This is a genomic window from Streptomyces sp. NPDC041124 (assembly GCF_055592385.1).
Window position 1 is genome coordinate 170,179 of sequence record NZ_JBVIYR010000005.1, and the last position, 54,532, is coordinate 224,710.

The 54,532-nt window shown below is 73.5% G+C and carries 55 protein-coding genes (2 of these 55 running past the window's edge); 31 read left to right on the forward strand and 24 right to left on the reverse strand.

The features are described 5' to 3' along the window. The 3 genes from ACZ6A9_RS15600 to ACZ6A9_RS15610 all read left to right on the forward strand — a co-directional run. Window positions 1-314: the 3' end of a GNAT family N-acetyltransferase gene (locus ACZ6A9_RS15600; protein WP_468984925.1), read on the forward strand. It extends 463 nt beyond the left edge of the window; only the last 314 of its 777 coding nucleotides appear in the window; its start codon lies off the left edge, out of view; its stop codon occupies window positions 312-314. Then, window positions 311-1,123 (forward strand): lysophospholipid acyltransferase family protein, encoded by an 813-nt coding sequence (locus ACZ6A9_RS15605; protein ID WP_468984927.1) that lies wholly within the window; start codon window positions 311-313, stop codon window positions 1,121-1,123. The genes ACZ6A9_RS15600 and ACZ6A9_RS15605 overlap by 4 nt, the downstream gene beginning before the upstream one ends. Before the next feature lie 103 nt (window positions 1,124-1,226). Continuing rightward, on the forward strand, window positions 1,227-2,174 hold the full coding sequence (locus tag ACZ6A9_RS15610; RefSeq protein WP_468984929.1) for a DUF2382 domain-containing protein: 948 nt from the start codon (window positions 1,227-1,229) through the stop codon (window positions 2,172-2,174). 39 nt (window positions 2,175-2,213) lie between these two features. On the opposite strand, the gene ACZ6A9_RS15615 is transcribed toward ACZ6A9_RS15610, so the two are convergent. Further along, window positions 2,214-3,233 (reverse strand): LLM class flavin-dependent oxidoreductase, encoded by a 1,020-nt coding sequence (locus tag ACZ6A9_RS15615; protein WP_468984932.1) that lies wholly within the window; start codon window positions 3,231-3,233, stop codon window positions 2,214-2,216. A 60-nt stretch (window positions 3,234-3,293) separates the two neighbouring features. Between ACZ6A9_RS15615 and ACZ6A9_RS15620 the strand changes: the two genes are divergently transcribed. Beyond that, a complete protein-coding gene (locus tag ACZ6A9_RS15620) occupies window positions 3,294-3,785 on the forward strand; it encodes a phosphatase domain-containing protein (protein ID WP_468984934.1) in 492 nt (163 codons plus the stop codon). Window positions 3,786-3,822: 37 nt separating this feature from the next. Here the strand turns inward: ACZ6A9_RS15620 and ACZ6A9_RS15625 are convergent, their stop codons facing one another. Next, complete coding sequence (locus ACZ6A9_RS15625) at window positions 3,823-4,038, reverse strand: dodecin (protein WP_468984936.1); 216 nt, start codon at window positions 4,036-4,038, stop codon at window positions 3,823-3,825. 227 nt (window positions 4,039-4,265) lie between these two features. Here ACZ6A9_RS15625 and ACZ6A9_RS15630 point away from each other — a divergent pair, with 227 nt between their 5' ends. After that, the gene (locus ACZ6A9_RS15630; protein WP_468984938.1) at window positions 4,266-5,519 is read left to right on the forward strand and encodes an extracellular solute-binding protein; all 1,254 of its coding nucleotides are present in this window, start codon (window positions 4,266-4,268) and stop codon (window positions 5,517-5,519) included. Between the two features lie 22 nt (window positions 5,520-5,541). On the opposite strand, the gene egtD is transcribed toward ACZ6A9_RS15630, so the two are convergent. The 4 genes from egtD to egtA are packed head-to-tail and all read right to left on the reverse strand — an operon-like array spanning window position 5,542 to window position 9,939. Next, window positions 5,542-6,504: an L-histidine N(alpha)-methyltransferase gene (gene egtD, locus ACZ6A9_RS15635; RefSeq protein WP_468984940.1), complete on the reverse strand. Its 963-nt coding sequence runs from the start codon at window positions 6,502-6,504 to the stop codon at window positions 5,542-5,544. Further along, window positions 6,501-7,304 carry an ergothioneine biosynthesis protein EgtC gene (gene egtC / locus ACZ6A9_RS15640; protein WP_468984942.1) on the reverse strand — a complete coding sequence of 268 codons (804 nt, stop codon included), beginning with the start codon at window positions 7,302-7,304 and terminating at the stop codon, window positions 6,501-6,503. Before egtC ends, egtD begins: the two co-directional genes overlap by 4 nt. Beyond that, on the reverse strand, window positions 7,304-8,620 hold the full coding sequence (egtB, locus tag ACZ6A9_RS15645; protein WP_468984943.1) for an ergothioneine biosynthesis protein EgtB: 1,317 nt from the start codon (window positions 8,618-8,620) through the stop codon (window positions 7,304-7,306). The genes egtC and egtB overlap by 1 nt, the downstream gene beginning before the upstream one ends. Continuing rightward, window positions 8,617-9,939: an ergothioneine biosynthesis glutamate--cysteine ligase EgtA gene (gene egtA, locus ACZ6A9_RS15650; protein WP_468984944.1), complete on the reverse strand. Its 1,323-nt coding sequence runs from the start codon at window positions 9,937-9,939 to the stop codon at window positions 8,617-8,619. The genes egtB and egtA overlap by 4 nt, the downstream gene beginning before the upstream one ends. 299 nt (window positions 9,940-10,238) lie before the next feature. On the opposite strand from egtA, the gene ACZ6A9_RS15655 reads away from it, so the two are divergent. Then, window positions 10,239-11,114, forward strand: coding sequence for a TIGR02452 family protein (locus ACZ6A9_RS15655; protein WP_468984947.1), 876 nt, complete (start codon window positions 10,239-10,241; stop codon window positions 11,112-11,114). On the opposite strand, the gene ACZ6A9_RS15660 is transcribed toward ACZ6A9_RS15655, so the two are convergent. Both ACZ6A9_RS15660 and ACZ6A9_RS15665 read right to left on the reverse strand, forming a co-directional pair. Then, complete coding sequence (locus tag ACZ6A9_RS15660; RefSeq protein WP_468984950.1) at window positions 11,081-11,551, reverse strand: type II toxin-antitoxin system PemK/MazF family toxin; 471 nt, start codon at window positions 11,549-11,551, stop codon at window positions 11,081-11,083. The two genes, ACZ6A9_RS15655 and ACZ6A9_RS15660, sit on opposite strands and share 34 nt — an antisense overlap. 78 nt (window positions 11,552-11,629) lie before the next feature. Further along, the gene (locus tag ACZ6A9_RS15665) at window positions 11,630-12,046 is read right to left on the reverse strand and encodes a pyridoxamine 5'-phosphate oxidase family protein (protein WP_468984952.1); all 417 of its coding nucleotides are present in this window, start codon (window positions 12,044-12,046) and stop codon (window positions 11,630-11,632) included. 120 nt (window positions 12,047-12,166) lie between these two features. On the opposite strand from ACZ6A9_RS15665, the gene ACZ6A9_RS15670 reads away from it, so the two are divergent. Beyond that, entirely contained in the window at window positions 12,167-12,703 is a 537-nt protein-coding gene (locus ACZ6A9_RS15670; RefSeq protein ID WP_468984955.1) for a cysteine hydrolase family protein, read from the forward strand. 165 nt (window positions 12,704-12,868) lie between these two features. Beyond that, window positions 12,869-13,516, forward strand: a complete 648-nt coding sequence (locus ACZ6A9_RS15675) for a phosphoribosyltransferase (RefSeq protein ID WP_468984957.1) — start codon at window positions 12,869-12,871, stop codon at window positions 13,514-13,516. 21 nt (window positions 13,517-13,537) lie between these two features. On the opposite strand, the gene ACZ6A9_RS15680 is transcribed toward ACZ6A9_RS15675, so the two are convergent. Next, window positions 13,538-14,728, reverse strand: coding sequence for a CaiB/BaiF CoA transferase family protein (locus ACZ6A9_RS15680; RefSeq protein ID WP_468984959.1), 1,191 nt, complete (start codon window positions 14,726-14,728; stop codon window positions 13,538-13,540). An 88-nt stretch (window positions 14,729-14,816) separates the two neighbouring features. After that, complete coding sequence (locus ACZ6A9_RS15685) at window positions 14,817-15,044, reverse strand: hypothetical protein (protein WP_468984961.1); 228 nt, start codon at window positions 15,042-15,044, stop codon at window positions 14,817-14,819. A gap of 124 nt (window positions 15,045-15,168) precedes the next feature. On the opposite strand from ACZ6A9_RS15685, the gene ACZ6A9_RS15690 reads away from it, so the two are divergent. Beyond that, entirely contained in the window at window positions 15,169-16,074 is a 906-nt protein-coding gene (locus tag ACZ6A9_RS15690) for a LysR family transcriptional regulator (protein ID WP_468984963.1), read from the forward strand. A 46-nt stretch (window positions 16,075-16,120) separates the two neighbouring features. Here the strand turns inward: ACZ6A9_RS15690 and ACZ6A9_RS15695 are convergent, their stop codons facing one another. Then, on the reverse strand, window positions 16,121-16,699 hold the full coding sequence (locus ACZ6A9_RS15695; protein WP_468984965.1) for a TetR/AcrR family transcriptional regulator: 579 nt from the start codon (window positions 16,697-16,699) through the stop codon (window positions 16,121-16,123). Window positions 16,700-16,956: 257 nt separating this feature from the next. Here ACZ6A9_RS15695 and ACZ6A9_RS15700 point away from each other — a divergent pair, with 257 nt between their 5' ends. Genes ACZ6A9_RS15700 through ACZ6A9_RS15715 form a run of 4 tightly spaced genes read left to right on the forward strand, consistent with a single transcriptional unit; the run spans window position 16,957 to window position 21,773 of the window. Then, entirely contained in the window at window positions 16,957-17,514 is a 558-nt protein-coding gene (locus tag ACZ6A9_RS15700) for a (2Fe-2S)-binding protein (protein ID WP_468984968.1), read from the forward strand. Continuing rightward, the gene (locus ACZ6A9_RS15705; protein ID WP_468984971.1) at window positions 17,511-18,503 is read left to right on the forward strand and encodes an FAD binding domain-containing protein; all 993 of its coding nucleotides are present in this window, start codon (window positions 17,511-17,513) and stop codon (window positions 18,501-18,503) included. Before ACZ6A9_RS15700 ends, ACZ6A9_RS15705 begins: the two co-directional genes overlap by 4 nt. Then, window positions 18,500-20,629: a xanthine dehydrogenase family protein molybdopterin-binding subunit gene (locus ACZ6A9_RS15710; RefSeq protein WP_468984974.1), complete on the forward strand. Its 2,130-nt coding sequence runs from the start codon at window positions 18,500-18,502 to the stop codon at window positions 20,627-20,629. Before ACZ6A9_RS15705 ends, ACZ6A9_RS15710 begins: the two co-directional genes overlap by 4 nt. Continuing rightward, window positions 20,622-21,773, forward strand: a complete 1,152-nt coding sequence (locus ACZ6A9_RS15715; protein WP_468984976.1) for an XdhC family protein — start codon at window positions 20,622-20,624, stop codon at window positions 21,771-21,773. The genes ACZ6A9_RS15710 and ACZ6A9_RS15715 overlap by 8 nt, the downstream gene beginning before the upstream one ends. 142 nt (window positions 21,774-21,915) lie before the next feature. Here ACZ6A9_RS15715 and ACZ6A9_RS15720 read toward each other — a convergent pair whose 3' ends face one another. After that, on the reverse strand, window positions 21,916-22,479 hold the full coding sequence (locus ACZ6A9_RS15720) for an NADPH-dependent FMN reductase (RefSeq protein ID WP_468984978.1): 564 nt from the start codon (window positions 22,477-22,479) through the stop codon (window positions 21,916-21,918). Between the two features lie 120 nt (window positions 22,480-22,599). Here ACZ6A9_RS15720 and ACZ6A9_RS15725 point away from each other — a divergent pair, with 120 nt between their 5' ends. Then, on the forward strand, window positions 22,600-23,262 hold the full coding sequence (locus ACZ6A9_RS15725) for a TetR/AcrR family transcriptional regulator (protein WP_468984981.1): 663 nt from the start codon (window positions 22,600-22,602) through the stop codon (window positions 23,260-23,262). Between the two features lie 83 nt (window positions 23,263-23,345). Further along, a complete protein-coding gene (locus ACZ6A9_RS15730) occupies window positions 23,346-24,383 on the forward strand; it encodes a LacI family DNA-binding transcriptional regulator (protein WP_468984985.1) in 1,038 nt (345 codons plus the stop codon). A 55-nt stretch (window positions 24,384-24,438) separates the two neighbouring features. On the opposite strand, the gene trxA is transcribed toward ACZ6A9_RS15730, so the two are convergent. Then, window positions 24,439-24,834, reverse strand: coding sequence for a thioredoxin (gene trxA / locus ACZ6A9_RS15735; protein ID WP_468984988.1), 396 nt, complete (start codon window positions 24,832-24,834; stop codon window positions 24,439-24,441). Between the two features lie 118 nt (window positions 24,835-24,952). Between trxA and ACZ6A9_RS15740 the strand changes: the two genes are divergently transcribed. Beyond that, complete coding sequence (locus ACZ6A9_RS15740; RefSeq protein WP_468984991.1) at window positions 24,953-26,398, forward strand: dihydrolipoyl dehydrogenase family protein; 1,446 nt, start codon at window positions 24,953-24,955, stop codon at window positions 26,396-26,398. A gap of 92 nt (window positions 26,399-26,490) precedes the next feature. Here the strand turns inward: ACZ6A9_RS15740 and ACZ6A9_RS15745 are convergent, their stop codons facing one another. Continuing rightward, window positions 26,491-27,135, reverse strand: coding sequence for a peptide deformylase (locus ACZ6A9_RS15745; protein ID WP_468984993.1), 645 nt, complete (start codon window positions 27,133-27,135; stop codon window positions 26,491-26,493). A 126-nt stretch (window positions 27,136-27,261) separates the two neighbouring features. Between ACZ6A9_RS15745 and ACZ6A9_RS15750 the strand changes: the two genes are divergently transcribed. Beyond that, window positions 27,262-28,674, forward strand: coding sequence for a PepSY-associated TM helix domain-containing protein (locus ACZ6A9_RS15750; protein WP_468984995.1), 1,413 nt, complete (start codon window positions 27,262-27,264; stop codon window positions 28,672-28,674). A gap of 76 nt (window positions 28,675-28,750) precedes the next feature. On the opposite strand, the gene ACZ6A9_RS15755 is transcribed toward ACZ6A9_RS15750, so the two are convergent. Next, window positions 28,751-29,098 (reverse strand): tetratricopeptide repeat protein, encoded by a 348-nt coding sequence (locus ACZ6A9_RS15755; RefSeq protein ID WP_468984997.1) that lies wholly within the window; start codon window positions 29,096-29,098, stop codon window positions 28,751-28,753. A gap of 199 nt (window positions 29,099-29,297) precedes the next feature. On the opposite strand from ACZ6A9_RS15755, the gene ACZ6A9_RS15760 reads away from it, so the two are divergent. From ACZ6A9_RS15760 to ACZ6A9_RS15775, 4 genes are all read left to right on the forward strand, one after another. Continuing rightward, the gene (locus tag ACZ6A9_RS15760) at window positions 29,298-29,987 is read left to right on the forward strand and encodes a helix-turn-helix transcriptional regulator (RefSeq protein ID WP_468985000.1); all 690 of its coding nucleotides are present in this window, start codon (window positions 29,298-29,300) and stop codon (window positions 29,985-29,987) included. Continuing rightward, window positions 29,984-30,961, forward strand: a complete 978-nt coding sequence (locus ACZ6A9_RS15765; RefSeq protein ID WP_468985002.1) for a pyridoxal-phosphate dependent enzyme — start codon at window positions 29,984-29,986, stop codon at window positions 30,959-30,961. The genes ACZ6A9_RS15760 and ACZ6A9_RS15765 overlap by 4 nt, the downstream gene beginning before the upstream one ends. Window positions 30,962-31,051: 90 nt before the next feature. Continuing rightward, entirely contained in the window at window positions 31,052-31,426 is a 375-nt protein-coding gene (locus ACZ6A9_RS15770; RefSeq protein ID WP_468985005.1) for a cupin domain-containing protein, read from the forward strand. Between the two features lie 131 nt (window positions 31,427-31,557). Next, window positions 31,558-32,397: a patatin-like phospholipase family protein gene (locus ACZ6A9_RS15775; protein WP_468985008.1), complete on the forward strand. Its 840-nt coding sequence runs from the start codon at window positions 31,558-31,560 to the stop codon at window positions 32,395-32,397. Between the two features lie 211 nt (window positions 32,398-32,608). Here ACZ6A9_RS15775 and ACZ6A9_RS15780 read toward each other — a convergent pair whose 3' ends face one another. The 8 genes from ACZ6A9_RS15780 to rhaI all read right to left on the reverse strand — a co-directional run bounded on the left by ACZ6A9_RS15780 (window position 32,609) and on the right by rhaI (window position 42,750). Beyond that, complete coding sequence (locus tag ACZ6A9_RS15780; protein ID WP_468985010.1) at window positions 32,609-33,973, reverse strand: vWA domain-containing protein; 1,365 nt, start codon at window positions 33,971-33,973, stop codon at window positions 32,609-32,611. Then, window positions 33,970-34,827: an AAA family ATPase gene (locus ACZ6A9_RS15785; RefSeq protein WP_468985013.1), complete on the reverse strand. Its 858-nt coding sequence runs from the start codon at window positions 34,825-34,827 to the stop codon at window positions 33,970-33,972. The genes ACZ6A9_RS15780 and ACZ6A9_RS15785 overlap by 4 nt, the downstream gene beginning before the upstream one ends. A gap of 194 nt (window positions 34,828-35,021) precedes the next feature. After that, window positions 35,022-35,663 (reverse strand): LutC/YkgG family protein, encoded by a 642-nt coding sequence (locus tag ACZ6A9_RS15790; protein ID WP_468985016.1) that lies wholly within the window; start codon window positions 35,661-35,663, stop codon window positions 35,022-35,024. Then, the gene (locus tag ACZ6A9_RS15795) at window positions 35,660-37,162 is read right to left on the reverse strand and encodes a LutB/LldF family L-lactate oxidation iron-sulfur protein (RefSeq protein ID WP_468985018.1); all 1,503 of its coding nucleotides are present in this window, start codon (window positions 37,160-37,162) and stop codon (window positions 35,660-35,662) included. Before ACZ6A9_RS15795 ends, ACZ6A9_RS15790 begins: the two co-directional genes overlap by 4 nt. Beyond that, window positions 37,159-37,914, reverse strand: a complete 756-nt coding sequence (locus ACZ6A9_RS15800) for a (Fe-S)-binding protein (protein WP_468985021.1) — start codon at window positions 37,912-37,914, stop codon at window positions 37,159-37,161. The genes ACZ6A9_RS15795 and ACZ6A9_RS15800 overlap by 4 nt, the downstream gene beginning before the upstream one ends. 74 nt (window positions 37,915-37,988) lie before the next feature. After that, the gene (locus ACZ6A9_RS15805; RefSeq protein WP_468985024.1) at window positions 37,989-39,437 is read right to left on the reverse strand and encodes a rhamnulokinase; all 1,449 of its coding nucleotides are present in this window, start codon (window positions 39,435-39,437) and stop codon (window positions 37,989-37,991) included. Then, the gene (locus ACZ6A9_RS15810) at window positions 39,434-41,473 is read right to left on the reverse strand and encodes a bifunctional aldolase/short-chain dehydrogenase (protein WP_468985026.1); all 2,040 of its coding nucleotides are present in this window, start codon (window positions 41,471-41,473) and stop codon (window positions 39,434-39,436) included. Before ACZ6A9_RS15810 ends, ACZ6A9_RS15805 begins: the two co-directional genes overlap by 4 nt. A gap of 116 nt (window positions 41,474-41,589) precedes the next feature. Then, entirely contained in the window at window positions 41,590-42,750 is a 1,161-nt protein-coding gene (rhaI, locus tag ACZ6A9_RS15815; RefSeq protein ID WP_468985029.1) for an L-rhamnose isomerase, read from the reverse strand. A 263-nt stretch (window positions 42,751-43,013) separates the two neighbouring features. On the opposite strand from rhaI, the gene ACZ6A9_RS15820 reads away from it, so the two are divergent. The 9 genes from ACZ6A9_RS15820 (at window position 43,014) to ACZ6A9_RS15860 (ending at window position 52,266) form a co-directional block, all read left to right on the forward strand. Next, window positions 43,014-44,531, forward strand: a complete 1,518-nt coding sequence (locus tag ACZ6A9_RS15820; RefSeq protein WP_468985033.1) for a sugar ABC transporter ATP-binding protein — start codon at window positions 43,014-43,016, stop codon at window positions 44,529-44,531. After that, window positions 44,528-45,568 (forward strand): ABC transporter permease, encoded by a 1,041-nt coding sequence (locus ACZ6A9_RS15825; RefSeq protein WP_468985036.1) that lies wholly within the window; start codon window positions 44,528-44,530, stop codon window positions 45,566-45,568. The genes ACZ6A9_RS15820 and ACZ6A9_RS15825 overlap by 4 nt, the downstream gene beginning before the upstream one ends. Continuing rightward, window positions 45,561-46,595 (forward strand): ABC transporter permease, encoded by a 1,035-nt coding sequence (locus tag ACZ6A9_RS15830; protein WP_468985039.1) that lies wholly within the window; start codon window positions 45,561-45,563, stop codon window positions 46,593-46,595. Before ACZ6A9_RS15825 ends, ACZ6A9_RS15830 begins: the two co-directional genes overlap by 8 nt. A 27-nt stretch (window positions 46,596-46,622) precedes the next feature. Beyond that, the gene (gene rhaS, locus ACZ6A9_RS15835; RefSeq protein WP_468985042.1) at window positions 46,623-47,705 is read left to right on the forward strand and encodes a rhamnose ABC transporter substrate-binding protein; all 1,083 of its coding nucleotides are present in this window, start codon (window positions 46,623-46,625) and stop codon (window positions 47,703-47,705) included. A 24-nt stretch (window positions 47,706-47,729) separates the two neighbouring features. Then, window positions 47,730-48,050, forward strand: coding sequence for an L-rhamnose mutarotase (locus ACZ6A9_RS15840; protein ID WP_468985045.1), 321 nt, complete (start codon window positions 47,730-47,732; stop codon window positions 48,048-48,050). A 111-nt stretch (window positions 48,051-48,161) separates the two neighbouring features. Then, on the forward strand, window positions 48,162-49,187 hold the full coding sequence (locus tag ACZ6A9_RS15845) for a LacI family DNA-binding transcriptional regulator (protein WP_468985047.1): 1,026 nt from the start codon (window positions 48,162-48,164) through the stop codon (window positions 49,185-49,187). Between the two features lie 93 nt (window positions 49,188-49,280). Beyond that, window positions 49,281-50,582, forward strand: coding sequence for an alpha/beta fold hydrolase (locus ACZ6A9_RS15850; protein ID WP_468985050.1), 1,302 nt, complete (start codon window positions 49,281-49,283; stop codon window positions 50,580-50,582). A 44-nt stretch (window positions 50,583-50,626) separates the two neighbouring features. Beyond that, window positions 50,627-51,370, forward strand: a complete 744-nt coding sequence (locus ACZ6A9_RS15855) for a PIG-L deacetylase family protein (RefSeq protein ID WP_468985053.1) — start codon at window positions 50,627-50,629, stop codon at window positions 51,368-51,370. Further along, window positions 51,367-52,266: a sigma-70 family RNA polymerase sigma factor gene (locus ACZ6A9_RS15860; RefSeq protein WP_468985055.1), complete on the forward strand. Its 900-nt coding sequence runs from the start codon at window positions 51,367-51,369 to the stop codon at window positions 52,264-52,266. Before ACZ6A9_RS15855 ends, ACZ6A9_RS15860 begins: the two co-directional genes overlap by 4 nt. Window positions 52,267-52,479: 213 nt before the next feature. On the opposite strand, the gene ACZ6A9_RS15865 is transcribed toward ACZ6A9_RS15860, so the two are convergent. Beyond that, the gene (locus ACZ6A9_RS15865) at window positions 52,480-53,961 is read right to left on the reverse strand and encodes a cytochrome P450 (protein WP_468985058.1); all 1,482 of its coding nucleotides are present in this window, start codon (window positions 53,959-53,961) and stop codon (window positions 52,480-52,482) included. A gap of 108 nt (window positions 53,962-54,069) precedes the next feature. On the opposite strand from ACZ6A9_RS15865, the gene ACZ6A9_RS15870 reads away from it, so the two are divergent. Further along, window positions 54,070-54,532, forward strand: the 5' portion of a protein-coding gene (locus tag ACZ6A9_RS15870; protein ID WP_468985060.1) for a TetR/AcrR family transcriptional regulator. The gene runs 146 nt beyond the window's last position; 463 of the gene's 609 nt are visible here — the first part of the coding sequence; its start codon is at window positions 54,070-54,072; its stop codon lies off the right edge, out of view.

Sequence of the window (54,532 nt, forward strand, 5' to 3'; positions counted from 1 at the left end):
GCTCCGTCCCGCTCGCCGACGGTGGCGCGCTCGCCTCCGCCGCCTGGGACCGGGTGCGGGCCGGGCATCTGGCGCCCGAGGAGTACCGGGTGCGCCCGCTGCTGCCCTGGCGGCCGCTGAGCACGGCACCCGCCGTCGCCCCGGCCGGGCTCCCCGCCCTGCTGCGCGGCTACCTCCGGCTCGGCGCCTGGGTGTGCGGGGAGCCCGCTCACGACGTGGACTTCGGGGTGGCCGACCTCTACGTGCTGCTGCCCATGGACCGCGTGAACCCCCGCTATCTGCGCCACTTCCTCTCCCTCGTCCCCGCCCGATGAGCGTCTGGCTGCCGGGAGCGCCCTGCACCCCCCGGGGCTGCGTGGACCGTACGGCGAGCGCGGTGGCCCCACCGCTGGCCGTGCTGCGGCTGGCGGCGGTCGGACTGCTGCTGCTCGCCGGGATCGCGCTGCTGCCCTTCGGCCGGTGGATCCCGGCGGGTCCGGTGCGCCGGTGGTGCCGGTGGATCGTGCGGGCGGCCGGGGTCCGGATCCGGGTCGCCGGAGCCGCCCCGCCCACCGGCGGACTGCTGCTCGTCGCCAACCACATCTCGTGGCTGGACATCCCGTTGCTCGCCGCGGTCCGCCCGGCGCGACTGCTGGCCAAGGCCGAGATACGGCGCTGGCCCGTCGCGGGGGCGCTGGCCGACCGCGCGGGCGTGCTGTTCATCGACCGCGACCGGCTGCGCGCCCTGCCCGACACGGTCGCCGCGCTCACCGCGATCCTGCGCACCGGCGGGGCGGTCGCGGCGTTCCCCGAGGGCAGCACCTGGTGCGGACGGGCACGGGGGGAGTTCCGCCGCGCGGTGTTCCAGGCGGCACTGGACGCCGGGGTTCCGGTACAGCCGGTCCGCATCCGCTACCGGAACGGACGGGGCGGACCGGCCACCGCGCCGGCCTTCGTCGGGGACGACACCCTGCTCGCCTCCCTCTGGCGGGTGGCGTCGGCGCGTGGTGTGACCGCCGAGGTCGAGGTGGAGGGCGCCGTCCCGCCGGGACGCCACACGGACCGCCGCTCCCTGGCACGCGCGGCCCAGCCGCCGGGCGTGCCGGGCCACCGGGGAGGGCGCGCAGACGGTCACCACAAGTGAGCACTGTCAAAAATTCAGTGCTTTTTATCGCATATGTTCCGTTTTCGGGTCGCTCATCAGGAGAACCGGAGAGGAGCGACCCCCGAAGGGAGGGTGATGCAAGATGATCACCCGCGAAGAGATCTCGATCCTGCTGGATCACCCCGTGTACGACGGGGACGGCAACAAGATCGGCGACGCGAAGCACGTCTTCCTCGACGACGCCAGCGGACGGCCCGAGTGGGTGACCGTCAAGACGGGCATGTTCGGATCCAGTGAGTCGTTCGTCCCCGTGCGCGACGCCGCCCTGGTGAAGGACCACCTCGAGGTCCCCTACCGCAAGGACAAGGTCAAGGGCGCTCCCCATGTCGACATCGACGCGGGCGGCCACCTGTCGGTGGACGAGGAGCAGCGCCTGTACGAGTACTACGGCATCAACTGGGACTCCGTCCTGACCGACCCCGGGGAGCACGACCGCGGGACCGGCACGGGCACGGCGGGAACCGCAGGAGCCGCGGGCACGGCCGGCGCCGCAGGAGCCGCGGGGGCGGCCGGAGCGGCGGGTACCACCGCCGAGCCGGGCAGGGCGGCAGGAACGCCCGGAGCCGCGGGATCCGCGGGGCGCCGCGGCGAGGCCCGCACCGGACCGCGTGACGACGCCATGACCCGCTCCGAGGAGCAGATGCACGTCGGCGTCGAACGCCGCGAGTCCGGCCGGGCCAGGCTGCGCAAGTACGTGGTCACCGAGGAGGTCCAGCAGACCGTGCCCGTGCGCCACGAGGAAGTACGCGTGGAGCGGGAGCCGATCACGGAGGCCAACCGGGGCGAGGCCATGGAGGGCCCGGAGATCTCGGAGGCCGAGCACGAGGTCACCCTGCACGAGGAACGCCCCGTCGTGACGACCGAGACGGTCCCGGTGGAGCGGGTCAGGATGACCACGGAGGAGACCTCGGAGGACACGACGGTCCGCGGCCGCGTCCGCAAGGAGCGCGTCGAGGCCGAGACCGAGATGGACGAGGAGTCCGGACGCCGGGGCCGGGATGTCCCCGGGAAGGGCAAGGGCAGGGAGTAGCCCCTCCTCACTCCCCGTGCGCCGCGCGCCAGTGACCCGTCACCGGCGCGCGGCGCTGCCATGGAGACCGGCGATCGCGGCGAGCCGCCGGTAGGAGTCCAGCAGCGCCTCCCGGTCGTGCGTGCTGGTGGTGACGAGCACCTCCTGCGCGCCCGTGTCCTTCAGCAGCGCCTCCAGCCCGTCCGCCACTTCCTCCTCCGTGCCGGCGAGCCGGCCGGCCAGTCCGGACTCGTAGAAGCCGCGTTGCTTCGCGGTCATGGGAAGCGACTCGACGCGCTCGGCGGTCGGCAGCGGCGGGAACGTGCCGTGCGTGCGGGAGTACGCCATCGACCAGGCCTCCGGGATCAGCAGCCGCCGGGCCTGCTCGGCGGTGGCGGCCACCGCGACCGTGCCGGAGACGACGACGTACGGTTCGCCCGCCCACCGCGACGGGCGGAAACGTGCCCGGTAGCGGTCGATGCCGCGCCGCATCCGGTCGCGGTCCCCGAGGTCGCCGATGACCATCGGCAGGCCCGCCTCGGCCGCGACGGCGGCGCCCTCGCCCATGGCCAGTACGAAAGGCGGCACGGTGAGGCCCTCGGACGGGTGGGCCCGCACCCCCGTGGGGGAGGTGCCCTGGAACCAGCCCAGCAGTTCGTCGAGCTGGGCGGCGAAGTCCTCCGCGTCCCCCTTGCCGCGGCCCAGCGCCCTGCGCACCCCGTCGGTGAAGCCGACCGAGCGTCCCAGGCCCATGTCGACGCGCCCCGGGAACAGTGACTCGAGCACGCCGAACTGCTCGGCCACGACGAGCGGCCGGTGGTTGGGCAGCATGACCCCGCCGGTGCCGACGCGGATCGTCCGGGTCGCACCGGCCACGGCGGCCGCCAGCACCGTCGGCGCCGAACCGGCCACCCCGGGCACGCCGTGGTGCTCCGAGACCCAGAACCGGTGGTAGCCGAGCCGCTCCACCTCCCGGGCCAGGGCGACGGTGTCCCGGAGCGCCTCGGGGCCGGTGTGCCCCTCGCGGGTGCGGCTGCGGTCGAGGACGGAGAAGCGGGCCGAGGCGATGAGGGAACTCATACCGTGTTCAACACCCGGGCGCCCGCGGGATTCCGTCCGGGGGCCGTCTAGAGTGGCGGGGTGACCGACCGCGACGAGCGGCCGCTGGCCGTGTTCGACCTCGACAACACCCTCGCCGACACCGCGCACCGGCAGCACTTCCTGGAGCGCCGGCCGCGCGACTGGGACGCGTTCTTCGCCGCGGCGCCCGCCGACCCGCCGCTGGCCGAGGGCGTCGCGCTGGTCCGGGAGAGCGCGCGGGAGTGCGAGATCGTCTACCTCACCGGACGGCCCGAGCGCTGCCGGCGCGACACGCTGGACTGGCTCGCCGCGCAGGGGCTGCCCGAGGGTGATGTGCACATGCGCGGCAACGCCGACCGCCGGCCCGCCCGGCACACCAAGCTGTCGACCCTGCGGCGTCTCGCCCGCACCCGGGAGATCCGCGTCCTCGTGGACGACGACGAACTGGTCTGTCTGGACGCCCGGCGGGCCGGTTTCACCGTCGTCCAGGCCCGTTGGACCGCCCCGTCCGGCGAGCTGAAGGACGCTCAGGAGCGCGAAGGGCGGACCTGAGCCGCACAGGCCGGGACAACCGTCCCGGCGGCCTCGTTCAGCCCGTCTCCTCCAGCCGGAAACCGACCTTGAGCCCCACCTGACAGTGCGCGACCTGCCCGTCCACGATCTGGCCGCGCACCTGGGTCACCTCGAACCAGTCCAGATTGCGCAGCGTCTGCGACGCGCGCTCGATGCCGTTGCGCACGGCCTGGTCGACGCCTTCGGGCGAGGTGCCGACGATCTCCGTGACACGGTAGATGTGGTCCGACATGCTGCTGCTCCTCTCCCCGGCGGGCCCTCGGAGCCGCACCGGGCGCCGCTCCTGTCACACGTCCCTCCACCGTGCCCTACCGCGCGGCGGAGCGCGAGGCGTCGCCCCGTTCGCCCGACGGCTTGACCTACGCATTGGTCCATACCAAGATGCTGGGCACCCGCCCGAGCCCCCGCTCGCCCCCCACGTCGGGCCGCCCTGTCCGTCAGACAGAAACAGGACCCCGCGTGAGACGCCCTCTGCTCGCCCTCGTCTGTGTGTCCACCACCCTGCTCAGCGGCTGCGCCATGCTGCCCGGCAGCGAACCGGAACGGCACACGGTCACCGTGTGGGTGATGCAGCACAGCGCCTCACAGGAGTACCTGGACCGCTTCACCGAGGAGTTCGAGCGCGAGCACGCGGACATCGACCTCGACGTCCGCGTCCAGGAGTGGACCGGCATCGGCGAGAAGGTGCAGCGGGCACTGGAGGCCGACGACCCCGACGGGCCCGACGTCATCGAGGTCGGAAACACCCAGGTCGCCACGTACGCGGAGGGTGACGGACTGCTCGACCTCACCCTGGAGTCGATGCGGGACTGGGGCCGCGACGACTGGCTGCCCGGACTCGCCGAACCCGGCCGGTGGGGCTCCCAGCAGTACGGCATCCCCTGGTACGCCGCCAACCGCGTCGTCGTCTACCGCAAGGACCTCTTCCATCAGGCGGGCATCACCGCGCCGCCGAAGACCCGCGACGAGTGGCTCACCCTCACCGAGAAGCTCGACGACGGCGACGACCAGGGCATCTACCTCGCCGGACAGGACTGGTACACGCTGGCCGGATTCATCTGGGAGGAGGGCGGCGAACTCGCCACGGAGCGGGACGGCGTCTGGCGCGGCACCCTCGACAGCCCACAGGCGCTGCGCGGCATGGACTTCTACCGCCGGCTCCAGGCACTGGGCGACGGACCGGTCGACGCCGACGAGGAACACCCCCCGCAGGCCGGGGTGTTCGCCGACGGCCGGGTCGCACAGATCGTGGCCGTACCCGGGGTGGTACGGGCCGTCCTGAAGCAGAACCCGGAACTCGAGGGCAAGCTGGGGTACTTCCCCGTCCCCGGCAGGAAGGCCGGCACCCCCGGCGCCGTCTTCACCGGCGGCTCCGACCTCGTCGTGCCCGCCAACACCGACGTCGGGGACGCCGCCATCGAGGTGGTCGCGGCACTCACCGGCGAGCGCTGGAACACCGATCTCGCCCGCACCATGAACTACGTCCCCAACAAGGCCTCCCTCGCCGGCGCGGTGGCCGGGGAGGAGGGGGTCGCGGCCATGGCGGCCGGAGCCGCACAGGGCCGGGCGACCCCCGGCACACCCCAGTGGAGCGCGGTCGAGGCGGACAACCCGATCAAGGCGTACATGACGAAGGTGCTCAGGGGCGCGGACCCGGCCAGGGAGGCCGGACGCGCCGCCGAGCGCATCACCGAGGCCCTGGCCTTCGACTAGGACCCGGCCCGTGCCTCCCCCGTCAGCGGGCCGTGCTCAGGGACAGCGCGAACCGCCGCTCCTCGTCCGTCCACCACCGGGTCAGCTCGAGTCCCGCGGATGACAGTTCCGCACGCACTCCGTCCTGGCGGAACTTCGCCGACACCTCCGTGCGCAGATCCTCGCCCGCCGCGAAGTCCACGGCGAGTCCCAGCGCGGGGATCTTCACCGTCTGCGCGGTACGGGAACGCAGCCGCATCTCGATCCACTCGTGGCCGGCCTCCCACACCGCCACGTGGTCGAAGGCGTCCGGATCGAAGTCGGCGCCCAGCTCGCGGTTGACGACGGCCAGGACGTTCTTGTTGAACGCGGCCGTCACCCCTGCCGCGTCGTCGTAGGCGCGGACCAGCACCCGCTCGTCCTTCACCAGATCGGTGCCCAGCAGCAGGGCGTCCCCAGGGGCGAGCAGGGCGCGGACGGAGGCGAGGAACGCGGCCCGCTCGGCGGGCAGCAGATTGCCGATGGTGCCGCCGAGGAACGCCACCAGCCGCGGGCCCGGGGTGGCGGGCAGCGTCAGCAGGGCGGTGAAATCGGCGATCAGCGCGTGGACGTCGAGCCCAGGCCGCTCGGCGGCCAGCGCCTGCCCGGCCTGGGCGAGGGCGCTCTCGCTGACGTCGACGGGGACGTACGCGCGCAGTTCCGTGAGCGCGTCGATCAGGTACCGCGTCTTCTCCGAGGACCCGGAGCCCAGCTCGACCAGGGTACGGGCCCCCGACGCCTCGGCGATCTCACCGGCGCGGGCGCGCAGGATCTCGCGCTCGGCACGGGTCGGGTAGTACTCGGGCAGCGTGGTGATCTCCTCGAAGAGTTCGCTGCCGCGGGCGTCGTAGAACCACTTCGGCGGCAGCGACTTCGGGCTGCCGGTCAGGCCCTCCCGGACGTCGGCGCGCAGGGCGGCGCCGGTGGTGTCCTCGGGCAGGGTGCGGGTGAGATGGAACGGACTCACGTAAGGGGCTCCCTCGATGGTGCGGTCGCGCCGGCGGCCGTCACGGCGTCACCGGGCTCCTTGAGCGGGGTCAGCAGGACGTCGGTGTGGCTCGCGGCGAGCAGGGTGCGGTCGGGGACCTCCCGCCAGTGCGGGTCGTCGTCGTAGGGCTCGGACGCCACGACGGTGCCGCCGCCGGTCCGGGTGAGGTACCACAGCGTGTCGCCCCAGGCGGTCGCGGTGACGGTGTCCCCGTTGGTGAGCAGCAGGTTCAGCCGGGCCCCGGGGGCCGCCGCGGCCACCTCCAGGACCGTCTCGGCGAGCGCCTGGCCCTCCTCGTCTCCGGCCCGCAGCCGGGCGAGGACCAGCGCCCACACGAACGCGGAGTCGTTGCGCGCCTCCAGCGACAGCACGTCCTCGGCGGGCAGGGCCGTGACCAGCGACGCGAGCGAGCCGGGCCAGCCCGGCACCGCCCCGTTGTGGCTGAACAGCCAGGTGCCGGAGGCGAACGGGGCCGCCGCGGCCTCCGCGTCGGCGCCCGACAGCGTCGCGTCCCGCACCGCCGCCAGCAGCGCCCGGGTGCGCACGACACGGGCGAGGTCAGCGAACGACAGGTCCGCCCAGACCGGCCCGGCCCGGCGGTACCGGGCCGGCACCGGATCACCCTGCGCGTACCAGCCCACCCCGAAGCCGTCGGCGTTGACCGTGCCGTACCGCTGCCGCCGGGGCGCCCAGGACTGCCGGTACAGGCCGTGCGGCGGCGACACGAGCAGCTCGCCCAGCGGTTCCCGAGGCCCCACGTAGGCCACGTGGCGGCACATCAGACACCCGCCGAACGCGCCGTGCGGAACCCGGAGAAGATCTGCCGCCGCACCGGCAGGTCCCAGTTGCGGAACGTGCCCCGGCAGGCCACCGCGTCCACGGCGAACGAACCGCCCCGCAGCACCTTGTGCTCCGGCCCGAAGAACACCTCCGAGTACTCCCTGTACGGGAACGCCCTGAACCCCGGGTACGGCAGGAAGTCGCTGGCCGTCCACTCCCACACGTCGCCGATCAGCTGCCGCACGCCGAGCGGTGACTCACCGTCCGGATAGCTCCCGGCGGGCGCCGGGCGCAGGTGCCGCTGGCCGAGGTTGGCGTGCTCGGGCCCGGGGTCGGCGTCGCCCCAGGGGTAACGCATCGAGCGGTCGCCGGCCGGGTCGTGGCGGGCCGCCTTCTCCCACTCCGCCTCGGTGGGCAGCCGGCGCCCGGCCCAGCGGGCGTAGGCGTCCGCCTCGTACCAGCACACGTGCAGCACCGGCTCGTCCGGCGGCACCACCTCGGTGACACCGAACCGGCGCCGCAGCCACTGCCCGCCGTCCCGGCGCCAGAACAGCGGCGCGGTGATGTCGTTGCGGCGGATGTGGTCCCAGCCCTCGGCGGTCCACCAGCGGGGCTCGTCGTAGCCGCCGTCCTCGATGAACGCCCGGTACGCGGAGTTCGTCACCGGCGTGGTGTCGATGTGGAAGGGCGCCACCTCACGCCGGTGCGCGGGGCGTTCGTTGTCCAGCGCCCACGGCTCGTCCGAGGTGCCCATGGTGAACGGTCCTCCGGGGACGAGGACTTCCGCCGGGCCCGTGAACAGCGGCACCGGGTCGGGGTCCGGGGCGGTGAGGGCGCGGGGCCCCTTGCGCAGCTGATGGGTAATCAGCATCGTCTCGTCGTGCTGCTGTTCGTGCTGGGCGATCATCCCGAAGGCGAAGCCCGCCTCCGTCAGCCGCGTCCCGTGGAACGCGGCACCCTCCAGCACGTCCAGAGCCCGGCCGCGCACGTCGGCGGCGTACCGGCGGGCCTCCCGCGGCGGCAGCAGCGGCAGGCTCGGACGTTCGGCGCGCGGGTGCTCGAAGGCGTCGTACAGGCCGTCGATCTCGGGCCGTATCGCCTCGTGGCCGGCGACGGCCCGCAGCAGCCACTGCTCCTCCTGGTTGCCGATGTGGGCCAGGTCCCACACCAGCGGGGACATCAGCGGCGAGTGCTGCGCGGTCAGGTCGGCCTCCTCCACACTGCTGGTGAGCAGCGTCGTGCGGTCCCGAGCGGTGACCAGCGAGGTGACCGCGCGCTCGCGCAGGGCTTCGGCGTCGAGGGCGGGGTCGGTCATGAGGGGGTGTCCTTCCCGTGTGGAGGGGAGTCGTGACGCGGGTGGCGGCCGGGCGTGGCGCGCAGACCGTCGAGGAGGTCGTCGGCGGGGCAGCGGCCGCGGGCGACGTAGCGGTCCCGGTACGCCTCCACCGCGTCGACGACACCGGCGGTCGCGCCGATGCGGGGGAGGGCGCGCAGCGCCGCCGTGAAGCAGCCGGCGGCCACCTCGCGCAGCTCCGGGTCGGCCAGTCCCACGCGGGCGGCGTCCCGCCACAGCGCGTTGTGCGGCGCGGGCACGCCGCGCGTCCGCTCGGCCAGCGGTTTCACCGTGCGGTAGGCGGTCTCGGCCGCCTCCGGGTCCTCGAACAGTGCCGCCGTCACCGCCAGCGGCACGATCCAGCCGTCGTCGCCGGGCTGGGCGTCGATCATGCGCAGCTCCAGGTGCCCGCGCGGTCTGACCGGCGGGAACAGGGTGGTCGCGTGGTAGTCGAGGTCGTCCCGGGTGGGGGGCCGCGGCGTGCCGGACCTGATCCATTCGCGGAAGGTCAGCTCACGCGGCACCGGCCACGGGCCGCCGTCGTCCCGTACGCACATGACGGGGGAGTCCAGGACGTGCCGGGCCCACGCCGCGCGCGGGTCGGCGTCCAGGACGGGACCGCCCGCCCGGCCGGTGCCGATCTGGTCCCAGCGCAGCTGCCGCGTGGACAGCCAGCCGGTCGGACGGCCCTCGGCCAGGGGCGAGTTGGCGAACACGGCGACCAGGACCGCGCCCAGCTGGTGCGCGAGCCACCAGCGCCGTACGTGGCCGAGGGGCCCCGGCTCCTCGTACCCGGCGTCCAGGCACACCTGTACGGAGGCGGAGGCACGCATCATGGCGCGGCCCGCGGGGCCGCCGCGGTCGAGGCAGGTCTCCATGGCGTCGTAGCGCGCCTCGCGCAGGAAGCGGCCGGGTGTCCGCCAGGGGTCGTGACCGAGACCGGCGAGGACCAGACCGTCCCTGCGCAGCACGGCGCGGACGGCGTCGAGGTCGGCGGAGACGGTACCGACGCACTCCATCAGGGAGTCGGCGGGCGGCGAGCTCAGCTCCAGCTGGCCGCCGGGTTCGACGGTGAGCGCCGACTTCAAGGGCACGCTCCGCAGCGCGGCGTAGGCCGCTTCGAGGCGTGCGGCGGACACGGGGAGCCCCGGGTCCCGCAGTTCGTGGACGAGCCATTCCACCTCGACACCGAGGCGGCGCGGCGGTCCGGTCTTGAAGCAGATGCCCCGCACCAGGGCGTCCACCTCTGCTTCGGTGACGGTGGTTCGTGGCTGCGCGCAGCCACCTTCCGCATCGGACATGTGGGGGATCCTCCTGAGATTCCACCATGTTGCCGGCCCGGATGTCGGTGGGCCCGGCCGGCATCAACCCGTCCACCCAAAACGTTCGCGCCGCCGGGCACAAGGGCGCCTCGCGGGCGCACCGGTTCGGTCGTCCTTTCGTCCGCCCGCTCCCACGGGGCTTCCGCGCCCGCGCACGGGCCTTGGCGGCGCGGGGAAACTCCGTTGCGCCGCCTCCCCAGCATCGCTCAGGATGCGTGCATGAGCACGACGGGGGAGATCACGCGGTGCGCGGTCACGGCGGCTACGGGGGTGGCGCCGTGAGCGCGCGCCTGTGGGGTATCGCCCGTGAGACCGAGCGGATCGTCGAGGCCGGTGGCTATCGCGCGCCCGGCGGGCACGAGGTGTCCCTGGCGGCGGAGATCGACGCGGCGCGGGACGGTACGCGGGTGTACGGTCCGGAGCCCGTTCCGGTACCGGCGTTCCGGCCGGCCGGGACCCGGTTCGAGGTCACCGGTGAGAGCAGCTTCGAGGCCGCCCGCCGGCTCGCCGGTGCGACGGCCGTGCTCAACTTCGCCTCCGCCCGCAATCCCGGCGGGGGCTACCTCAACGGCGCGCAGGCCCAGGAGGAGGCACTGTGCCGGGCGTCCGCGCTGTACACCTGCCTGCTGCGGGCCCCCGGCTACTACGACCACCACCGCGCCCACCGCGACCCGTTCTACACGGACCGGGTGATCCACTCACCGGCCGTGCCCGTCTTCCGCGACGACCGGGGCCGTCTGCTGGACGTGCCGTTCGCGGCCGGGTTCCTCACCTCGCCCGCGCCCAACGCGGGCGTCGTCCTGCGCACGGTGCCGGAGCGGGCGGGCGAGATCCCGCGGGCCCTGACGGCGCGGGCCGGACGGGTGCTGGAGACCGCCGCCGTCCACGGCTACCGGCGGCTGGTGCTGGGGGCCTGGGGCTGCGGGGTGTTCCGCAACGACCCGGTGCAGGTCGCGGCGGCCTTCCGGACCCATCTCGCGCCGGGCGGCCGGTTCGCCGGGGCCTTCGCACACGTGGCCTTCGCGATCCTGGACCGCACCAGGGACGGCTCGGTCCGCGCCGCGTTCGAGCGGACGCTCGCGGACCTGCTGTCCGGGCAGGCGGGGACCGACTCAGGGGATCAGCTCCAGCCGTACCGCTCCCGCAGTCGCTGACGTACGAGGTTGAAGCGCATCCGGTCCAGGGCGCACGCCTCGCGGCGCATGCCGTCCTCGTGCAGCCGCAGCACCCGGTCCACGGCCACCCACGAGTCGCGGCCCGAGCGGTTCCAGGGCCCGCTGCCGATCGGCACCCGGTCCCGGTCACCTCTTCCTCCGTCCGCCCGCCCCGCGGAGGGACCCTTGCTGGACAACTGCACGGCGAGCACCGTCCCGCCCGCCTCCCGGGCGACGACGAGCACCGGACGGTCCTTGCCCCGGCCGTCGTTCTCCTCGTAGGGCACCCAGGTCCAGACGATCTCCCCGGGATCGGGGTCACCGTCGTGCGCGGGCGAGTACTCGGTGCGCACCCGGCCCACCTCCCGGGGCTGGGCCTCGACGGTGGCGGAAGGGCCGTGGCGGCCGGGGGTGTTCTCAGGGCTGAAGGCGGTCACAGCCGTACCGTACGGCACGGCCGTGACACCCCGTCGGGGCGCCCTCGGGCAACCGTGAGGGAGTGGGAGCGGGGCGCCTCAGCCGACTGCGCCCGTGAGCTCGCGGCCCGTGACCATCTCGGCCTCGATGCGGACGAACACCCCGTCGTGCATGGGCATCCAGGACCGCGGACCGGTCCGCAGCAGACGTTCGTGCTCGGCCGGGTCGGTGACCACGGCGGCCCGCCCCGTGACCACCACGCTCCAGCCGGCCCGGCGCTCGGCCTGGAAGTCGTCGGCCTCGAAGGCGACCACCACCCCGTCGACCGCCCGCACCAGTTCGGAGGCGGCGGAGGTGCACAGCACCACGGAGGAGTCCGTGTCCAGGGAGAAGTTGAGGGGCAGGACCGCCGGCAGTGCCTGCCGGGTGTAGACGACGCGACCGACCGGCGCCTTGGCCAGCAGGCGCAGGCACTCCTGCCGGTCGAGCAGGCGGAAGCCATCGGTGTGGATCATTTCTCCATCGTCCGCCACGCCACCCGGCGCGACTAGGGCCGGACGGCCCTGATGACGGGCCCCGCCCGCCGGGTGCGGAACGGAATGTTCGACTCGCTCCTGCGGTGGAACCCTGGTCGCATGGGCAAGACCGCGCTGATCGTCATCGACATGATCAACACCTACGACCATCCGGACGCCGAGCAGCTGATCCCGTCCGCCGAGTCGGTCGTACCGGTCGTCTCGGGCCTGCTGGAGCGAGCACGGCGGCAGGACGTCCCGGTGATCTACGTCAACGACAACTTCGGCGAGTGGCGCTCCCACCACGGCGAGCTGCTCGACAAGGCCCTGTCGGGACCGCACGCGCACCTCGTGGAGCCGTTGCGGCCGGACGAATCCTCCCTCTTCGTGGTCAAGGCCCGGCACTCGGTCTTCTTCGAGACCCCGCTGGGCTACCTGCTCAACCAGCAGGGCATCGACCGGCTCGTGCTCTGCGGCCAGGTGACGGAGCAGTGCGTCCTCTACTCGGCGCTCGACGCGCACATCCGGCACCTCGACGTGATCGTCCCCCGGGACGCCGTCGCCCACATCCACGCCGATCTGGCGGACGCCGCGCTGCGGATGATGGAACGCAACATGGGGGCGCGGGTGTGTGCCGGCGGCGAACTGTGGAACTGACCCCCACGCCGCCCGGTCCGGGCGACACCGGCCCAGTGGGTTGTCCGCCCCTCCGGCGCCTCACGCCCCTGGCGAGGTGGGTGGACGGGGTGTCCGGTGCTCACGTGCCCGTGCCCGTGCCCGGCGGTGGTGCTTCGGCTGCCCGGAAAGGGGTACGCGGCAGCCATGCGGTTCCGTGATCGCCGGGAGGCCGGCCGGGAGCTGGCCGCACGGCTGCGGGAGAGGCAGGACGAGGGAGCCCTGCCCCACCCCGTCGTGCTGGCCCTGCCCCGGGGCGGTGTCGCCGTGGCCGCCGAGGTCGCGAAGACGCTCGGCGCGCCGCTCGACGTCCTCGTCGTACGGAAGGTCGGCGCCCCGTTCCACGAGGAGTTCGGGGTCGGTGCGATGGCCGGCGACGGCGTCCCGGTGTTCGACGACGACGCCCTGCGCGGGCTGGGCCTGAGCGAGTCCGACCTCGCGCCCGTCGTCGCCCGCGAGCGCCTCGAACTGCGCCGCCGGGAGCGGCTCTACCGTGAGGGCCGGCCCGCCCCCGGCGTGCGCGGACGGACCGTGATCGTCGTCGACGACGGGCTGGCGACCGGTTCCACCGCCCGGGCCGCGCTGCGCTCCCTGCGCGCCGGGGACCCCGGCCGGCTGGTGCTGGCCACCCCGGTCGGATCGTCCCAGGGCGTGGCGCTGATGCGTGCCGAGGCCGACGAGGTGGTGTGTCTGCACGAACCTGCCGCGTTCATGGCCGTGGGGCAGTGGTACGACGAGTTCGGCCAGCTGACCGACGAGGACGTCCTGCGGGCCCTGCGCGCCGGGCGGGCGTAGTCGCGCGGGTCGTTCTCGGACTCAGACGACGGCGTCCGCTCGCAGGGCCTCGATCTCCCCGGGGCCGTGGCCCAGTTCCGTCAGGATCGCGTCCGTGTGCTCGCCCACGGCGGGCACCGGGTCCATGCGTGCCGGCACTCCCGCGAGGTCGGCCGGCGGGAGCAGTGCCTCCACCGTCGCGCCCGGCACCGCCACCTCGCGCCGGCGGCCGCGGGCGGTGAGCACCGGATGGTCGAGGAAGGCGGCGATGTCGTTGACCCCGGCGCAGGCGATGCCGATCGACTCGAGTTCCTTCAGCAGGTCCTCCGCGTCGTCACGGGCGAACCGTTCCGCGATGACGGCGTTCAGCTCCTCCCGGTGCGCCACGCGGTCGGATCCGGTCGCGAACCGCGGATCGTCGGTCAGCTCCGGCCGGCCGAGGAACCGGGTGCACAGGGCCGCCCATTCGCGCTCGTTCTGGACGGAGAACAGCACCTCGCGGCCGTCGGCCGCCCGGTAGGTCCCGTAGGGGGCGATGGTGGCGTGCTGGGTGCCCAGACGCGGGGGCTGGCTGCCGCCGTAGCGGGTGTAGTAGGCGGGCTGGCCCATCCATTCGGCCAGTGCCTCGAGCAGGGACACCTCCACCGGGTGGACCGTACCGGTGGTGGCGCGGGTGTACAGGGCCGTCAGCACACCGCTGTACGCGTACATCCCGGCGGCGATGTCGGCGACGGAGATCCCGGTACGGGCGGTCTCCTCCGGCGTGCCGGTCAGGGACACCAGGCCCGTCTGGCACTGCATCAGCAGGTCGTAGGCCTTGCGGTCCGCCCACGGGCCGCTGGTGCCGTAGCCGGAGATCGTGCAGGGGATCAGCCGGGGGTAGCGGCGGGTGAGTTCCCCGGTCCCCAGGCCGAGCCGGCCGGCGGCGCCCGGTGCGAGGTTCTGGACGAACACGTCGGCGTCCGCGAGCAGCCGGTGCAGGATCGCGCGGCCCCGCGGGTCCTTCAGGTCGAGGGTGAGGGACTCCTTGGAGCGGTTGATCCACACGAAGTAGCTGGAGTGGCCGTGGACGGTGGTGTCGTAGCGCCGGGCGAAGTCGCCGTCGCCGGGCCGCTCCACCTTGATCACGCGTGCGCCGAGATCGGCGAGCTGACGGGTGGCGTAGGGCGCCGCCACCGCCTGCTCCACGCTGACCACCGTCACCCCGGACAAGGGGAGTCCCCGCACGTCCACGCCTCTCTGCAGGTCCCGGAACGCCGCTTGACGATTAGTACGGCCGGGGTCCCGGCCTGTCAACGGCCGTCCGGTCCGTTCACCGGCTTCACCGGCCGGACGGGGTGCCGACGGGCCGGCTGCGGGACACGACGCGCATGCCCCGTTCGTCGACCGCTCGGACCTGGAGGGAGCCGCAGCCGCAGCGGGTCCACACCGTGCTGCCCGTCGCGGTGCCGTGGCGGGAGACCACCTGGAACGGCTCGGCGTCGTCCGGCCACCCGCAGTACGGGCAGCGGGTGGCGGTCGTCCCCGTGGTGCCGGTGGTGCTGGTCATCGTGACTCCTCGGTTCCTGGCGTGCCTCGGTCGATGTGGGTCGTCGCGACACGGCCAGGGTGCGCCGCCGCATCCGTACACGTCCAGGTTGACTTTCTGCACGCCACCGTGAAGCTTGGACTACATGATTGATCTGCGCCGGCTGCACGTCCTCAGGGCGGTCGCCCACTACGGCACGGTCACCGCGGCGGCCCGGGCCCTGCACTTCACCCCGTCGGCGGCCTCCCAGCAGATTCGTCAGCTCGCGCGTGACCTGGACGTGGTCCTGCTGGAGCCGCAGGGGCGGGGAGTACGGCTCACCCCGGCCGCCGAGAGCCTGCTGGCGCACGCCGACGCCATCCAGGCGCGCTGGGACCAGGCGGAGCTGGACCTGCGGGCCGGCCGCGACGCCCCGGCGGGTGTGCTGCGCGTGACCGGGTTCCCGGTGGCCGTCTCGGTGCTGCTGGCGCCGATGGCCGCCCGGCTGCGCGAGCGTCATCCGCGCCTGTCGGTGCGGATCGCCGAGGCGAGGGTGGGGCAGAGTTTCGACCTGCTCTTCGAAGGGGCCGCCGATCTGGCGGTGGTCGAGGCCACGCCGCTCGATCCTCCACCGGGCGACGTCCGGTTCGACCGGCAGCCGCTGCTGGACGACCCGTTCGACCTGGTGGTCCCGGCCGGTCACCCGCTGGCCGGAGCCGGGCGGATCGACCTTGCCGAGGCGGCGCACGAGCCGTGGATCGCGCCGGCGCCGGAGATCCCCTGCCGGCTGCACGTCATGTCGGCCTGCGGTGCCGCCGGTTTCGCCCCGGACGTCGTCCACCACGCCCACGACTGGAACGCGATCGCCCATCTCGTCGCTCACGGACTCGGTGTCGCCCTGATCCCGCGCCTGGCCCGTCCGGCTCCGGACCTGCCGGTCGTCCGGGTGCCCTGTGCGGGCAACCCGCACCGCGCGCTGCTGACCTGCACCCGCGGCGGCGGCCACGCCCGCCCCGCGGTGGAGGCCGCACTGCGTGAACTGAGGGAGCTGGCGACGACCGCGGTCGCCTGAGCGCGGCGGACGCCCGGGCGCCGCCCCGCACTCGGGCGACCACGGTCTACCGTCCGGGCGCTCCCACGCGCAGACCGTCCATGACGAGATCCAGCAGCCGCGCGGCGCGCAGCCGCCAGTCGCCGGTGGGGTCGAGCAGCCACAGTCCGCCGATGGCGAGGACGAAGTCGTCCGCGGTCACGCCCGGGCGGATGGCTCCGGCCTCCTCGCAGGCGCGCAGCAGGACGTCGGCCGCCTCGGTCAGCGGATGGGGGGACGGCTTCCCGGGGCTGTCCGGGCCGCTGGTGGCCTGCCGGATGGCGTCGGCCAGTCCCGCCTTGGTCATGGCGAATCCGGCGAGCCGGTCCATCCACTCGCGCAGGGCCCGGTCCGGCTCCCGGGTCTCGAGCAACTGGGCCGCGCAGTCGGCGACCTGCCGCATCTCGTGCCGGTAGAGCTCCAGGACGAGTGCCTCACGGCTGGGGAAGTTCCGGTAGAACGTGCCCTGCCCGACGCCCGCCTTCCTGGCGATCACGCTCAACGGGGTGTCCGCCGAGCGCGTGAGCTCGGTCAGGGCCACTTCCAGGATGCGCTCGCGGTTGCGCTGCGCGTCCACGCGCTGGGGTGCGTCCTTCTGATGCCCCACTCGTCCTCCTCACGGGCCTGGCCGAAACCCGTCCTTGCTCAACCGGACAGCTGTCCACTACGTTTCCAGACACCGGACAGTTGTCCGCTTCGGGTCCATCGTATCGGCGGACGCGGACGGCCGCGGCTCGCCCCGGCGACCGGCGCCCGCGGCCCCCTTCCGCCCTCCCGCACGGCCCCGGACGCCCCGCGCTCCGTACCGCCCACCGCCACGTCACCGACTCGTCCGCCTTCCCGATCGCTGAAAGAAGGCCGCCCATGACACCCTCGACGTCCAGCACCGTCACCCTGAACATCAACGGCGAGAAGCACACGCTGTCCGTCGACCACCGCACCACCCTGCTCGACGCGCTGCGCGAGCGGCTCGACCTGACCGGCACCAAGAAGGGCTGCGACCAGGGACAGTGCGGTGCCTGCACGGTCCTGGTCGACGGCCGCCGCACGGTGTCCTGCCTGCAACTGGCCGTCGCCTCCGGCGAACGCGAGATCACCACCGTGGAGGGCCTCGCCGAAGGGGACCGGCTGCACCCCGTGCAGCAGGCCTTCCTCGACCTGGACGGCTTCCAGTGCGGCTACTGCACCCCCGGACAGATCTGTTCGGCCGTCGCCGTCATCGAGGAGCACGCCGCGGGCTGGCCCAGCGCCGTCACCGAGGACGTACGGCCGCAAGCGGCACCGCCACCGCTGACCCCCGCGGAGATCAGGGAGCGCATGAGCGGCAACCTGTGCCGCTGCGGCGCCTACGTCCAGATCGTCCAGGCCGTCGCCCGCGCCGCGGGCGGGAGCGGCGCCGAGTCCGAGGAGAGCACCGCATGAGGGAGTTCGACTACCGACGCGCCGACGACGTCACCGGCGCGGTGGCGTTGCTGGGCGCCGACCCCGAGGCCCGCTACCTCGGCGGCGGCACCAATCTCGTCGACCTGATGAAGACCGGCGTGGAACGTCCCACCCGGCTCGTCGACGTCCGCGCCCTCCCCCTGGACCGGATCGAAACGGCCGACGACGGCGGACTGCGGGTCGGCGCCACCGTCACCAACAGCGACCTCGCCGCGCACCCCGCGGTCCGCGAACGCTACCCCGCCCTCGCCCAGGCCGTGCTCTCCGGCGCCTCCGGGCAGCTGCGCACCATGGCCACCGTCGGCGGCAACCTGCTCCAGCGCACCCGCTGCGGCTACTTCGCCGACGTCACCCAACCCTGCAACAAGCGGGAACCCGGCAGCGGTTGCCCCGCCGTCGGGGGCGAGAACCACAACCACGCGGTCCTCGGCGCCTCCGATCACTGCGTGGCCGTCCACCCCTCCGACATGGGTGTCGCGCTCACCGCCTTCGACGCGGGCGTCGCCTACGAAACCGTCGACGGACCGGGGGAGTTGCCGCTGGCCGACTTCTACCTGCCGGTGGGGGACACCCCACACCGTGAGACCGCCCTGCCGCCCGGCGCGCTCATCACCCACATCACCCTCCCACCGGCGCGGATCGCCGCCCGCTCGCGCTACCGCAAGGTCCGCGAGAGGGCCTCGTACGCCTTCGCGATCGGCTCGGTCGCCGCCGCCGTCGACGTGTCGGACGGTGTCGTGTGCGACGCGCGCCTCGCCTTCGGCGCGGTCGCCTCCAGGCCCTGGCGGGCCCGGCTCGCCGAACGCGTCCTGACCGGCGCCCCGGCCACCGCGGAGTACTTCGCCGCGGCCGCGGACGCCGAACTCGCGGCCGCCAGGCCGCTGCCCGGCAACCGCTACAAGGTGACCCTCATGCGCAACCTCGTGGTGGCCGTGCTGTCCGAACTCGCCGAGGAGGCCTCCCGATGACCACCGCCACGAGCGGCGCCACGACGACGGGCGCCGTCGGCACCGCGCACACCCGCGTCGAAGGCCGCGACAAGGTCACCGGCGCGGCCCGCTACGCCGGCGAGATCCCCTTCGCCGGCCTCGCGCACGGCCGCCTCGTGCTCTCCACCGTCGCCCGCGGCCGGATCGTGTCGGTGGAGACCGGCCCCGTCCTCGACATGCCGGGCGTGCTCGCCGTCCTGCACCACGGCAACGCCCCGCGGCTCGAGACGGACTACGTCGGCATGATGGGCGTGCCGCCCGACCCGACCGCCGCGGTCTTCCAGAACGACCGCGTCCCGCACGCCGGGTGGCCCGTCGCCCTCGTCGTCGCGGAGACGTCCGAGCAGGCCCGGGAGGCCGCCGAGGCCCTCACCGTCACCTATGAGCGGGAAGCGCACGACATCGCGTTCTCCGCCGGCCGCACCGACGCCCACCCGGCGGACGGACACATGCCCGCCGTGACGGAGAAGGGCGACCTGGAGGCCGAACTCGCCGCCGCCGCCCACGTGGTGGACGAGGAGTACGTCACGCCCGAAGAGCACCACGCCATGATGGAACCGCACGCGGCGACCGCCCTGTGGGACGGCGGACGGCTGGAACTCGTCGACTCCAACCAGGGCACCACCTGGGTGGCCGACGAACTGGTGCGGATGTTCTCCCTGGACGCGTCCGCCGTGCGGGTGCGCTCCGACCACATCGGCGGCGGCTTCGGCAGCAAGGGACTCCGGGCCCACCAGGTGTCCGCGGTGATGGCCGCCACCGAGCTGCGGCGGCCGGTCCGCGTCGTCCTGACCCGCCGGCAGATGTTCTCGCTCACCGGCTACCGCAGCCCCACCGTCCAGCGGGTCCGGCTCGGCGCCGGCCCCGACGGCCGGCTGCGCGCCCTGGAGCACCGCTCGCTCAACCAGACCTCCACGGTCTGGGAGTTCGTCGAACCGGCCGCCGGCGTGGCGCGGGCCCTGTACGACGCCCCCGCCCACCGCACGGAGAACCAGGTGGTCCGGCTGAACGTCCCTTCCCCGACCTGGATGCGCGCACCGGGCGAGGCGCCGGGGTCGTTCGCGATGGAGGCCGCGCTGGACGAACTGGCCGAGCGGTGCGGGGTGGACCCGATCGAGCTGCGGCTGCGCAACGAGCCGGAGCTGGGGCCGGTCTCCGGGCTGCCGTTCGCCGGCCGCAACCTCGCCGCCTGCTTCCGCGAGGGCGCCCGCCGCTTCGGCTGGGCCGGCCGCGATCCGCGCCCCGGGGTGCGGCGCGAGGGGCGCCTGCTGGTCGGCACGGGCACGGCGGCGGCCTCCTTCCCGGCCGGCGCCATGCCGTCCACGGCAGCGGTCACCGCGGAGGCGGACGGCACCTTCACCGTGCGGATCTCGGCCGCCGACATCGGCACCGGGGCCCGTACGGCGCTCACCCTGGTCGCCGCCGACGCGCTGCGGGTGCCGGTCGACCGGGTCCGGGTGCACATCGGCGACAGCGACTTCGGCCCGTCCGGGATCGCGGGCGGCTCCATGGGCACCCGTTCCTGGGCCTGGGCGGTCACGGCCGCCGCCGGGGAGCTGCGGGAGCGGCTCGTTCCGGGCGGCGCCGTGCCGCCGGAGGGCATCACCGTGCGCTCCGACACCACCGAGGCCCTCGGCGCCCTCGCGCAGAAGGAGCGGCACTCCTACGGGGCGCAGTTCGCCGAGGTCGCCGTGGACGCCGGCACCGGCGAGGTGCGGGTGCGGCGGATGCTCGGCATCTTCGCCGCGGGCCGGATCGTCAACCCGCTCACCGCCCGCGGCCAGCTGATCGGCGGCATGACCTGGGGCATCTCCATGGCACTGCACGAGGAGGCGGTGCGCGACAGCGCCTCGGGCGGTCTCTACGGCGGCGACCTGGCCGCGTACCACGTAGCGAGCCACGCCGACGTGCCGGCCGTCGAGGCGGACTGGGTGGACGATCAGGACCCCGACGACCCGGTCGGGATCAAGGGCATCGGCGAGGTCGGCATCGTGGGCGCGGCGGCGGCCGTCGCCAACGCGGTCTGGCACGCGACCGGAGTGCGCCACCGGCGGCTGCCCATCCGTCCGGACCGGGTGCTGCAGGCGGGAGGGCCCCGTGTTTGACATCGCCGGCGACCTGCGCCGCTGGCTGGCCGAGGGCCGGGAGTTCGCCGTGGCCACGGTGGTGGCCGTGCGCGGCAGTGCCCCGCGCGGGCCCGGTGCCGCGCTCGCCGTCGACAGGGAGGGCACGGCGGTCGGCTCCGTCTCCGGCGGTTGCGTGGAGGGGGCGGTGTACGAGCTGTGCGTCCGGGCGCTGGAGGACGGCGAGACCCGTGTGGAGCGCTTCGGCTACAGCGACGAGGACGCCTTCGCCGTGGGTCTGACCTGCGGTGGGGTGATCGACATCCTGGTCACCCCGGTGCTCGCGCGGGCCGCGTCCCGGGGCGTGCTGCGGGCGGCGCTGTCGGCCGCCGGCGGGGGAGGGCCGGGTGCCCTGGTGCGGGTCGTCGAGGGTCCGCCGGACCTTCTCGGCGGAGCTCTCCTGGTGCGCCAGGACGGGACGTACGAGGGCGGTCTGGGCGGTCCCGGGGAGCTGGACCGGTCGGCAGCCGGTGCGGCCGGGGCCCTGCTGGACGCCGGCCGCACGGGGACGGTCGCCGTAGCGGCGGGAGGGGAGCTCGGGGGCGGCTCCCTGTGCCCGGGTGGTGTCCGCCTGTTCGTCGAATCCTCGCTGCCGCCGCCCCGCATGATCGTCTTCGGCGCGATCGACTTCGCGGCGGCGCTCGTGCGGGCGGGCAGGTTCCTCGGCTACCGGGTCACGGTCTGTGACGCCCGGCCGGTCTTCGCCACCCCGGCCCGTTTCCCAGAGGCGGACGAAGTCGTGGTCGACTGGCCGCACCGCTATCTGCGCGACACCGCGACCGACGCGCGCACGGTCCTGTGCGTCCTCACCCACGACGCCAAGTTCGACGTACCGCTGCTGAAGGTGGCCCTCGGGCTGCCGGTGGCGTTCGTCGGCGCGATGGGCTCCCGCCGCACCCACGCCGACCGCGCGCTGCGCCTGCGCGAGGCGGGCGTGGGGGAGGGGGAACTGGCCCGCCTGCGCTCCCCGATCGGCCTCGACCTGGGCGCCCGCACCCCGGAGGAGACGGCCCTGTCCATCGCGGCGGAGATCGTCGCCTGCCGCCGCGGCGGCACGGGCGTCCCGCTGACGGACTCGGGGACGCCGATCCACCACGACGGACGGGACACCGCGGCGGCGGCCTGAACTCCGCCGGGGCCCCCGCCCGGACACGGCCGGGGGCCCCGGAGTGCCGCCGGCGCCCCGGCACCGTCACCGCCCGCCGGCGCGACGCCGGCGGGCGGTGGATGCGGGATCAGGAGCGCGTGCCGTGGCCCTTCGGGGTGGGTCAGGCGGCCGTCGGCTGGTCGAGCAGGACCTGCAGGCGGGTGATGACGTCGGTCAGCTGCTCGGTGACCTCGGTGTCGTCGGCCGGGTGGGTCTCGGCGAAACGGGTCACCGAGCCGGGGATGGACAGCTTGATGTCCTCGATGACCTTGCCGCCGGCGATGCCCACGGCCTTGCGGGCCTCGTCCTGCGCCCAGACGCCGCCGTACTGGCCGAAGGCGGTGCCGACGACGACGACCGGCTTGCCGCCGATGGCGCCGGCGCCGAACGGGCGGGAGAGCCAGTCGATGGCGTTCTTCAGCACGGCCGGGATCGTGCCGTTGTACTCGGGTGTGAAGAGCAGCAGCGCGTCGGCCTCGGCGGCGGTCTCGCGCAGCTTGGCGGCGGCGGCCGGGACGCTGCCCTCGACGTCGATGTCCTCGTTGTAGAACGGGATCTCCGCCAGCCCCTCGTAGAGGGCCACCTCGGTGCCGGCGGGCGCGAGCTTGACCGCGGCCTCGGCGAGCTGGCGGTTGTGCGAACCGGAGCGAAGGCTGCCGACGAGGGCGAGGATGCGAACAGACATGACGTAACTCCTGGAGGGCTGAAAGCTCGGGCACGACAATCGGACCGGGGTCCGGTTTGCAGTTGTAGCACTCCAACCGGACCCCGGTCCAGTTTCTTCCCGATGCTTTACGCTGGCTTCATGTCCGCCGCGACGCCGCATGCCCCGAAACCCCAGGAGCCCGTCGAGCCACAGGAGTTGTTCCAGCTCGGCGCCGGCGCCGACGAGCCGTGCCTGCGCGCCGACGCCGCACGCAACCGCGCCCGGCTGCTGGAGGCCGCCGCGCGTCTCGTCGCCGAGCGCGGGGCCGACGGCATCACCATGGAGGAGGTGGCGGCGGCCGCCCGCGTGGGCAAGGGGACGGTCTTCCGCCGCTTCGGCGACCGCACCGGGCTGCTCAACGCCCTGCTCGACCACTCCGAGAAGAAGTTCCAGGCCGCCTTCCTCAGCGGCCCCCCGCCGCTCGGCCCGGGAGCGCCCCCCGTCGAGCGGCTGCGGGCGTTCGGTCTCGCCATGCTCCGCCGCACCGCGGACGAACTGGAACTGCAACTGGCCGCCGAGGCGGACGCCGGACGCCGCTACACCGGGGCCCCGCGCCGCGTGCTGCGCCACCACGTCACCCTGCTCCTGCGCGAGGTGGTCCCGGACGCGGACTGCGAGCTCCTGGCCTACACGCTGATGGCCCAGCTCGACCCCGCCCTGGTCCACCATCTGGTCCGCCAGTGCGGCCTACCGCCCGAGCGGCTGGAAGCCGCGTGGGCCGACCTGGTCGACCGGGTCACGGGCTCCGCCGCCGCGCGCTGACGGCCCGGCGCGAACCCTGCCGGGGAGTCCCAACTCACCCGGCGCCAAGCCCCGTTGCCGCTTCTGCGAGGATGCGGTACGTCATGGTGCAGATATCGAACCCGCCCGCGCCCGCGTCCCCCGCACCGACGCGCTCCGTACCCACGAGCGCCGATGTGGCCCGCCTGGCCGGCGTCTCGCGCGCGACCGTCTCCTACGTCTTGAACAACGCCGGCGCCGTGCGGATCAGCGAACCCACCCGGCGCCGGGTCCGCGAGGCCGCGAGGGAACTCGGATACGTGCCGCACGCCGCGGCCCGCAGCCTGCGCGCGGGACACAGCCGTATGGTCCTGATGCCCGCGCCCGCCTTCCCGGTGGGTCCCCTCTACAGCCAGTTCATCAACGACCTCCAGGGCGCCCTCGCCCGCCTCGACTACACGGTCGTGCAGTACGGCACCGTCGGCCTGCACGACGACGAGGCCGCCCGTGCCTGGGCGGAGCTGCGGCCGGTGGCGGTGCTGGTCCCCGGCTCCGGGCTCGGCCCGCGCGGCGTCGACGTGCTCAAGCGCTCCGGGGCACGGGCCGTCGTGACGCTCGGCCCCGAGTCAGTGGATGGGGCGCACGCCCTGCTCATGGACCACGACGTGGTCGGTCACAGTGCCGGCGCGCACCTCTTCGACCGCGGCTGCCGCAGGATCGGCGTGGTCGTCCCGCGCGAGCCCGGCCTGGAGGCGTTCGCCGCGCCCCGCCTGGCCGGTGTGCGTGCCGCCCTGCGCGGGACCGACGCGACGGTCGTGGAACTGCCGTTGGCGCACGACGAGGGGGCCGCCGCCCGGCTCGCGGCCCGCTGGCGCGGTCTCGGCCTCGACGGCGTGTTCACGTACAACGACGAGTACGCGATGCTGCTGATGCGCGCGCTCCAGGACGAGGGCGTCCGCGTCCCCGAGGAGACGGCCGTGGTCGGCGCCGACAACCTGATGCTGGGCAGGCTGCTGCGGCCCCGGCTGAGCACCGTCCACCTCGAACTGCCGACCGGCCGTGAACTGGCCGAGCTGGTCGACCGCGCGGTGCGCGACCCGGACGCGGCACCCGAGGCGCACAAGGTGCTCGGGGCGTCGGTGGTGCGGCGCGAGTCCGGCTGACGCCACGGGCGCGGCGGGCCTGCGACGTGAGCGCGAGCCCTCCGCGCGTTGCGTGTCAGGCGCTCGCGTCGGGCGCCTGACCCTGCTGCGCCTGCTGCTCGGCGATCTGCTTGCGCACGTCGTCCATGTCCAGCTTGCGGGCCTGCCCGATGACGTCCGTCAGCGCGGCCTCCGGCAGCGCACCCGGCTGGGCGAACACGGCCACCTGGTCACGCACGATCATCAGCGTGGGGATCGACTGGATACCGAAGGCCGCGGCCAGCTCCGGCTGCGCCTCCGTGTCCACCTTGCCGAAGACCAGGTCCGGGTTCTCCTCCGCCGCCTTCTCGTACACGGGTGCGAACTGCCGGCAGGGCCCGCACCAGGCCGCCCAGAAGTCGATCAGCACGAACTCGTTGTCCGTGACCGTCTGGTCGAAGTTCTCCTTGGTGAGCTCAACGGTGCTGCTCATGGCGTGTTTCCCTCTTCCTGGTGTGGGCTCGGGCCTCGGCACAACACGGCCGGCCGGTCGCGTATTCCGCGCCCCTACCCATGTGGTCACGGGGCACACCACCCACCAGACTGATGCCATGACGGAAACGCAACCGACGCAACTGGAAGCAGCCGCCTACGACGTCGTGGTGCTCGGAGCCGGGCCCGTGGGCGAGAACGTCGCCGACCGCACCCGCGCCGCCGGGCTCACCACCGCGGTCGTGGAGGGCGAACTGGTCGGCGGCGAGTGCTCCTACTGGGCGTGCTCCCCCAGCAAGGCGCTGCTCCGCCCGGTCATCACCCGGGCGGACGCCCGTCGCACCCCCGGTCTGAAACAGGCGGTCCAGGGGCCCCTCGACACGGCCGCCGTGCTCGCCCACCGCGACGAGTACGCCTCCCACTGGAAGGACGACGGCCAGGTCCAGTGGCTGGACGGCACCGGAGCCGACCTGTACCGCGGCCACGGACGGCTCACCGGCCCGCGCACCGTCACCGTCACCGGCTCCGACGGCGAGGAGCGCGTCCTCACCGCCCGGCACGCCGTCGCCGTCTGCACCGGCAGCCGGGCCAAGCTGCCCGACCTGCCCGGACTCGCCGAGGTCAGGCCCTGGACCAGCCGGGAGGCCACCAGCGCCCCGTCGGTCCCCGGCCGGCTCGTCGTGGTCGGCGGCGGCGTCGTCGCCACCGAGATGGCCTGCGCCTGGCAGGCGCTCGGCTCCCGGGTCACCCTCCTCGTCCGCGGCGGGGGGCTGCTGGAGCGCATGGAGCCCTTCGCCGGGGAGATGGTCGCCGAAGCGCTCACCGAGGCCGGCGCGGAGATCCGCACCGGCACCTCCGTGAAGTCCGTGACCAGGGAGAACGGCACCGTCCACGTGGTCACCGACGGCGGTGAGCTGATCGAGGCCGACGAGATCCTCTTCGCCACCGGCCGCGCCCCGCGCACCGACGACATCGGCCTGGAGACGATCGGCCTGGAGCCCGGCTCCTGGCTCACCGTCGACGACACCCTCCGCGTCACCGGCCACGACTGGCTGTACGCCGTCGGCGACGCCAACCACCGTGCCCTCCTCACCCACCAGGGCAAGTACCAGGCGAGGATCGCGGGCGCCGCCATCGCCTGCCGGGCGGCGGGAGAGCCCGTGCACGCGGAGGAGTGGGGCGCGCACGCCGCCACCGCCGACCACGCCACCGTGCCCCAGGTGGTCTTCACCGACCCCGAGGCGGCCGCCGTCGGCCTCTCCCTGGCGGAGGCGGAACGGGCGGGCCACCGCGTCCGTGCCGTCGACGTCGACCTCTCCTCCGTCGCCGGCGCGAACCTGTACGTCGACGGCTACCAGGGCCGTGCCCGCATGGTCGTCGACCTCGAGGACGAGATCCTGCGCGGCCTCACCCTCGTCGGACCGGGCGTCGGCGAACTCATCCACGCGGCGACCGTCGCGGTCGCCGGCCGGGTCCCGATCGACCGCCTGTGGCACGCGGTCCCGTCGTACCCGACGATCAGTGAGGTGTGGCTGCGCCTGCTGGAGGCGTACCGGGACGCGTGAACCGGCCGGCGGCGGCCCGGTGCGCCGTCACGCCGCCGGGGCTCACCGCGACCGGCCCCGGGGCTCACCGCGACGGGCCCCGGGGACCGGCCCTAGGGAAGGTCGAATCCCAATGCTCGCGCCGCCCGTTCCGGCGTCGGCTGCGGCCAGTGCTCCGCCGCGGCCTGATGGGTGGAGAGCGAGCGCGGTTCGGCCCGGTCCAGGTACAGGGTGCCGTCGAGGTGGTCCGTCTCGTGCTGGACGATCCGGGCGGGCCAGCCGTCGAACACCTCGTCCAGCGCCCGCCCGTGCTCGTCCTGCCCGGTCAGCCGCACCCGCGCGGCCCGCGCCACCACCGCCTGGTACCCCGGCACGCTCAGACACCCTTCGAAGAACGCGGCCAGCCCGGTGCCGACCGGCTCGTACGCCGGATTGACCAGGACCCGGAACGGCTGCGGGACCCGCCCGCGCACCAGGCGCACCTCCTCCGGGACGGGCGCGGGGTCCTCGATCACCGCGATCCGCAGCGCCACCCCGACCTGCGGCGCGGCCAAGCCGACTCCCGGCGCCGCGCGCATGGTGACGCGCAGCGCCTGCACGAACCGGGCCAGCAGGGACGACCCCAACTGCCCGTCGTACGGCTCGGTCCCGCTCCGCAGCACCGGGTCACCGGCCGCGACGATGGGCAACGGCCCCTCGACGGCCAGCAGTTGCTCGATCCGCTCGGCCAAGGGTGCGCGGGTGTCCGGAATTTCCATGCCGTCAGGATCGCACGCGCACCGCTTGTGGCGCAGGTCACAGCCCCTCCCCGGGAACCCGGCGTCCCGCCGGCTCGACTACTGCACCGCCATGCCCGCTCAGACGCCCCCGGGAGAACCCCACCGATGACCGCCGCTCCCTCGGCCACCACGGACGAGGCCCCCCGACCCCCCGCACCCGCAGCCGCGAGGAAGGGCGCGTGGGCCGGCCTGCGCCCGCTCGTCCTGCGCCTGCACTTCTACGCGGGCGTGGTGGTGGCACCGTTCCTCCTCGTCGCCGCCCTCACCGGCCTGCTCTACGCCGCCTCCTTCCAGGCCGAGAGGATCGTCTACGACCACGAGCTGACCGTCCCCGCCGGCGACCGCGCGCTCCCGGTCTCCGAACAGGTCGCCGCCGCCCGCAAGGCCCACCCCGACGGCACGATCGCCGCCGTGCGCCCCTCAGCCGAGTCGGACGCGACCACCAGGGTGATGCTGTCCGGCATACCGGGCGTCGACCCCGACCACACGCTGGCCGTGTTCGTCGACCCCTACACCGGGGAGGTGCGCGGCGAGCTGGAACAGTACGGCTCCTCGGGCGCGTTGCCCCTGCGCACCTGGGTCGACGAGTTCCACCGCGATCTGCACCTCGGTGAAACCGGCCGTCTCTACAGCGAGTTCGCGGCCAGCTGGCTGTGGGTGATCGCGGGTGGCGGCCTGGTGCTGTGGTTCTCCCGCCGCCGTGCCCTGCGCAAGGTGCGCGGCACCGCCGGCCGGCGCCGCACGCTGGGTCTGCACGGCGGTGTGGGCGCCTGGGCCGCGATCGGCTTCGTCTTCCTCTCGGCGACCGGACTCACCTGGTCCACCTACGCCGGCGCGAACATCGGCGACCTGCGCACCTCACTCGGCCAGGAAACCCCCTCGGTGTCGGCCGCTGCGGGCGGCGAGCACGCGGGCCACGGACCGGCCGCCGGTCCCGCGGGCGACGCGGCGCACGGAGTGGGCCTGGACGAGGTGTTCGCGGCCGCACGGGCCGAGGGCCTGGACGACCCGGTGGAGATCGTGCCGCCCGCCGACGAGGCCTCCGCCTACGTCGTGAGGCAGGTCCAGCGCAGCTGGCCCGAGAAGCAGGACTCCGTCGCCGTCGACCCCGCCACCGGCGAGGTCACCGACGTCCTGCGCTTCGCCGACTACCCGGTCCTCGCCAAACTGACCCGCTGGGGCATCGACCTGCACACCGGCAGCCTGTTCGGCCTGCCCAACCAGATCGCGCTGATGGCGCTCGCCTCGGCCCTGATCCTGCTGATCCTGTGGGGCTACCGCATGTGGTGGCAGCGCGGCCGGGGTTCCGCCTTCGGGCGGCCGGTGCCGCGGGGAGCATGGCAGCAGGTGCCGCCGTACGTCCTCGTCCCGCTGCTGGCGCTGATCGCCGTCCTGGGCTACTTCGTCCCCCTGCTCGGCGTTCCCCTGGCGGTGTTCCTCGCCGTCGACATCGTGCTCGGCGAGATCGCCCACCGGCGCGGGCGGCGTACGTACGGAGGCGGCCCGGCGGTGCGGTGACGGCTGGGCGCGGCGCCGCCGGTCCCGCGTGCGTGTGGCCCGGCCCCGAAACGGGAGCCGGGCCACCCCCGGCGGGCTACTCCTCGTCGAACTCGCCGCCCAGCGCGGCGGCGATGCGCAGATGCGGGCGGGCCTCCGCGTCGCGCCCCTGCCGCTGGAGGGTGCGCCCGAGCATCAGCCGGGCGTAGTGCTCCACCGGGTCGCGCTCCACGATCACCTTCAACTCGGCTTCCGCACGACGCAGTTGGGCCGAGTGGTAATAGGCGCGCGCCAGCAGGAGCCGCGGGCCGGTCTGCTCCGGCACCTCCTCGACCAGGGAGTCCAGGACGCGCGCGGCGGCGGTGTAGTCCTTGGCGTCGAAGAACATCCCGGCACGCTCCCAGCGCTCGGCCGGCGTTCCGTGGTCGTAGTACCTGGTGTCCACTCGTGTCCTCCTTCGAGGCCGACAACGGACCCGGGTGCCGCGGTATTCCGCCGCCCCGCACCGCCGGCCGAGGCCGGCGGTCCCGCGTCGGCCCGCTCCGAGCCGATGGGTCACAGGTCCCGGACCTGACTGGACGAAAAATCCAGACGCTGGACGTGTAGTCCACGTAGGGTGTCCGGTGGAGAAGGGGGAGGTGCTCATGGAGACCGGACCGGCACGGGACGCCCAGCGGGACGCGATCCTCGCCGCGATGCTGCCCGTCGTCGACGGGATCGCGGCGACGTTCGGACCGCTGTGCGAGGTGGTGCTGCACGATTACCGGCGTCCGGAGGGGTCGGTGGTCGCCGTGGCCGGGTCGGTGACCGGGCGGACGGTGGGCGGGGCGATGAGCGAGATCGGCATGCGGGTGCTCGCCCGCGGCGACGAGGCCGCCGACGAGCTCAACTACCTCACCAGAACCGGCGACGGCACACTCGTGAAGTCCTCCACGATGGTGCTGCGGGACCCCACGGGAGCCGTGTTCGGCGCCCTGTGCGTCAACCTCGACGTCACCGCCGTGGGGGAGGCGCACGCGCTGCTCGGCGCGCTCGCCGGCCTCGGCACCGGGCCGGCGGAACCACCGACGACCACCTTCGGCGACGACATCGACTCCGTGGTCGGGGCCATCGTCGACGACCACCGGTCGCGCCTGCACCGCGGCTGGGCCCAGCTCGACCGCGAGGAGCGCCTGCTGCTCTTCCGGGACCTGGACGCGCGCGGTGTCTTCGCCGTGCGGCGGGCGGTCGAGCAGGTCGCCGGCCGGCTCGGCATCTCCCGTGCCTCGGCGTACAGCTACCTCTCCCGCTCCAGGACGACCGCCGACCCGACCGACACCGGAGGCACCGCGTGACGACCACCACCCCGCCGATCACCCTCGACGACGTCCGTTCCGCCGCGGCACGCCTCGAAGGCGTCGCCCACCGCACCCCCGTCCTGCGCTCCCGCACCCTGGACGCGCTCGTCGGCGCCGAGGTCCACCTCAAGTGCGAGAACTTCCAGCGCGTCGGCGCGTTCAAGTTCCGCGGCGCCTACAACGCCGCATCCCGGCTCGCTCCCGACCAGTTGTCCCGGGGCATCGCCGCCTACTCCTCCGGCAACCACGCGCAGGCCGTCGCCCTGGCCGCCCGGGAACTCGGCACCACCGCCGTCGTCGTCATGCCCGAGGACGCCCCGCCGTCGAAGCGGGCGGCCACCGAGGGGTACGGGGCGGAGGTCGTCACCTACGACCGGTACACCGGCGACCGGGTGGCCGTCGCCGAGGCCCTCGCCGCCGAGCGGGGACTGGCCCTCGTCCCGCCCTACGAGCACCCGCACGTGATGGCGGGGCAGGGCACGGCGGCCCTCGAACTCATCGAAGCGGCGGGGGAGCTCGGCGCCCTGCTCGCACCGGTCGGCGGCGGTGGACTGATCGCCGGAAGCGCCACCGCCGTCAAGGGCCTGTACCCCGCCACCCGGGTCATCGGCGTCGAACCCGAGACCGGCGACGACACCAAGAGGTCCCTGGAGGCGGGCCGGCGCGTCACCGTCCCCGTCCCGCGCACCATCGCCGACGGCCAGGCCCTGCACACCCCGGGCGAACTGACCTTCTCGGTCAACCGGCGCCTCCTCGACGGGATCGTGCTGGTCGGGGACGACGAGATCAGGGAGGCGATGCGGTTCGCCTTCGAGCGCCTGAAGATCGTGCTGGAGCCCAGCGGAGCCACCCCGCTCGCCGCGCTGCTCACCGGTCGCGCGGGCCCGCTCCCGCCCCGGGTCGGCGTGATCCTCTCCGGGGGCAACGTCGACGCCGAGCGGTTCGCCCGGCTCTGCGGCCCGGCCGTCTGACGGCCGGCAGGACGGAATCCACCCGAATGGCGGCCCCGAGTGGTCGGACGGAGGATGAAGTGGTGGGGGGAAGCGGAAGGGAGCAGGGGCATGCTCGAGGTCAAGATGTTGGAGAAGCCCGATGAGCGACGCGATTTCCCGAGGGGGTATCTCGAAGCCGTCCACATGACGGGGCTGGACTTCGCCGTGGCCACCTTCGAGCCGGGGTGGCGCTGGTCCGAGTCCGTCGGCCCGATCGCCGGGACGGAGAGCTGCCAGATCCACCACAACTGCTGCGTGGTCCAGGGACGTCTGCGCATCCGGATGGACGACGGCGCCGAGGGCGAGGTCGGTCCGGGGGACGTCTTCGTCTGCACCCCGGGACACGACGCGTGGGTCGTCGGGGACGAACGGGTCGTGCTGTACGACTTCGCGGGCGTCATGGCCGAGAAGTACGCCAAGGCCGACCAGCGTATGACGCGGTAGCGAAGGTGCGTCTTCTCCGAGCTGAGCGGGTGGCCCCACCGGGTTGAGCCCAGCGCAGACGGGGACCTGTCCCCGCTGCGTGTTAGCCTCCTCCATGAAAACGGGGACAGGTCCCCGTTCGAGGGGGAGGCGTGTTCGGGACGGGATTGGTGCTGGGCGGGGGCGGGCTGACCGCCTACGCCTGGGAGACCGGAATACTGGCGGGACTGGCGAAGGCCGGAGCGGACCTCACCGGCGCCGGAGTGCTGGCCGGTACCTCGGCGGGCTCGCTGCTCGCACTGGATCTGGCGGCGGGAGCGGCACCGGCCGACCTGTACGAGGAGCAGGTCGGCGGCGAGCGCGTCCTGCTCGACGTGGACTTCACGCTGGGCATGACGGTCAGGTACCTGTGGGCCGCCCTCGGTTCACGCGACCCGGAGAAGGTGGTCGAACGGCTGGGACGACTCGCCCTGTCGGTGCGCGGTGTCTCCGAAGCCGATGTGTGCGACGTGATCCGCCCTCACCTGCCCGTCCGTCAATGGCCGGAGCGGCCCCTGCGGTTCTTCGCCACGGACGCGCTCACCGGCCGGACCGAGGGCTTCCACGCAGGCAGCGGCGTCGGCCTGCTGCGGGCCCTGGCGGCCACCTGCGCCCTGCCGCCCCTGTTCCCGCCGGTCACGATCGGCGACGGGCGCTGGATGGACGGTGGCGTGCGCTCCACCACCAACGCGGACCTGGTGGACGACTGCCGGCGGGTCGTGGTCCTGGCCCCGGTCCCCAAGGGGCCCGGAGCGAGCCCGAGCGCCGTCGACCAGGTGGCCGCGCTGACCGCGGGTGGCGTCCGTGCCGTGCTCCTGGTGCCCGACCGGCAGGCACGCCGGGCCTTCGGCACCAACGCCCTGGACCCGTCCCGTGTCCCGGAAGCGGCCCGTGCGGGATTCCGACAGGCCGCCGAGTACGCGGACCGGGTCCGTACCGTATGGAACGGCTGAAGGGGCCGGGTGGATCGCCCGGTCAGCGGCCGCGTGGAGCCCCCGCAGCGCCGGGGGCGACCCCGGCGTCGTACGGGGGCCCCGACCGGGAGGCACGCCGGGGCCCGGTGACGGCGCCCGGGGCCCCTCGCGCGGCTCCGGGGCCCGAGCGGAACTCCGGCAGGCCCGCCGCGTCCCACGGCCGACGAGCGGTCGCCCCAGGACGGCCGGATCACACCGGCAGCAGTCGTCCCACCAGTGCGTCGAGCTGGCGTACGGTGCGGCACTCGTACATGTCCACCAGCTCCGCGTACTCGGGGGCCGCGGAGTCGCCGGTGCCCCAGCGGGAGCGCTGCTCGGGATTCAGCCAGTGGATCCGCCGGGCGCGGCGGGACAGTTCGCGTACGGCCGGCAGGTTCGGGTCGGCCCTGTTGGTGCGGGCGTCACCGAGGACGAACACCGTGGTGCGCGATCCCACGGCATCGGCGTACCGTCGCGTGAACCCGCCCAGCGCCGTGCCGTAGTCGCTGCTGCCGTGCCAGCCGGTGAGGGCCGCCTCGGCCCGGATGCGCGCGCCCAGACCCTCCGGATCGGCGGCGCCGTGCACCAGGAGACCGGTCACCTCGTCGATCCGGTTGACGAAGGCGAACACGCGCACCTTGGAGAACTGGTCGTGCAGCGCCTGCACCAGCAGCATCGTGAAGTCGGAGAACCCGGACACCGAGCCCGACACGTCGCACAGCAGCACCAGTTCGGGCCGGGCGGGCCGTCGCCGGCGCAGCACGGGCCGCATCGGCACCCCTCCGGTCGACAGCGAGCCGCGCAGCGTCCGCCGCAGGTCGATGCTGCCGCGCGCGGCCCTGCGGCGGCGGGCCGCCAGCCGGGTCGCCAGCTTCCGGGCCAGGGGCTGCACCGTCCGGCGCAGTTCGGCCAGCCGGTCCTTCCCGGCGAACAGGAAGTCGACGCGGTCGGCGCTCGGGGCCACCGCCCGCCGGGCGACCTCGTCCCGGCCGCGCCGTTCCGCCACCCGGCGCCGCGCCTCCGCGGCCACCATCCGCCGGAACTCCTCGATGCGCCGCCGGATCTCGTCCTCCAGCAGCCGGTCGCCGAACCCCTCCGCCCCGTCCCGCCCCCGCGCCTCGTCCCGCACCCGGGCCAGCAGCGTCTGCGGACGCAGCCGGTCCAGCGTCTGGTACGACGACCAGCCGTCCGACCCCGGTGAACTCCCGTATCCGCCGAAGCCGTCGACCGCCTCCACCGCCAACCGGGCCAGGAGAGCGCTGTCGTTGTCGGCGAGGGCCGCCGCCAGCCGCTCGCGCAGATGGTCCCGGTCCGCCGGCCCGCCCTCCGGCACCCCGACCATGCGCGGGAAGTACAGGTCGAAGACCGCGTCGAACACCGGGCGCTGGGCGGTGCCGTGCAGCAGGGTCGCCGCCAGCCCCTCCCGCAGCAGCTCCCGGTCGGCGAGCCCCAGCGCCTCCACCGCCCGGGCCGCGTCCACACTCTCGCTGGTGCCGACGCGCAGGCCGTGGACGCGGAGCGCGTCGACCAGGCCGGTCAGCCGGGCGGCGAGATCCGGATCCGCGAGCGCGTTCACCGGGCGTCCAGGTCGAGGTCGGCCGCCGCCTTCTGGATGTCGTCCTGGTGCTTGAGGATCACGCCCAGGGTGTCGCGCACGACCGTCTCGTCCAGCGTGCCGGTGCCCAGGGCCAGCAGAGTGCGGGCCCAGTCGACGGTCTCCGCGACCGACGGAGCCTTCCGCAGGTCCATCGCCCGCAGCGCACCCACCACCCGGACGACGGACTCGGCCAGCGCCGCGTCGATGCCCGGCACCCTCAGCCGCACGATCCGCCGCTCCAGCTCCGCGTCGGGGAAGCCGATGTGCAGGAACAGGCAGCGGCGGCGCAGCGCCTCGGACAGCTCCCGGGTCGCGTTGGAGGTGAGGACCACGAACGGCCGACGGGTCGCGGTGACGGTGCCCAGCTCCGGAACGGTGACCTGGAAGTCGCTGAGCACCTCGAGGAGCAGCCCCTCGACCTCCACGTCCGCCTTGTCGGTCTCGTCGATCAGCAGCACCTTGGCGTCGTCGCCGCGGATCGCGGTGAGCAGCGGACGGGGCAGCAGGAACTCCTCGCCGAAGATGTCGGTGCGCGCCTCGTCCCACGTCTCGTCCTTGCCGGCGCTGATCCGCAGCAACTGCTTGGCGTGGTTCCACTCGTACAGCGCCCGCGACTCGTCCACGCCCTCGTAGCACTGGAGCCGGACCAGCCGGGCCCCGGCGACCTGGGCGACGGCCTTGGCGAGCTCGGTCTTGCCGACCCCCGCCGGCCCTTCCACCAGCAGCGGCTTGCCGAGACGGTCGGCGAGGAAGACGGTCGTGGCGACCGCGGGCGACGCCAGGTATCCGGTCTCGGCGAGTCGCGCGGAGACGTCGTCGACAGAAGTGAACAACAGGGTCCTCCGGCCGTGCGCGGGAACGAAGGCGCCGGACACCGCGGCGGCACCGTCCGGACACCCGTGGGATGTCCGGACCTATCCAAGCGCTTGCTCACCCACCTTGTCACGCGGTCGGGACAGCCGTGCCCCACGAGAGGCGGAACCGGACGGGGGTGGGAACCCGGAACCCGGAGACACCCCGCGGGTCCTCACCCGACCAGCACGACCTCCAGGGTGCGCGGGCCGTGCACGCCCTCCACCCGGTCGAGTTCGATGTCGCTGGTCGCCGACGGGCCGGAGATCCAGGTGAGCGGGCGGGCCGGGTCGAGGCGTTCGAGGGCCTGCGGGACGGAGGAGACCACCTGGTCGGGGACGCGGACCACGCAGATGTGGTGGTCGGGGACGAGGGTGATGCGGCGCCGGCCCTGGTCGGGGGATCCGTCCAGGACGAGGGTGCCGGTCTCGGCGATGGCGAGCGCGCAGCCGGTGACCACGCTCTCCACCCGGTCCAGTTCCCGCGGGGTGCTCTCCGCCCGGTCCGCGACCCGCGTCACCTCCGCAGAGGCGAGCCAGCCCGCGTCGAGGCCGGGCGGCACGAGCACCGACGACGCGCCGCGCGCCGCGAGCAGCCCGGCGATCACACCGGCCAGTCCGGCCGCGTCGGTACGGTGCACGAGCGCCCGGTAGTCGGCCAGGTTCTCCGCGAGCAGGTCCACCGTCTCCTCGACGGTGCGCGCCCCGTGCTCGCGCCGATAGTCACGGTCGACCGCCCGCTCGTACGGGGTGTCGTCCCCCGGTACGTCGGCGAGGGCGCGCCGCACCCGGCCCAGAATCCGTTCCCTGCTGCTCACTCGGCCGCTCCCTTCCCGCCCCGCGTACGCTGCCACCAGTCCCGGAACGGCTCCGCCGGCACCGGGGGCAGATCCCGGGTGCCGCTCCACGCCCGGCCCGGGCCCGGCAGGGTGCGCGGATGGAGCCGGCGGGTGCGCGAGGCGAGGCGCTGGCCGGCGCGCAGGGCCGCGGGGTGCGCGAACGCCCAGCGGGCGGCGCGCATCGCCGCGCGCTCGGCGGCGTGTCCCTTGGCCGGCTTGAGCACCACCTTGTTGCCGCCCCGGGTCACCTCTCCGCCCTGGGCCACCCGCTCCCGCAGGTGCACCAGCACCTCGGGGATGTCGATGGCGACCGGGCAGACGTCGTAGCAGGCCCCGCACAGCGAGGACGCGTACGGCAGGGAGGCGTCGATGTCGCTGCCCGTGCCGCGCAGTTGGGGGCTGAGGATCGCGCCGATCGGTCCCGGATAGACCGAGCCGTAGGCGTGACCGCCGGCCCGCTCGTACACCGGGCACACGTTCAGGCAGGCGGAGCAGCGGATGCAGCGCAGCGCCTGGCGGCCCACCTCGTCGGCGAGCGTGTCGGTGCGGCCGTTGTCCAGCAGCACCAGGTGGAAGGTCCGCGGTCCGTCCTCCTCCGTCGTCCCCGTCCACATCGACGTGTACGGGTTCATCCGCTCGGCGGTCGAGGAGCGGGGCAGGGTCTGCAGGAACACCTCCAGGTCCCGCCAGGAGGGCACGATCTTCTCGATGCCGACGACGGAGATCAGGGTCTCGGGCAGGGTCAGGCACATCCGCCCGTTGCCCTCGGACTCCACGACCACCAGGGTGCCGGTCTCGGCGACCATGAAGTTGGCACCCGAGATGCCGACCTCGGCGCGCAGGAACTTCTCCCGCAGGTGCAGTCGCGCCGCCTCGGCGAGCTCCGCGGGGGTGTCCGACAGCCCTTCCGGGGCGGGACGGCCCCACTCGCCCATCTCCCGGGCGAAGATCTCCCGGATCTCCCCGCGGTTGCGGTGGATCGCCGGGACCAGGATGTGCGAGGGCTGGTCCTTGCCCAACTGCACGATCAGCTCGGCCAGATCGGTCTCGTAGGCGCGGATGCCCTCCGCTTCCAGCGCCTCGTTCAGGCCGATCTCCTGCGTGGCCATCGACTTGACCTTGACGACCTCCGGCTCACCGGTCTCCTTGACCAGCCGCGTAACGATCCGGTTCGCCTCGCCGGCGTCCGCGGCCCAGTGCACGGTGCCGCCCGCGGCCGTCACGGACCGCTCCAGCATCTCGAGGTAGTGGTCGAGATGCCGGAGCGTGTGATCCTTGATCCGCTTGCCCGCCTCCCGCAGTTCCGCCCAGTCGGGCAGTTCCGCGACGGCCTTCGCGCGCTTGGCCCGGATGGTGTGCGTGGCGTGCCTGAGATTGCCGCGCAGGGTGCCGTCCCGCACGGCGTCCCGCGCCGCCTCCGGGAACGCCGGGTGGGTGGGCGGGGGAAACTGAGGCATCCCGACGAACGTCCCGCTCATACGGCCGGCTCCTCCTCCGTGCTCGCCAGGATCTCCGCGATGTGCACCGGCCGCATGCCGGTGCGCAGCCTGGTCATCGTTCCTCCGATGTGCATGAGGCAGGAGTTGTCCGCCGCGCACAGCACCTCGGCACCCGTCGACCCGGCGTTGCGCACCTTGTCGGCGCCCATCGCCGCCGAGACGTCGGAGTTCTTCAGCGCGAAGGTGCCGCCGAAACCGCAGCACTCGTCCGCGCCCGGCAGTTCGGCCAGCTCCAGCCCCTTGACCGCGCGCAGCAGCCGCAACGGCCGCTCGCCCAGGCCCAGTACGCGCAGCCCGTGACAGGTCGGGTGGTAGGTCACCCTGTGCGGGTAGTACGCCCCCACGTCCGTCACCCCCAGCACGTCCACCAGGAACTCGGTGAGCTCGTACGTCTTCGGCACCACCGGTGCCAGGGTCGCTGCGAGGGTGTCCCCGCGCCCCTCCGCCCGGGCCCGCTCACCCATCCGCGGATACAGCTCCCGCACCATCGCCCCGCACGACCCGGACGGCGTCACGATCGCCTCGTAGTCACCGAAGACATCGGAGAAGTGCCGGGCCATCGGCTCCGCCTCGTGCCGGTACCCGGTGTTGTAGTGGGCTTGACCGCAACAGGTCTGCGCCATGGGGAAGTCGACGTCGACGCCCAGTCTGGTCAGGAGTTTCACCACGGCGCGTCCGGTGTCCGGATAGAGCGTGTCGTTGACGCAGGTCAGGAACAGGGCGACACGCATCGCGGCTCCTCGTGGGGTCGGTCATCGGGTGAATGCAGGGTAGTGCGGGAGTGACGGCACGGGGGAGACCCCCGTCAGCCCCGGGCGAGCCGGGCCTGCGCCGCCTGCCACCGCCGGGTGCCGCCGCGCGGTTCGTACCTCGTCAGCGGCTGGGTGCGGGTGAGCAGCCGCCGCATCCCGGGGAGGTCGCCGACCAGGCCGTGCGCACGGGCCTGCACCAGGACGTTGCCCAGCGCCGCCGCCTCCGTCGGCCCGGACACCACCGGCAGCCCGCAGGCGTCGGCGGTGAGCTGGCACAGCAGGGCGTTGCGGGTGCCGCCGCCCACGATGTGCACGACGTCGGCGGCCCGTCCGGCGAGCCGCTGTGCGTCCTCGACGGCCTTGCGGTGGGCCAGGGCGAGGGAGTCCAGGATGCAGCGGGTGACCTCGGCGCGGGTGGCCGGCACCGGCTGTCCCGAGTCCCGGCAGGCGTCGGCGATCCGTTCCGGCATCCGCCCCGGCGCGAGGAACGCCGCGTCCCCGGCGTCCACCACCGACCGCAGCGCCGGCACCTTCGCGGCCGCCGGCAGCAGCGCGCCGAGATCGGGTTCGTCCCAGGCCCGCAGGCACTCCTGGAGCAGCCACAGGCCCATGATGTTGCGCAGGTAGCGGACCGTGCCGTCCAGCCCCAGCTCGTTGGTGAAGTTGGCGGCCCGGCTCTCCTCGGTCAGTACCGGTGCGTCCAGTTCCAGCCCGGCCAGCGACCAGGTGCCGGTGCAGATGTACGCGAACCGCTCACCGTCCGCCGGCACCGCCGCCACCGCGGACGCGGTGTCGTGCGAGCCGACCGCCGTCACCGGGACCGGCCCGGTGAGCCCGGTCTCCTCCAGGACCTCCGGCCGCAGTACCCCGGCCGGATCCCCCGGCCGGCGCAGCGGCGCGAACATGCCGAGGTCGACGCCCAGCCGCTCGGCGACCGGGTGCGCCCAGTCCCGGGTGCGCGGATCGATCAGCTGGGTGGTCGAGGCGTTGGTCAGCTCCGTGCCCTGCTCACCGGTGAGCCAGTAGGTCAGCAGATCGGGTATGAGCAGAAGCCGTCGCGCCCGGTCGAGTTGGGCCGAGCCGCGAGCCGCCGTCAACTGGTACAGGGTGTTGAACGGTGCGTACTGCAGACCGGTCGCCGCGTACAGCTCCTCGGCGGGCACCGTCGCCCACACCTTCTCGGCGACACCGTCCGTACGGCTGTCGCGGTAGTGCACCGGGTTGCCGAGCAGCGCCCCGTCCGCGTCCAGCAGCCCGTAGTCCACCGCCCAGCTGTCGATGCCGACCGAGTCGGCCCGCCCCGCCGCCCTCAGTCCGTCGAGCACCCCCGCGTACAGTCCCAGGACGTCCCAGCGCAGCCCCTCGGGCACGCGGACCGGCCGGTTCGGGAAGCGGTGGGCCTCGGTCAGCTCCAGGCTGCCGGGGCCGACGCGGCCGACCATGACACGCCCGCTGGACGCGCCGAGGTCGACCGCGGCGTACGACTTCACGGCGGTGCTCATCGCAGGAACGCGGCGGCGACGCCGGCGTCGACCGGGACGTGCAGTCCGGTGGTGTGGGTGAGATCGCCGCCGGTCAGCGCGAACACGGCGTTCGCCACGTGCTCGGGCAGCACCTCCCGCTTCAGCAGCGTCCGCTGCGCGTAGAACTCGCCCAGCTTCTCCTCCGGCACCCCGTAGACGGCCGCGCGCTGGGCGCCCCAGCCGCCCGCGAAGATCCCGGAACCGCGCACCACACCGTCCGGGTTCACACCGTTGACCCGGATCCCGTGCTCGCCCAGTTCGGCGGCCAGGAGCCGCACCTGATGGGCCTGGTCGGCCTTGGTCGCGGAGTAGGCGATGTTGTTCGGGCCGGCGAACACCGCGTTCTTCGACGCGATGTACACGATGTCGCCGCCCAGCTCCTGCGCGATCATCACACGGGCGGCCTCGCGCGAGACGAGGAAGGAGCCGCGGGCCATGATGTCGTGCTGGAGGTCCCAGTCCTTCGCGGACGTCTCGAGCAGCGGCTTGGAGATCGAGATCCCGGCGTTGTTCACCACCAGGTCGACCCCGCCGAAGGCGAGGACGGCGGCCCGGAAGGCGGCGGCGATCTGCTCCTCGTCGGTGACGTCGACGGTCACGGCGACGGCCCGGTCGGACCCGCCCAGCTCCTCGGCGACGCGGGCCGCGTTCTCCCCGTTCAGGTCGGCCACCACCACGCAGGCGCCCTCGGACGCCAGCCGCTGGGCGATCGCCCTGCCGATCCCGCTGCCGGCACCCGTCACCAGCGCCACCCGGGTGGCGAGCGGCCGGGGCTTCGGCATCCGCTGGAGCTTGGCCTCCTCCAGCGCCCAGTACTCGATGCGGAACTTCTCCGACTCCTCGATCGGCGCGTAGGTGGAGACCGCCTCGGCGCCGCGCATCACGCTGACCGCGTTGAGGTAGAACTCGCCGGCCACCCGCGCGGTCTGCTTGTCCTTGCCGAAGCTGAACATGCCCACGCCCGGCACCAGCACGATCGCCGGGTCGGCCCCGCGCATCGCGGGGGAGTCGGGTCCGGCGTGCCGCGCGTAGTAGGCGGCGTACTCCGCACGGTAGGCCGCGTGCAGCTCCTTCAGCCGGGCGACCGCCTCGGCCGGCGGGGCGGACGGCGGCAGGTCGAGGACCAGCGGCCGCACCTTGGTGCGCAGGAAGTGGTCCGGGCAGGAGGTGCCCAGCGCGGCCAGCCGCGGGTGCTCGGCGCGGGCCAGGAAGTCCAGTACGGCGTCGGAGTCGTCGAAGTGACCGACCTGGGCCCGGTCCTGCGAGGCGACGGCCCGCACGTACGGGGCCAGCGCGGCGGCCCGCTCCCGCCGCTCGGCCGCGGGCAGCGCCTCGTACCCCTCGATCACCGGTCCGAACGGCTCCGGCCGGCCGCGCGCGGCGAGGAAGGTCTCGGCGGTGCGGACGATGTGCAGCGAGTTCCGCTCGCACTCCTCTGAGGTGTCACCCCACGCGGTGATCCCGTGGCCCCCGAGCACGCACCCCACGGCCTGCGGGTTGGCCTCCTTCACGGCGGCGATGTCCAGCCCGAGCTGGAACCCGGGCCGCCGCCACGGCACCCACACCACGGTGTCCCCGAAGCATTCGGCGGTCAGCTTCTCCCCGTCGGCGGCGCAGGCCAGCGCGATCCCGGAGTCGGGGTGGAGGTGGTCCACGTGGGCGGCGTCGACGAGTCCGTGCATGGCGGTGTCGATCGAGGGCGCGGCGCCCCCCTTGCCGTGCAGGCAGTAGTCGAACGCCCCGACCATCTCGTCCTCGCGCCCGACACCCGGGTACGCGCCGGCGAGCGCCCGCAGCCGGTCCAGCCGCAGCACGGCCAGCCCCGCACCGGTCAGTGTCCCGAGATCCCCACCGGACCCCTTGACCCACATCAGCTCGACGTCGCCCCCGGTGACGGGGTCGGTTCCGGTGCCCTTGGCGGAGGTGTTGCCGCCCGCGTAGTTGGTGTTGCGGGGATCGGCACCGAGGCGGTGCGACCTGTCGAGGAGAGCGGCAGCTTCGGGATGGGTGGCCATGGAAGGTCCAGTCCTTACGTAGAAGAAGGTGAGTGCATGTCCCTATGGGCGCGGGGAACTGTGCGACCAGCCGCAGAGGGCGGGCAGCCCGCAACGGACGGAAACCCGGCAGACGCTCACGCCCCCCACCCCGCCTGCTCCCCGCCGACCCGCTCGGCGACGATCTTCTCGGCCCACCCGGACCGCCGGTACGCGGCAAGGGGCTCGGGGTCCAGCCCCATCTCCTCCCGCACCTCACGCAGCAGCGGCCGCACATCCGTGTCGTACGCGTCCATCAGCACGGCGTTGGCCTCGAGCACGTCCCCGGCCCGCTGGGCCTCGGCCAACGCCGACCGGTCCACCAGCAGCGCCTTGGCCGTCGCCTCCTGAACGTTCATCACGGAGCGGATGATCGCCGGGATCTTCGCCTCGATGTTGTGGCACTGGTCCAGCATGAACGCCACCCCGGGGGTGAATCCGCCCCCTCGGATCACCTCGTACATGATCCGGAACAGCTGGAACGGATCCGCCGCCCCCACCATCAGGTCGTCGTCGGCGTAGAACCGCGAGTTGAAGTCGAACCCGCCGAGCTTCCCCTCCCGCAGCAGCGTCGCGACGATGAACTCGATGTTGGTCCCCGGAGCGTGGTGGCCGGTGTCGACCACGACCTGGGCCCTCTCACCGAGCTTCAGGCAGTGCGCGTAGGCGGTCCCCCAGTCCGGCACGTCCGTGGTGTAGAACGCCGGCTCGAAGAGCTTGTACTCCAGCAGCATCCGCTGCCCCTCGCCGAGCCGCTCGTACACCTCGCGCAGCCCCTCGGCGAGCCGGTCCTGCCGTGCCCTGACGTCGTCCTGGCCGGGGTAGTTCGTCCCGTCGGCGAACCACAGTTTGAGGTCCCGGGAGCCGGTCGCGTCCATGATGTCGACGCACTCCAGCAGATGGTCCACGGCCTTCCTGCGCACCGCCGCGTCCGGGTGGCAGATGCTGCCCAGCCGGTAGTCGTCGTCCTGGAAGGTGTTGGAGTTGATGGTGCCGAGCCGCACCCCGCGGTCCTCGGCGTGCCGGGCCAGCGCCGCGTAGTCCTCGACCTTGTCCCACGGGATGTGCAGCGCCACGGTCGGCGCGACCCCGGTGAACTCGTGCACCTTGGCCGCGTCGTCCAGCTTCTCCTGGGGAGTGCGCGGGACGCCCTGCTGTGCGAACACCTTGAAACGGGTCCCCGAGTTCCCGTACGCCCACGACGGCGTCTCGACTGCCTGGGTCTTCAAAGCGGCTTTCGCCGCGGCGAGCTCGGTCACGTCAGGGCTCCTGTGACATCGGGTCGTGACGACCACGGAGTGAAACGATTCAGAACGGGAAGCTATGGCGCTCTCGAAGAGGTGTCAACCCCTCCGGCGCGCACCGCTCTCCACGGCCACGGTGTGACCTGAAGCTGTCGAAAGTTTTTCGACCGGGACCCATTGACGTGACATGCGTCGCGCGCCTAACGTCCCGGCAACCCATTTGAAACCTTTCACGACGTCGCCAGGGCCGAGCCCGCCGACGTCGTCGAGGAGCCCTCATGACCCACCCGCCCGACACGGGTCCGGCCCCGGTTCTCGCGCTCAAGGGCATCTCCAAGTCCTTCGGCGCGGTGCGTGCGCTGCGGGACGTCTCCCTGGAGCTGTTTCCCGGGGAGGTGCACGCCCTCGCCGGGGAGAACGGAGCCGGCAAGTCGACCCTCATCAAGACCCTCGCGGGAGTGCACCGGCCGGACGCCGGCCAGGTGCTGCTCGACGGCGCGCCGGTCGTCTTCCACGGCCCCGGCGACGCCCGCGACGCCGGCATCGCCGTCATCTACCAGGAGCCCACGCTCTTCCCCGACCTGTCGATCGCCGAGAACATCTTCGTGGGCCGGCAGCCGCGGCGGGCCTTCGGCCGGATCGACCACCGGGCCACCTGTGACGCGACCGCCGCCCTGATGAAGCGGCTCGGGGTCGAACTCGACCCGGACCGCCCGGCCCGCGGCCTGTCCATCGCGGACCAGCAGATCGTGGAGATCGCCAAGGCGCTCTCCTTCGACGCCCGCGTCCTGATCATGGACGAGCCCACCGCCGCCCTCACCGGCAGCGAGGTCGCCCGTCTCTTCGGCGTCGTGCGCGCCCTGCGCGACCAGGGCGCCGCCGTGCTGTTCATCTCGCACCGCCTGGAGGAGATCTTCGAGATCTGCCGGCGGGTCACCACCCTGCGCGACGGCGCCTGGATCGCGAGCGAACCACTGGACGGCATGACCGAGGACGACCTGGTGCGCCGCATGGTCGGCCGCGACCTCGAGGAGCTCTACCCCAAGCAGGACGTGACGCCGGGCACAATCGCCCTGAGCGTGCGCCGGCTGACCCGCGAGGGCGTCTTCACCGACGTCTCCTTCGACGTGCGGCGCGGTGAGATCGTCGGGCTGGCCGGGCTGGTCGGCGCCGGCCGCACCGAGGTCGCCCGCGCGGTCTTCGGCATCGACCGCTGGGACGCCGGGGAGGTGGAGATCGACGGGCGCCGGCTCACCAACGGCGCCCCGTCCACCGCCATGGCCGCGGGCCTCGCCCTGGTCCCCGAGGACCGGCGCGCCCAGGGCCTGGTGATGGACATGTCCATCGAGCGCAACATCGGCCTCACCGGACTCCGTACGACCGTGCGGGCCGGGCTGATGGACCGCGGCGCCGAACGCAGCCGCTCCCTCGACTGGGCCGTCAGGCTCCAGGTCAAGTACGCCCGCCTCGCCGACACCGTGAACACCCTGTCCGGCGGCAACCAGCAGAAGGTCGTCCTCGCCAAGTGGCTCGCCACCGGCCCGAAGGTGCTGATCGTGGACGAGCCCACGCGCGGCATCGATGTCGGCACCAAGGCCGAGGTGCACCGGCTGCTGTCGCAGCTGGCCGCCGACGGCGTCGCCGTCCTGATGATCTCCTCCGACCTGCCCGAGATCCTCGGCATGGCCGACCGCGTGCTGGTGATGCACGAGGGCCGGCTCGCCGCGGAGATCCCCCGCACCGACGCCACCGAGGAGACCGTCATGGCCGCGGCCACGGGGAGGGCCGCCGCATGACGGTCGCCGCTCCCGAAGAAGCCCCCGCCGCCGAGGCGTCCGGGGCCGGCGCCACCCGGCTGGCCGACCGCGTCTTCAGGATGCGTGAACTCGCCATCCTGGTCGTCTTCCTGGTGATGATCGGCGTGACCCAGGCCGGCAACAGCGCGTTCCTGTCCGAACAGGGCATCAAGGACCTGCTGCTGAACGCGACCATCCTGGTCCTCGTCGCCACCGGCCAGTCCCTGGTCGTCATCACCCGCAACGTCGACCTGTCCGTCGGCTCCACGCTCGGCATCAGCGCCTTCGCCGCCGGCCTCTACCTCCAGGACGGCGGGAACCCGGTCGTCGCCGTCGCCCTCGCCGTCCTGCTCGGCGTCGGCTTCGGCCTCCTCAACGGCCTGCTCGTCAGCCTCGGTCAGGTGCCCGCCCTCGTCGTCACCCTCGGCACGCTGTACATCATCCGCGGCCTCGACTCCATCTGGGTCGGCTCCCGCCAGATCACGGCCGCCGACCTCCCGAGCGGGTTCGCCGACTTCGGCTCCGGCGGCGTCTCGGCGGTGCCTTACCTGGCGCTCATCGCCCTCGCGGTGCTGGTGGCGACGGCGTACTACCTCAAGCACTTCGGCAGCGGGCGCGAGCTGTACGCGCTCGGCTCCAACCCGGAGGCCGCCCGGCTCGCCGGAATCCCCGTCCGCAAGCGGATCCTCGCCGCGTACACCTTCTGCGGCGCCCTCGCCGGCCTCGCCGGCGCCCTGTACCTGGCCCGGTTCGGCAACGTCGACTCCGGCACCGGCACCGGCTACGAACTCACCGTCGTCAGCGCGGTCGTCGTCGGCGGCGTGGTCTTCACCGGCGGCTCCGGCAGCGTCTACGGCGCGGCGCTCGGCGCGCTGCTGCTGACCTCCGTCAACAGCGTGCTGCCCGCCCTCGGCGTCAGCTCCGTGTGGGTGCTCGCCATCAACGGCGTCCTGCTCATCCTCGCCATCGCGGTCGACCGGATCGTCGCGCTGCGCGTGGCCTCCGCCCTGAAGAAGAGGAACGCCCGCCATGCCTGAGTCCCTCACGCGCACGAGCCGCTGGTCCGCCTCGTCGAGGTGGGACACGGCCGTCGGCGCCCTGCTCGTCGTGGTCCTGCTGCTGTCCTTCACCACCGTCGACGGCTTCGGCAACGCGCTCAACCTGTCGTTCCTCATCGGCAACACCCTGCCGATCGCGCTGATCGCCCTGCCCATGACCCTGCTCGTGGTCTCCGGTGAGATCGACCTGTCCGTGGCCTCCACCGCCGGCCTGTCCGGCGCGGTCATGGGAGCCCTGTGGAACCAGGGCATGGCCATCGAGACGATCATCCCGGTCTGCCTCCTGACCGGCGTCGTCTGCGGCCTGGTCAACGGCCTGCTGGTGACCCGGCTCGGACTGCCGTCCCTCGCCGTGACCATCGGCACGCTCGCCGCCTACCGGGGCATCGCGCAGATCGTGCTGGGCTCCGACGCGGTCACCGACTTCCCCGTCCCGTACCTGGACTTCGCCGCCGGACGCATCGGCGACACCTTCGTCCCGTACGCCTTCCTGCCGTTCACGGTGCTGCTCGCCATCGCCGTAGTCGCCCTGCACGCCACCCCGTTCGGCCGGTCGCTGTTCGCGATCGGCGCGAGCGAGGAGGCGGCGCGGTTCGCCGGCATCCGCGTCAAGCGGCACAAGCTCATCCTGTTCACCCTGACCGGCCTGATGTCGGCCCTCACCGGCGTCTTCTGGGCGCTGCACTACGCCAGCGCCCGGTACGACAACGCCACCGGCCTCGAACTCTCCGTCGTGGCAGCCGTGCTGCTCGGCGGGATCGACTTCGACGGCGGCAAGGGCACGCTCGGCGGTGCGGTCGCCGGTGTGTTCCTGCTGGGCGCGCTGCAGAACGTGATGAGCCTGAAGGACGTCTCCGCGCAGTCGCAGATCGTCGTCACCGGAGTGCTGCTGGTGCTGTCCGTGCTCGGACCCCGCGTCGCCCGGCAGATCGCCGCCGCACGCGCCGGACGCCGGGCCGCGGCGCCCGCACCACCGCCGCCCACTACGCCCGCACCGACTCCCTGAACCCCTCCCACCCCTGAGGAACCCACCATGCGCAAGGCATCCCTGAGCCGTACCTGCGCGGCGCTCGCCGCCGTCACCTCGCTGGCCCTGGCCGCCACCGCCTGCGGCGGCACCACCAAGGAGGACGTCAGCAACGAGGGCGGCGCGGCCGCCTCGGCGGGCGAGGCCGACCCGAACGCCGAGACCAGGAAGGGCCTGACGGTCGGCTTCCTGCCCAAGCAGGTCAACAACCCCTACTTCACCACCGCCGACAAGGGCGGGGAGAAGGCCGTGAAGGAACTGGGCTCCACCTACAAGGAGGTAGGCCCCTCCAGCGCCACCGACACCGCCGGCCAGGTCTCCTACGTCAACACCCTCACCCAGCAGCAGGTCGACGCCATGGCCGTCTCCGCGCAGGACCCCGGCGCCCTGTGCACCGCGCTCAAGCAGGCCATGAAGAACGGCATCAAGGTCGTCACCTACGACTCCGACACCACCGCCGACTGCCGCAACGCCTTCATCTCGCAGGCGTCCGCCGAGGACCTGGGCCGCACCGAGGTGCAGCTGCTCGCCGAACAGATCGGCTACAAGGGCGAGATCGCGATCCTGTCCGCCGCGCAGACCGCCACCAACCAGAACACCTGGATCGAGTTCATGAAGGAGGAGCTCGAGGACCCCAAGTACAAGGACATCGAGCTGGTCAAGGTCGCCTACGGCAACGACGACGCCCAGCAGTCCTTCCAGCAGACCCAGGGACTGCTCCAGGAGTACCCCGACCTGAAGGGGATCATCTCCCCGACCACCGTCGGCATCAAGGCGGCGGCCCAGTACCTGTCCGGCTCCAAGTACAAGGGCAAGGTCAAGCTGACCGGCCTGGGCACCCCCAACGACATGCGCACCTACGTCAAGAACGGCACCGTCGAGGCGTTCGAGCTCTGGGACCCGGCGAAGCTCGGTGAACTGGCCGGCCGCACCGCGATCGCACTGGCCTCCGGGCAGATCACCGGCAAGGAGGGCGAGACCTTCACCGCCGGCGCGATGGGCGAGTACACCATCGGCAAGGACGGCGTGATCACCCTCGGCAAGCCCACCGTGTTCAACGCCGGGAACATCGACCAGTTCGACTTCTGACTCCCCCTGGAGGAGCGGTACCTCATGCAACGCGTCTGTTTCCTGCTCAAGGTCCGACAGGACCGGATCGCCGAGTACCGCGCACGCCATGCCGCCGTGTGGCCCGAGATGCGCGAGGCGCTCTCGGCCACCGGCTGGCACAACTACTCCCTCTTCCTGCGCGACGACGGCCTCCTCGTCGGCTACCTGGAGACCGAGGACTTCGAAGCGGCCAGGAACGGCATGGAGGCCACCGAGGTCAACGCCCGCTGGCAGGCCGAGATGTCCCCCCTCTTCGAGGCCCTCGACGGCTCCCGCCCCGACGGGGCGATGAAACCGCTGACCGAGATCTTCCACCTCGCCTGACGACGGAGCCCGCGAGGGGACGACGCACGACCATGACCGGTACCGGGCGGCCGTGCGGGTAATGTGATGGCCCGCCGCGCCGCCCCCCGTCTCCCTGGAGGTCCCAGCCCGATGGCCCAGTCGGTGGGTATCAAGGACGTCGCCCGCGTCGCCGGAGTCTCCGTCGGCACGGTCTCCAACGTGATCAACCGCCCGGACACGGTCGCGGCCGAGACCCGGGCGCGGGTGCAGTCCGCCATAGACCGGCTCGGCTACGTCCGCAGCGAGTCCGCCCGCCAGCTGCGTGCCGGCCGCAGCCGCATCATGGGCCTGCTCGTCCTCGACATGGGCAACCCCTTCTTCGTCGACGTCGCGCGCGGCGCCGAACGCGCCGCGCGCGCCGCCGGGCTCGGCGTGATGGTCTGCAACAGCGCCCAGGACCCGGGGGAGGAGGCCGAGTACCTGTCCCTCTTCGCCGAGCAGCGGGTGCGGGGCGTGCTGCTCACCCCGGCGGACGCCACCGGCCGCAACATCGAGGCGTTCCGCCGGCACGGCATCCCCTTCGTGCTGGTCGACCGGGTCGCCGAGGGCACCACCGAGTGCTCCGTCTCCGTGGACGACGTGGCGGGCGGCGCGCTGGCCGTGCGGCACCTCGTCGACGCCGGGCACCGCTCCCTCGCGTACGTCAGCGGCCCGCCCGGACTCAACCAGGTCCGGGACCGCCGCACCGGCGCCCTGAACGCCCTCGCCGAGGCCGGGCTCGGGCCCGACCGCCTGCGCGAGCTGCCCACCGAACGGCTGGACGTCGCCGCCGGGCGTGACGCGGGCGCCCGCCTCCTCGGACTCGCCGACCGCCCGACCGCCGTGTTCTGCGCCAACGACCTGCTCGCCCTGGGCGTGCTCCAGGCGATGTACGCGGCCGGGGTCGGTGTCCCCGACGATCTGGCGATCGTCGGCTACGACGACATCGAGTTCGCCGCCGCGGCGGCCGTGCCGCTCACCTCGGTGCGCCAGCCCGCCGTCACCATGGGCGCCCTGGCGGCCGAGCTGCTGCTGGAGGAGACCGAGAGCGACCGCGCGCAGCAGCCGCACGAGCACCGCCGGGTCGTCCTCCGCCCCGAACTGGTGGTCCGGCGCTCCAGCCTCTCGGCCCGCTGAGCGGCGCGTCCGCGGGATCCCGGGCTCGTCGGCCCCGGGACCATGTGCTGAACTGGGTCGCGATCCGACCATCCGTCCGTCCCGGGAGTTCCGTTGCCCGTCAGCTACCGTCAGCCCGGAGTGGTCCTCACCGACCGCCGTTTCACCGTGCCCCTCGATCACGACGAGCCCTCGGGGGAGACGATCGAGCTGTACGCGCGGGAGGTCGTCGCCGGCGACAAGGCCGGCCGGGACCTGCCCTGGCTGCTGTACCTGCAGGGCGGCCCCGGCTTCGGGGCGAACCGTTTCGTCGGGAAGGAGGCCTGGCTCGGCCGCGCCCTGGAGGAATACCGGGTGCTCCTCCTCGACCAGCGCGGCACCGGCCACTCCACCCCCGCCAACCGGCAGACGCTCCCGCTGCGCGGCGGCCCCGCCGAGCAGGCCGGCTACCTCGCCCTCTTCCGCGCCGACTCCATCGTGCGCGACTGCGAGGCCATCCGCCCCCAGGTGACCGGCGGCGCCCCGTGGACCGTGCTCGGCCAGAGCTTCGGCGGCTTCTGCACCGTCGCCTACCTGTCCACGGCCCCCGAGGGCCTCGACACCGCGCTCGTCACCGGCGGCCTGCCCTCCCTCGGCGCGCACGCCGACGACGTCTACCGGGCCGCCTACCCGCGCGTCGAACGCAAGGTCGCCGCCCACTACGCCCGCTATCCGCAGGACGTCGAACGCGCCCGGCGCATCGCCGACCACCTCCTCACCCACGACGTCGTGCTCCCGAACGGCTACCGGTTCACCGTCGAGGCGTTCCAGTCCCTCGGCCGGATGCTCGGCAGCGGCGACGGAAGCCACCGGCTGCACCACCTCCTGGAGGACGCCTTCGTCCCCACCCCGGGTGGCCCCGCCCTGTCCGACGCCTTCCAGGAGCAGGTGCAGGCCCTGCTGTCCTACGCCGGCCACCCGCTGTACGCACTGGTCCACGAGGCGATCTACGGCCAGGACACCCGGCCCACCGCCTGGTCGGCCGAACGCGTACGGGCCGAGTTCCCGCGGTTCGACGCGGCCAAGACGCTCGCCGGCGACGAGCCGCTGCTGTTCACCGGTGAGACCATCCACCCCTGGATGTTCGACTGCGACCCGGCGCTGCGCCCCCTGCGCGAGACCGCCGCACTCCTCGCCGCGCGCACCGACTGGACGCCGCTGTACGACCCGGCACGGCTCGCGGTGAACGAGGTCCCGGCCGCGGCGGCCGTCTACCACGACGACATGTACGTCCACACGCCCCACTCCCTGGAGACCGCGCGGGCGATCCGCGGCCTGCGCACCTGGGTCACCGACGAGTTCGAGCACGACGGCGTCCGGACCGGCGGCCCCCGCGTCCTGGACCGGCTGCTCGCCCTGGCGCGCGACGAGGCGTGACGCGCGCCAGGTGCGCTGTCGGTGCGGCGGGCTAGTCTGCGGGCATGACCGAGCCGACGATCAGTCAACTCCAGCCCCTGCCCGACGACTGGCAGCGCGCCCTGGCCGTGGTCGCCCACCCGGACGACCTGGAGTACGGCTGCGCGGCGGCGATCGCGTCCTGGACCGACGCCGGCCGCGAGGTCTCCTACGTCCTGGCCACCCGTGGCGAGGCGGGCATCGACACCCTGGAACCGGCGCGGTGCGGCCCGCTCAGGGAGCGGGAGCAGCGGGCGAGCGCGGCCGTGGTGGGCGTGACCGAGGTCGGCTTCCTCGACCACGCGGACGGCGTCGTCGAGTACGGCCCCGCCCTGCGCCGGGACATCGCCGCCGCCGTGCGACGGCACCGGCCCGAGCTGGTGATCACCCTGAACCACCGCGACACCTGGGGCGGCACCTACTGGAACACCCCGGACCACGTGGCCGTCGGGCGTGCCACGCTCGACGCGGCCGGTGACGCCGGCAACCGCTGGATCTTCCCGGAGCTGACCGAGCGGGGTCTCGAACCCTGGGACGGCGTCCGCTGGGTGGCGGTCGCCGGTTCGGGCAACCCCACGCACGCGGTGGACGCGACCGCCGGTCTGGAGCGGGCCGTGCGCTCCCTGCTCGAACACCGCACCTACATCGAGGCGCTGACCGACGAGGACCCCGAGGCGTACGCGCGCGGCCTGCTGACCGGGTTCGCCGAGGAGGCCGGGAAGCGGTTCGGGAACCGTCCCGCGGTCGCCTTCGAGCTGTTCTCCCGATGACCCCCGCGGACGACGACCTGCTGGCGCGGAGCTTCGAGGAGCACCGCGGCCGACTCGGGGCGGTCGCCTACCGCATGCTCGGCTCACTCGCCGAGGCCGAGGACGCCGTCCAGGAGGCCTGGCTGCGCCTGAGCCGGGTGGACCCCGCCGGGATCGGCAACCTGGGCGGCTGGCTGACCACCGTGACCGGCCGGATCTGCCTGGACCTGCTGCGCTCGCGCACCGCCCGCCGGGAGCAGCCGATGGACGAGACCTTCGTCCCGGACCCGGTGATCCGACCCCTCTGTCAGGCGGACCCGGAACAGCAGGCGCTGCACGCCGACTCGGTCGGCGTCGCCCTGCTGGTGGTCCTGGAGACACTGCAGCCCGACGAACGGCTGGCGTTCGTGCTGCACGACATGTTCGCCGTGCCGTTCGACGACATCGCACCGGTCGTGGACCGCACCGCCGCCGCGACCCGGCAGCTCGCCTCCCGGGCACGCCGCCGGGTGCGGGACACCACGCCTGCGTCCGATCCCGACCTCGGCCGGCAGAGACAGGTGCTCGACGCCTTCATGGCCGCGGCGCGCGGCGGTGACTTCGAGGCGCTGGTCGCCGTCCTGCACCCGGACGTGGTGCTGCGCGCCGACGCGGGCGCACTGGTCCGCGGCATGGGCGCGTCCAAGTCCCTCCGGGGCGCGAGGCCGGTGGCCGAGTCGGCGCTCCTGTTCGCCCGTTATACCGCCGCTTCCCGGATCGTCCTGGTCAACGGCGCCCTGGGGCTGCTCAGCGTCGTCGACGGCCGCGTCCGTTCGGTCATGTCCGTCACCACCACCGGCCACCGCGTCACCGGCATGTACGTCCTCGCCGACCCGGACCGCCTCGACCGCCTGCGGGTGCCCGACGACGAGACCTGATCCCACGCGCCCGGCCGCCGTCGTCCCGGCGGCACGGTGACGGCACGGCACGTGTGTGGTGCCGACCGCCCCGGACGGAGAACCGCCGCCCGGGCCACCGGCATCCTGAGGACGTCCGGCCCGGCCGGGCGCCACCGCGACGGGACGCAGCCGCGGGTCGTCCACGTCGAGGACCGACGCCCTGCGGCGCAACCGGCGCGGGCACGCCGGCCGTCAGGGGGTCCCCGGTGCGGCCGGGAGGGGCCCGGTGGAGGGCGTCCTGCGGTGCGGGCGCAGGCGCAGGCGCTCCGGCATCAGGGTGAGGCGTTCGGTCACGCTCAGCCGGTAGGCGGGGTCGGGGCTCAGGTCGTAGCGGCGCAGGAGGAGACCGAGGACCAGCGTCGCCTCGTGCAGGGCGAACTGGCGCCCGATGCACGCCCGCGCACCCGTCCCGAACGGCTTGAAGACGTGCGCGGGCCGGGACCGCACCGCCGCCGCCTCGAAGCGGTCCGGGTCGAACCGCTCTGCGTCCGCTCCCCACACGGCGGGGTCCCGGTGCAGCATCGGCGTCAGCACCAGCGTCCAGGCGCCCCGGCGCATCGGATGCTCCCCGGCGAGGACCGTGTCCCGCGTCGCCTCGCGGGCGAAGGCCGGAGCCGTCGGCCACAGCCGCAGCGACTCGTCGAGCACCCGGCGTACGTAGCGCAGCTTGGCGACCTGCTCGTAGCCGGGAGCCGCCGCGTCGCCCCAGACACGATCCACCTCCGCGCGCGCCCGCGCCGCGACCTCGGGCTCGCGGGACAGGTAGTGCAGCGCAAACGACAGCGCGCCCGACGTCGTCTCATGACCGGCGACGAGGAACGTGATGACCTGCCGCCGGACGTTCTCCGCCGACAGCCGCTCCCCGGTCTCCGGGTGCGCCGTCTCCAGCATCCGGTCCAGCAGGTCCCCGTCCCCGCGGCCCCCGGCGCGACGGATCCGCACCACCTCGTCGACGATGCGGTTCAGGCGCGCGATGTCCGCCGCGTTGCGGCGGCTCGCGCGGCGCAGCAGCAGCGGGGTGAGCGGCGCGGGAACGCTGTTCAGCCGCTGGGCGTAGGTGAGCGTGCCGACCATCGCCGTGACGAACGGGTGCGGGCGTGCCCGCTCGAAGGATCCGAAGTCGTGGCCGAACCCGGTGCGGGCGATCGTCTCCAGGGTCAGCTTGGTCATGTCCCCGGGCACGTCCACCGGCCGGCCCCCGGCCGCCGCGCGGTCCCAGTGCTCGGTCAGACGCTCCGCGACGGCCAGCATCATCGGGTGGTACCCGGCCATGGCCTCACGGCTGAACCCGGGAGCCAGCACGTCGTGCGCCAGCTGCCAGTTCGGCTCGTGGTTGTACGCGGTGAACAGCCCGTCGCCCGCGACCGGCCGCAGATTGGCGACACCCAGCCCCACGTGCTTGGCGAACCGCGACTCGTCGGCCAGGTCCGCCACCAGAGCCGCGCCCCAGGTGAACACGAACTCCTTGCCGAAGGCGTTCCGGCGGAAGATGGGCCCGAGGTCCCGGGCGTACTTCATCGAGTCCTGGAGCGGCGTCCGCCTGCTCGCTCCGACGACGTCGCCCAGCAGCGGCAGGCGGTGCGGCGGGTGCGGTATGCGGTGCAGCCCGGGCCAGCCCGCCTCCGCGCTGCGGAAACCCTTCGGCAGCCCGGACCGTGTCGTCGTCTCCGCCATGACGCGATCTCCTTCGATCCGGCGTGCGCGTGCGACCTGTTGTACGCGAGTTCAATAGCGCGGCCAGTCTGGTCCGGCTGCTGAACCGGCGTCAAGTACAGTGCGGGCATGGCCGTGAACCAGGGCGGGCGCGCCCGCCGCCGGCTCAGCACCGAGGAGCGCCGCGAGCAGCTCCTGTCGGTCGGCGCACGGCTGTTCTCCGAGAGTCCCTACGACGACGTGTGGATCGAGCAGGTCGCCGAGATCGCCGGGGTGTCGCGGGGGCTGCTCTACCACTACTTCCCCACCAAGCGGGACTTCTTCGCGGCGGTGGTGGAGCGGGAGAGCGAGCGGATGCTCCGGATGACGGCGGCGGTCCCGGGCGTCCGGGTGCGCGAACAGCTCACGGCGGGGCTCGACGCGTATCTGGAGTACGTCGAGGCCCATGCGCACGGCTACCGCGCGTTCCACCGCGCCGACGCCGCGGGGGACCGTTCCGTGCGCCGGGTCTATCAGCGGGCGCTGGCCGCACAGGAGCGACAGATCCTGGCGGCCCTCGCGGCGGATCCCGAGTTCGGGCCGGCCTTCGAGA

What these genes read in the sequence shown, in the direction of transcription:
- ACZ6A9_RS15605 (WP_468984927.1), top strand. Translation starts at nt 311, where the DNA reads ATGAGCGTCTGGCTGCCGGGAGCGCCCTGCACCCCCCGGGGCTGCGTG.
- ACZ6A9_RS15610 (WP_468984929.1), top strand. Translation starts at nt 1,227, where the DNA reads ATGATCACCCGCGAAGAGATCTCGATCCTGCTGGATCACCCCGTGTAC.
- ACZ6A9_RS15615 (WP_468984932.1), bottom strand. Translation starts at nt 3,233, where the DNA reads ATGAGTTCCCTCATCGCCTCGGCCCGCTTCTCCGTCCTCGACCGCAGC.
- ACZ6A9_RS15625 (WP_468984936.1), bottom strand. Translation starts at nt 4,038, where the DNA reads ATGTCGGACCACATCTACCGTGTCACGGAGATCGTCGGCACCTCGCCC.
- egtC (WP_468984942.1), bottom strand. Translation starts at nt 7,304, where the DNA reads ATGTGCCGCCACGTGGCCTACGTGGGGCCTCGGGAACCGCTGGGCGAG.
- egtB (WP_468984943.1), bottom strand. Translation starts at nt 8,620, where the DNA reads ATGACCGACCCCGCCCTCGACGCCGAAGCCCTGCGCGAGCGCGCGGTC.
- egtA (WP_468984944.1), bottom strand. Translation starts at nt 9,939, where the DNA reads ATGTCCGATGCGGAAGGTGGCTGCGCGCAGCCACGAACCACCGTCACC.
- ACZ6A9_RS15665 (WP_468984952.1), bottom strand. Translation starts at nt 12,046, where the DNA reads ATGATCCACACCGATGGCTTCCGCCTGCTCGACCGGCAGGAGTGCCTG.
- ACZ6A9_RS15670 (WP_468984955.1), top strand. Translation starts at nt 12,167, where the DNA reads ATGGGCAAGACCGCGCTGATCGTCATCGACATGATCAACACCTACGAC.
- ACZ6A9_RS15675 (WP_468984957.1), top strand. Translation starts at nt 12,869, where the DNA reads ATGCGGTTCCGTGATCGCCGGGAGGCCGGCCGGGAGCTGGCCGCACGG.
- ACZ6A9_RS15685 (WP_468984961.1), bottom strand. Translation starts at nt 15,044, where the DNA reads ATGACCAGCACCACCGGCACCACGGGGACGACCGCCACCCGCTGCCCG.
- ACZ6A9_RS15690 (WP_468984963.1), top strand. Translation starts at nt 15,169, where the DNA reads ATGATTGATCTGCGCCGGCTGCACGTCCTCAGGGCGGTCGCCCACTAC.
- ACZ6A9_RS15700 (WP_468984968.1), top strand. Translation starts at nt 16,957, where the DNA reads ATGACACCCTCGACGTCCAGCACCGTCACCCTGAACATCAACGGCGAG.
- ACZ6A9_RS15705 (WP_468984971.1), top strand. Translation starts at nt 17,511, where the DNA reads ATGAGGGAGTTCGACTACCGACGCGCCGACGACGTCACCGGCGCGGTG.
- ACZ6A9_RS15710 (WP_468984974.1), top strand. Translation starts at nt 18,500, where the DNA reads ATGACCACCGCCACGAGCGGCGCCACGACGACGGGCGCCGTCGGCACC.
- ACZ6A9_RS15720 (WP_468984978.1), bottom strand. Translation starts at nt 22,479, where the DNA reads ATGTCTGTTCGCATCCTCGCCCTCGTCGGCAGCCTTCGCTCCGGTTCG.
- ACZ6A9_RS15725 (WP_468984981.1), top strand. Translation starts at nt 22,600, where the DNA reads ATGTCCGCCGCGACGCCGCATGCCCCGAAACCCCAGGAGCCCGTCGAG.
- ACZ6A9_RS15730 (WP_468984985.1), top strand. Translation starts at nt 23,346, where the DNA reads ATGGTGCAGATATCGAACCCGCCCGCGCCCGCGTCCCCCGCACCGACG.
- trxA (WP_468984988.1), bottom strand. Translation starts at nt 24,834, where the DNA reads ATGAGCAGCACCGTTGAGCTCACCAAGGAGAACTTCGACCAGACGGTC.
- ACZ6A9_RS15740 (WP_468984991.1), top strand. Translation starts at nt 24,953, where the DNA reads ATGACGGAAACGCAACCGACGCAACTGGAAGCAGCCGCCTACGACGTC.
- ACZ6A9_RS15745 (WP_468984993.1), bottom strand. Translation starts at nt 27,135, where the DNA reads ATGGAAATTCCGGACACCCGCGCACCCTTGGCCGAGCGGATCGAGCAA.
- ACZ6A9_RS15750 (WP_468984995.1), top strand. Translation starts at nt 27,262, where the DNA reads ATGACCGCCGCTCCCTCGGCCACCACGGACGAGGCCCCCCGACCCCCC.
- ACZ6A9_RS15760 (WP_468985000.1), top strand. Translation starts at nt 29,298, where the DNA reads ATGGAGACCGGACCGGCACGGGACGCCCAGCGGGACGCGATCCTCGCC.
- ACZ6A9_RS15770 (WP_468985005.1), top strand. Translation starts at nt 31,052, where the DNA reads ATGCTCGAGGTCAAGATGTTGGAGAAGCCCGATGAGCGACGCGATTTC.
- ACZ6A9_RS15795 (WP_468985018.1), bottom strand. Translation starts at nt 37,162, where the DNA reads ATGAGCGGGACGTTCGTCGGGATGCCTCAGTTTCCCCCGCCCACCCAC.
- ACZ6A9_RS15800 (WP_468985021.1), bottom strand. Translation starts at nt 37,914, where the DNA reads ATGCGTGTCGCCCTGTTCCTGACCTGCGTCAACGACACGCTCTATCCG.
- ACZ6A9_RS15805 (WP_468985024.1), bottom strand. Translation starts at nt 39,437, where the DNA reads ATGAGCACCGCCGTGAAGTCGTACGCCGCGGTCGACCTCGGCGCGTCC.
- ACZ6A9_RS15810 (WP_468985026.1), bottom strand. Translation starts at nt 41,473, where the DNA reads ATGGCCACCCATCCCGAAGCTGCCGCTCTCCTCGACAGGTCGCACCGC.
- ACZ6A9_RS15820 (WP_468985033.1), top strand. Translation starts at nt 43,014, where the DNA reads ATGACCCACCCGCCCGACACGGGTCCGGCCCCGGTTCTCGCGCTCAAG.
- ACZ6A9_RS15825 (WP_468985036.1), top strand. Translation starts at nt 44,528, where the DNA reads ATGACGGTCGCCGCTCCCGAAGAAGCCCCCGCCGCCGAGGCGTCCGGG.
- ACZ6A9_RS15830 (WP_468985039.1), top strand. Translation starts at nt 45,561, where the DNA reads ATGCCTGAGTCCCTCACGCGCACGAGCCGCTGGTCCGCCTCGTCGAGG.
- rhaS (WP_468985042.1), top strand. Translation starts at nt 46,623, where the DNA reads ATGCGCAAGGCATCCCTGAGCCGTACCTGCGCGGCGCTCGCCGCCGTC.
- ACZ6A9_RS15840 (WP_468985045.1), top strand. Translation starts at nt 47,730, where the DNA reads ATGCAACGCGTCTGTTTCCTGCTCAAGGTCCGACAGGACCGGATCGCC.
- ACZ6A9_RS15845 (WP_468985047.1), top strand. Translation starts at nt 48,162, where the DNA reads ATGGCCCAGTCGGTGGGTATCAAGGACGTCGCCCGCGTCGCCGGAGTC.
- ACZ6A9_RS15855 (WP_468985053.1), top strand. Translation starts at nt 50,627, where the DNA reads ATGACCGAGCCGACGATCAGTCAACTCCAGCCCCTGCCCGACGACTGG.
- ACZ6A9_RS15860 (WP_468985055.1), top strand. Translation starts at nt 51,367, where the DNA reads ATGACCCCCGCGGACGACGACCTGCTGGCGCGGAGCTTCGAGGAGCAC.
- ACZ6A9_RS15865 (WP_468985058.1), bottom strand. Translation starts at nt 53,961, where the DNA reads ATGGCGGAGACGACGACACGGTCCGGGCTGCCGAAGGGTTTCCGCAGC.